At 62.2% G+C, this 54,988-nt stretch carries 59 protein-coding genes, 1 tRNA gene and 3 pseudogenes (2 of these 63 cut by a window edge); 41 read left to right on the top strand and 22 right to left on the bottom strand.

The window, feature by feature from the left end:
- Positions 1–323 carry the 5' portion of a response regulator transcription factor gene (locus ACFOWB_RS10370; protein WP_261405007.1) on the bottom strand. It extends 64 nt beyond the left edge of the window, so only the first 323 of its 387 coding nucleotides appear in the window; the start codon lies at positions 321–323; its stop codon lies off the left edge, out of view.
- Positions 324–540: 217 nt separating this feature from the next.
- Here ACFOWB_RS10370 and ACFOWB_RS10375 point away from each other — a divergent pair, with 217 nt between their 5' ends.
- From ACFOWB_RS10375 to tetH, 7 genes are all read left to right on the top strand, one after another.
- Positions 541–1,185: a response regulator transcription factor gene (locus tag ACFOWB_RS10375; protein ID WP_378147144.1), complete on the top strand. Its 645-nt coding sequence runs from the start codon at positions 541–543 to the stop codon at positions 1,183–1,185.
- A gap of 153 nt (positions 1,186–1,338) precedes the next feature.
- Entirely contained in the window at positions 1,339–2,166 is an 828-nt protein-coding gene (locus ACFOWB_RS10380) for an alpha/beta fold hydrolase (RefSeq protein WP_261405005.1), read from the top strand.
- A 162-nt stretch (positions 2,167–2,328) separates the two neighbouring features.
- Positions 2,329–4,356, top strand: coding sequence for a PAS domain-containing sensor histidine kinase (locus ACFOWB_RS10385; protein ID WP_378147146.1), 2,028 nt, complete (start codon positions 2,329–2,331; stop codon positions 4,354–4,356).
- Positions 4,357–4,671: 315 nt separating this feature from the next.
- Positions 4,672–5,154, top strand: a complete 483-nt coding sequence (locus ACFOWB_RS10390; RefSeq protein ID WP_378147148.1) for a DUF302 domain-containing protein — start codon at positions 4,672–4,674, stop codon at positions 5,152–5,154.
- A 43-nt stretch (positions 5,155–5,197) separates the two neighbouring features.
- Positions 5,198–6,469 (top strand): sulfite dehydrogenase, encoded by a 1,272-nt coding sequence (gene soxC, locus ACFOWB_RS10395; protein ID WP_378147150.1) that lies wholly within the window; start codon positions 5,198–5,200, stop codon positions 6,467–6,469.
- Positions 6,456–6,998, top strand: coding sequence for a c-type cytochrome (locus ACFOWB_RS10400; protein WP_261405001.1), 543 nt, complete (start codon positions 6,456–6,458; stop codon positions 6,996–6,998). Before soxC ends, ACFOWB_RS10400 begins: the two co-directional genes overlap by 14 nt.
- Complete coding sequence (gene tetH / locus ACFOWB_RS10405) at positions 6,995–7,792, top strand: thiosulfate dehydrogenase (protein WP_378147153.1); 798 nt, start codon at positions 6,995–6,997, stop codon at positions 7,790–7,792. The genes ACFOWB_RS10400 and tetH overlap by 4 nt, the downstream gene beginning before the upstream one ends.
- 40 nt (positions 7,793–7,832) lie before the next feature.
- Here tetH and ACFOWB_RS10410 read toward each other — a convergent pair whose 3' ends face one another.
- Positions 7,833–8,750, bottom strand: a complete 918-nt coding sequence (locus ACFOWB_RS10410; RefSeq protein WP_261405700.1) for a LysR substrate-binding domain-containing protein — start codon at positions 8,748–8,750, stop codon at positions 7,833–7,835.
- 110 nt (positions 8,751–8,860) lie between these two features.
- On the opposite strand from ACFOWB_RS10410, the gene ACFOWB_RS10415 reads away from it, so the two are divergent.
- The 9 genes from ACFOWB_RS10415 to ACFOWB_RS10455 all read left to right on the top strand — a co-directional run bounded on the left by ACFOWB_RS10415 (position 8,861) and on the right by ACFOWB_RS10455 (position 15,636).
- Positions 8,861–9,277 (top strand): cupin domain-containing protein, encoded by a 417-nt coding sequence (locus ACFOWB_RS10415; protein ID WP_261404999.1) that lies wholly within the window; start codon positions 8,861–8,863, stop codon positions 9,275–9,277.
- 213 nt (positions 9,278–9,490) lie between these two features.
- Complete coding sequence (locus ACFOWB_RS10420) at positions 9,491–9,799, top strand: hypothetical protein (RefSeq protein WP_261404998.1); 309 nt, start codon at positions 9,491–9,493, stop codon at positions 9,797–9,799.
- A gap of 168 nt (positions 9,800–9,967) precedes the next feature.
- Entirely contained in the window at positions 9,968–10,189 is a 222-nt protein-coding gene (locus ACFOWB_RS10425) for a DUF2188 domain-containing protein (protein ID WP_315855170.1), read from the top strand.
- Positions 10,190–10,243: 54 nt separating this feature from the next.
- Complete coding sequence (locus ACFOWB_RS10430; protein ID WP_261404997.1) at positions 10,244–10,642, top strand: response regulator transcription factor; 399 nt, start codon at positions 10,244–10,246, stop codon at positions 10,640–10,642.
- 167 nt (positions 10,643–10,809) lie between these two features.
- A complete protein-coding gene (locus ACFOWB_RS10435; protein ID WP_261404996.1) occupies positions 10,810–11,199 on the top strand; it encodes a hypothetical protein in 390 nt (129 codons plus the stop codon).
- 219 nt (positions 11,200–11,418) lie between these two features.
- Entirely contained in the window at positions 11,419–12,381 is a 963-nt protein-coding gene (locus ACFOWB_RS10440; protein ID WP_378147158.1) for a DMT family transporter, read from the top strand.
- Positions 12,378–13,391, top strand: coding sequence for a zinc-binding alcohol dehydrogenase family protein (locus tag ACFOWB_RS10445; RefSeq protein WP_261404994.1), 1,014 nt, complete (start codon positions 12,378–12,380; stop codon positions 13,389–13,391). Before ACFOWB_RS10440 ends, ACFOWB_RS10445 begins: the two co-directional genes overlap by 4 nt.
- A gap of 27 nt (positions 13,392–13,418) precedes the next feature.
- The gene (locus ACFOWB_RS10450) at positions 13,419–14,549 is read left to right on the top strand and encodes an L-dopachrome tautomerase-related protein (protein ID WP_378147161.1); all 1,131 of its coding nucleotides are present in this window, start codon (positions 13,419–13,421) and stop codon (positions 14,547–14,549) included.
- A gap of 682 nt (positions 14,550–15,231) precedes the next feature.
- Positions 15,232–15,636 (top strand): DUF983 domain-containing protein, encoded by a 405-nt coding sequence (locus ACFOWB_RS10455; protein ID WP_261404991.1) that lies wholly within the window; start codon positions 15,232–15,234, stop codon positions 15,634–15,636.
- A gap of 22 nt (positions 15,637–15,658) precedes the next feature.
- Here the strand turns inward: ACFOWB_RS10455 and ACFOWB_RS10460 are convergent, their stop codons facing one another.
- Positions 15,659–16,531, bottom strand: coding sequence for a helix-turn-helix transcriptional regulator (locus ACFOWB_RS10460; RefSeq protein WP_261404990.1), 873 nt, complete (start codon positions 16,529–16,531; stop codon positions 15,659–15,661).
- A gap of 143 nt (positions 16,532–16,674) precedes the next feature.
- On the opposite strand from ACFOWB_RS10460, the gene ACFOWB_RS10465 reads away from it, so the two are divergent.
- Positions 16,675–18,831, top strand: coding sequence for an ATP-binding protein (locus ACFOWB_RS10465; RefSeq protein WP_261404989.1), 2,157 nt, complete (start codon positions 16,675–16,677; stop codon positions 18,829–18,831).
- 371 nt (positions 18,832–19,202) lie between these two features.
- Here ACFOWB_RS10465 and ACFOWB_RS10470 read toward each other — a convergent pair whose 3' ends face one another.
- Complete coding sequence (locus tag ACFOWB_RS10470) at positions 19,203–21,581, bottom strand: PAS domain-containing protein (RefSeq protein ID WP_378147164.1); 2,379 nt, start codon at positions 21,579–21,581, stop codon at positions 19,203–19,205.
- Between the two features lie 285 nt (positions 21,582–21,866).
- Positions 21,867–22,205 (bottom strand): annotated as a pseudogene (locus ACFOWB_RS10475) (transposase); the annotation flags it as partial.
- A 189-nt stretch (positions 22,206–22,394) separates the two neighbouring features.
- On the opposite strand from ACFOWB_RS10475, the gene ACFOWB_RS10480 reads away from it, so the two are divergent.
- Complete coding sequence (locus ACFOWB_RS10480; protein WP_378147166.1) at positions 22,395–22,676, top strand: hypothetical protein; 282 nt, start codon at positions 22,395–22,397, stop codon at positions 22,674–22,676.
- A gap of 31 nt (positions 22,677–22,707) precedes the next feature.
- On the opposite strand, the gene ACFOWB_RS10485 is transcribed toward ACFOWB_RS10480, so the two are convergent.
- Positions 22,708–23,154, bottom strand: coding sequence for an NUDIX hydrolase (locus tag ACFOWB_RS10485; RefSeq protein ID WP_378147168.1), 447 nt, complete (start codon positions 23,152–23,154; stop codon positions 22,708–22,710).
- Between the two features lie 108 nt (positions 23,155–23,262).
- Here ACFOWB_RS10485 and ACFOWB_RS10490 point away from each other — a divergent pair, with 108 nt between their 5' ends.
- Positions 23,263–23,532, top strand: a complete 270-nt coding sequence (locus tag ACFOWB_RS10490; RefSeq protein WP_378147170.1) for a hypothetical protein — start codon at positions 23,263–23,265, stop codon at positions 23,530–23,532.
- A 3-nt stretch (positions 23,533–23,535) separates the two neighbouring features.
- Here ACFOWB_RS10490 and ACFOWB_RS10495 read toward each other — a convergent pair whose 3' ends face one another.
- A complete protein-coding gene (locus tag ACFOWB_RS10495) occupies positions 23,536–23,781 on the bottom strand; it encodes a hypothetical protein (RefSeq protein ID WP_378147172.1) in 246 nt (81 codons plus the stop codon).
- 301 nt (positions 23,782–24,082) lie between these two features.
- On the opposite strand from ACFOWB_RS10495, the gene ACFOWB_RS10500 reads away from it, so the two are divergent.
- Positions 24,083–24,280: a hypothetical protein gene (locus ACFOWB_RS10500; protein WP_378147174.1), complete on the top strand. Its 198-nt coding sequence runs from the start codon at positions 24,083–24,085 to the stop codon at positions 24,278–24,280.
- Positions 24,281–24,456: 176 nt separating this feature from the next.
- Here the strand turns inward: ACFOWB_RS10500 and ACFOWB_RS10505 are convergent, their stop codons facing one another.
- The 8 genes and pseudogenes from ACFOWB_RS10505 to ACFOWB_RS10540 form a co-directional block, all read right to left on the bottom strand.
- Positions 24,457–24,693 (bottom strand): hypothetical protein, encoded by a 237-nt coding sequence (locus ACFOWB_RS10505; RefSeq protein WP_261404983.1) that lies wholly within the window; start codon positions 24,691–24,693, stop codon positions 24,457–24,459.
- Complete coding sequence (locus tag ACFOWB_RS10510) at positions 24,683–24,895, bottom strand: hypothetical protein (protein WP_261404982.1); 213 nt, start codon at positions 24,893–24,895, stop codon at positions 24,683–24,685. Before ACFOWB_RS10510 ends, ACFOWB_RS10505 begins: the two co-directional genes overlap by 11 nt.
- 154 nt (positions 24,896–25,049) lie before the next feature.
- Positions 25,050–25,229 carry a hypothetical protein gene (locus ACFOWB_RS10515; RefSeq protein WP_378147177.1) on the bottom strand — a complete coding sequence of 60 codons (180 nt, stop codon included), beginning with the start codon at positions 25,227–25,229 and terminating at the stop codon, positions 25,050–25,052.
- A gap of 265 nt (positions 25,230–25,494) precedes the next feature.
- Complete coding sequence (locus ACFOWB_RS10520; protein WP_378147325.1) at positions 25,495–25,683, bottom strand: helix-turn-helix domain-containing protein; 189 nt, start codon at positions 25,681–25,683, stop codon at positions 25,495–25,497.
- A gap of 18 nt (positions 25,684–25,701) precedes the next feature.
- Positions 25,702–27,321 (bottom strand): trypsin-like peptidase domain-containing protein, encoded by a 1,620-nt coding sequence (locus tag ACFOWB_RS10525; protein WP_378147178.1) that lies wholly within the window; start codon positions 27,319–27,321, stop codon positions 25,702–25,704.
- A 241-nt stretch (positions 27,322–27,562) separates the two neighbouring features.
- Positions 27,563–28,752: pseudogene (locus ACFOWB_RS10530) on the bottom strand (IS3 family transposase).
- Between the two features lie 64 nt (positions 28,753–28,816).
- Positions 28,817–29,116 (bottom strand): annotated as a pseudogene (locus ACFOWB_RS10535) (SOS response-associated peptidase); the annotation flags it as partial.
- Between the two features lie 163 nt (positions 29,117–29,279).
- Positions 29,280–29,498 (bottom strand): hypothetical protein, encoded by a 219-nt coding sequence (locus ACFOWB_RS10540; protein ID WP_261404978.1) that lies wholly within the window; start codon positions 29,496–29,498, stop codon positions 29,280–29,282.
- A 537-nt stretch (positions 29,499–30,035) separates the two neighbouring features.
- On the opposite strand from ACFOWB_RS10540, the gene ACFOWB_RS10545 reads away from it, so the two are divergent.
- The 7 genes from ACFOWB_RS10545 (at position 30,036) to ACFOWB_RS10575 (ending at position 36,016) form a co-directional block, all read left to right on the top strand.
- On the top strand, positions 30,036–30,299 hold the full coding sequence (locus ACFOWB_RS10545) for a helix-turn-helix domain-containing protein (protein WP_378147181.1): 264 nt from the start codon (positions 30,036–30,038) through the stop codon (positions 30,297–30,299).
- A gap of 418 nt (positions 30,300–30,717) precedes the next feature.
- Entirely contained in the window at positions 30,718–31,254 is a 537-nt protein-coding gene (locus ACFOWB_RS10550; RefSeq protein WP_378147183.1) for a hypothetical protein, read from the top strand.
- Between the two features lie 41 nt (positions 31,255–31,295).
- Positions 31,296–31,682, top strand: coding sequence for a hypothetical protein (locus ACFOWB_RS10555; RefSeq protein WP_378147185.1), 387 nt, complete (start codon positions 31,296–31,298; stop codon positions 31,680–31,682).
- Positions 31,679–33,652, top strand: a complete 1,974-nt coding sequence (locus tag ACFOWB_RS10560) for an AAA family ATPase (protein ID WP_261404973.1) — start codon at positions 31,679–31,681, stop codon at positions 33,650–33,652. The genes ACFOWB_RS10555 and ACFOWB_RS10560 overlap by 4 nt, the downstream gene beginning before the upstream one ends.
- On the top strand, positions 33,652–33,933 hold the full coding sequence (locus ACFOWB_RS10565) for a DUF6634 family protein (RefSeq protein WP_261404972.1): 282 nt from the start codon (positions 33,652–33,654) through the stop codon (positions 33,931–33,933). Before ACFOWB_RS10560 ends, ACFOWB_RS10565 begins: the two co-directional genes overlap by 1 nt.
- Before the next feature lie 472 nt (positions 33,934–34,405).
- Positions 34,406–34,609, top strand: a complete 204-nt coding sequence (locus ACFOWB_RS10570) for a hypothetical protein (protein ID WP_261404971.1) — start codon at positions 34,406–34,408, stop codon at positions 34,607–34,609.
- 9 nt (positions 34,610–34,618) lie between these two features.
- Entirely contained in the window at positions 34,619–36,016 is a 1,398-nt protein-coding gene (locus ACFOWB_RS10575) for an AAA family ATPase (RefSeq protein ID WP_378147188.1), read from the top strand.
- Between the two features lie 146 nt (positions 36,017–36,162).
- On the opposite strand, the gene ACFOWB_RS10580 is transcribed toward ACFOWB_RS10575, so the two are convergent.
- Together ACFOWB_RS10580 and ACFOWB_RS10585 are read right to left on the bottom strand one after the other, a co-directional pair.
- A complete protein-coding gene (locus ACFOWB_RS10580; protein ID WP_261404969.1) occupies positions 36,163–36,888 on the bottom strand; it encodes a collagen-like protein in 726 nt (241 codons plus the stop codon).
- Positions 36,889–37,701: 813 nt separating this feature from the next.
- Complete coding sequence (locus ACFOWB_RS10585; protein ID WP_378147191.1) at positions 37,702–39,081, bottom strand: hypothetical protein; 1,380 nt, start codon at positions 39,079–39,081, stop codon at positions 37,702–37,704.
- A 602-nt stretch (positions 39,082–39,683) separates the two neighbouring features.
- Between ACFOWB_RS10585 and ACFOWB_RS10590 the strand changes: the two genes are divergently transcribed.
- The 10 genes from ACFOWB_RS10590 (at position 39,684) to ACFOWB_RS10635 (ending at position 47,647) form a co-directional block, all read left to right on the top strand.
- Positions 39,684–40,463: a hypothetical protein gene (locus ACFOWB_RS10590; RefSeq protein ID WP_261404967.1), complete on the top strand. Its 780-nt coding sequence runs from the start codon at positions 39,684–39,686 to the stop codon at positions 40,461–40,463.
- Between the two features lie 111 nt (positions 40,464–40,574).
- Positions 40,575–41,048, top strand: a complete 474-nt coding sequence (locus ACFOWB_RS10595) for a hypothetical protein (RefSeq protein WP_261404966.1) — start codon at positions 40,575–40,577, stop codon at positions 41,046–41,048.
- 9 nt (positions 41,049–41,057) lie between these two features.
- Positions 41,058–41,663 carry a hypothetical protein gene (locus ACFOWB_RS10600; protein ID WP_261404965.1) on the top strand — a complete coding sequence of 202 codons (606 nt, stop codon included), beginning with the start codon at positions 41,058–41,060 and terminating at the stop codon, positions 41,661–41,663.
- Positions 41,660–41,830 (top strand): hypothetical protein, encoded by a 171-nt coding sequence (locus ACFOWB_RS10605; RefSeq protein ID WP_261404964.1) that lies wholly within the window; start codon positions 41,660–41,662, stop codon positions 41,828–41,830. Before ACFOWB_RS10600 ends, ACFOWB_RS10605 begins: the two co-directional genes overlap by 4 nt.
- Positions 41,817–42,389 (top strand): HK97 family phage prohead protease, encoded by a 573-nt coding sequence (locus ACFOWB_RS10610; protein ID WP_261404963.1) that lies wholly within the window; start codon positions 41,817–41,819, stop codon positions 42,387–42,389. The genes ACFOWB_RS10605 and ACFOWB_RS10610 overlap by 14 nt, the downstream gene beginning before the upstream one ends.
- Before the next feature lie 391 nt (positions 42,390–42,780).
- Positions 42,781–43,413 (top strand): hypothetical protein, encoded by a 633-nt coding sequence (locus tag ACFOWB_RS10615; protein WP_261404962.1) that lies wholly within the window; start codon positions 42,781–42,783, stop codon positions 43,411–43,413.
- Between the two features lie 270 nt (positions 43,414–43,683).
- A complete protein-coding gene (locus ACFOWB_RS10620; protein ID WP_261404961.1) occupies positions 43,684–43,917 on the top strand; it encodes a hypothetical protein in 234 nt (77 codons plus the stop codon).
- On the top strand, positions 43,910–47,098 hold the full coding sequence (locus tag ACFOWB_RS10625; protein ID WP_378147197.1) for a tape measure protein: 3,189 nt from the start codon (positions 43,910–43,912) through the stop codon (positions 47,096–47,098). The genes ACFOWB_RS10620 and ACFOWB_RS10625 overlap by 8 nt, the downstream gene beginning before the upstream one ends.
- 124 nt (positions 47,099–47,222) lie before the next feature.
- A complete protein-coding gene (locus tag ACFOWB_RS10630) occupies positions 47,223–47,453 on the top strand; it encodes a hypothetical protein (RefSeq protein WP_261404959.1) in 231 nt (76 codons plus the stop codon).
- Positions 47,450–47,647 carry a hypothetical protein gene (locus ACFOWB_RS10635; RefSeq protein WP_261404958.1) on the top strand — a complete coding sequence of 66 codons (198 nt, stop codon included), beginning with the start codon at positions 47,450–47,452 and terminating at the stop codon, positions 47,645–47,647. The genes ACFOWB_RS10630 and ACFOWB_RS10635 overlap by 4 nt, the downstream gene beginning before the upstream one ends.
- 300 nt (positions 47,648–47,947) lie before the next feature.
- On the opposite strand, the gene ACFOWB_RS10640 is transcribed toward ACFOWB_RS10635, so the two are convergent.
- Both ACFOWB_RS10640 and ACFOWB_RS10645 read right to left on the bottom strand, forming a co-directional pair.
- Positions 47,948–48,319 carry a hypothetical protein gene (locus tag ACFOWB_RS10640; RefSeq protein ID WP_261404957.1) on the bottom strand — a complete coding sequence of 124 codons (372 nt, stop codon included), beginning with the start codon at positions 48,317–48,319 and terminating at the stop codon, positions 47,948–47,950.
- Positions 48,320–48,329: 10 nt separating this feature from the next.
- Positions 48,330–48,638, bottom strand: a complete 309-nt coding sequence (locus tag ACFOWB_RS10645; RefSeq protein WP_261404956.1) for a hypothetical protein — start codon at positions 48,636–48,638, stop codon at positions 48,330–48,332.
- A gap of 390 nt (positions 48,639–49,028) precedes the next feature.
- On the opposite strand from ACFOWB_RS10645, the gene ACFOWB_RS10650 reads away from it, so the two are divergent.
- Complete coding sequence (locus ACFOWB_RS10650) at positions 49,029–49,271, top strand: hypothetical protein (protein ID WP_261404955.1); 243 nt, start codon at positions 49,029–49,031, stop codon at positions 49,269–49,271.
- A gap of 1,072 nt (positions 49,272–50,343) precedes the next feature.
- Positions 50,344–51,939: a recombinase family protein gene (locus ACFOWB_RS10655; RefSeq protein WP_261405699.1), complete on the top strand. Its 1,596-nt coding sequence runs from the start codon at positions 50,344–50,346 to the stop codon at positions 51,937–51,939.
- On the opposite strand, the gene ACFOWB_RS10660 is transcribed toward ACFOWB_RS10655, so the two are convergent.
- Positions 51,896–51,972, bottom strand: a tRNA-Met gene (locus tag ACFOWB_RS10660). The genes ACFOWB_RS10655 and ACFOWB_RS10660 overlap by 44 nt on opposite strands.
- A gap of 107 nt (positions 51,973–52,079) precedes the next feature.
- Entirely contained in the window at positions 52,080–52,715 is a 636-nt protein-coding gene (locus tag ACFOWB_RS10665; protein ID WP_261404954.1) for a hypothetical protein, read from the bottom strand.
- A 179-nt stretch (positions 52,716–52,894) separates the two neighbouring features.
- On the opposite strand from ACFOWB_RS10665, the gene ispH reads away from it, so the two are divergent.
- Positions 52,895–53,854, top strand: a complete 960-nt coding sequence (ispH, locus tag ACFOWB_RS10670; RefSeq protein ID WP_261404953.1) for a 4-hydroxy-3-methylbut-2-enyl diphosphate reductase — start codon at positions 52,895–52,897, stop codon at positions 53,852–53,854.
- Between the two features lie 14 nt (positions 53,855–53,868).
- On the top strand, positions 53,869–54,207 hold the full coding sequence (locus ACFOWB_RS10675) for a hypothetical protein (protein ID WP_261404952.1): 339 nt from the start codon (positions 53,869–53,871) through the stop codon (positions 54,205–54,207).
- A gap of 55 nt (positions 54,208–54,262) precedes the next feature.
- Here the strand turns inward: ACFOWB_RS10675 and ACFOWB_RS10680 are convergent, their stop codons facing one another.
- Positions 54,263–54,988: the 3' portion of a L,D-transpeptidase family protein gene (locus tag ACFOWB_RS10680; RefSeq protein WP_261404951.1), read on the bottom strand. 87 nt of this gene lie beyond the right edge of the window; only the last 726 of its 813 coding nucleotides appear in the window; the start codon falls outside the window, past its right edge — the gene reads right to left on this strand; it ends in the stop codon at positions 54,263–54,265.

Raw genomic sequence — 54,988 nt, forward strand, 5'->3', positions numbered from 1 at the left:
AACGGCTTTTCCAAGACGCTATAGGCGCCGAAGCGGGAAGCTTGCAGCCTGACCGCTTCCGTCACGAACGCCGAAATCACGACAGTCGGGATCTCGACTCTTCGCTGACGCAGCTCTCCAAGGAGCTCGATGCCGCTCATTTCTGGCATCTGAACGTCGCTCACCAGGCAGGAGAACTGCTCAATATCTCCGCATGACAGAAGACTCAGGGCGTCGGCGAAGCAAACCACTTCCAGCCCACCGCTTCGAAACAAAGCGTCGAGAGAGTATCGGACGTCCTCGTCGTCGTCGACGACTGCAATGACAGGAGGCTTCCGCGGCATGGAGCACCCCCTTTGAAACGCTCACCAACTTGTGCAGTTGGACAGGGCTTATAACCCACGCAAGCCATACGACGGTATATGCCGTCAGCTTTGTGCTTCGCTCTCCATTTCGTTACGCTTGCCGCGCTGACGACCCGCTCCGATTTTCCTGAGAGACTCGATTTCGCAGGGCGGTGACAGTCATATCGGGCGTCTCGGCAGCCCGACGGAGGTGGGGATGCTCGTCGAGTGTGACTTGAATAGAGGGGCCCATCCAACGCCTCCCCAGGTCATCGTTGTGGACGACGATGACGGTGTGCGTGAGGCGCTCAACTTCCTGTTCCAATCCGTAGGCCTGCTCGTGACGTCATACGCCTCGACGCGGGCGTTCCTCGCTGCGGATCTGCCTGATTGTCCTTGCTGCCTGGTTCTCGACGTCAGGATGCCGGAGGAGAGCGGCCTCGAGCTCCAAGCCAAGCTCAACGTCCGTGGAGACAAGACGCCGATTATCTTCATCACCGGCCATGCCGATGTTCCGATGACGGTGAAGGCCATGAGGCTGGGCGCGGTCAACTTCCTTCCCAAGCCATTTCGCGATCAGGAGCTGCTCGACGCCGTCTGGGAAGCGATCCGGTCCGATTCTGAGCGCCGTCAAAGTGAAATGGGCTTGTCAGAACTTCGCAAGCTTGCGGAGCAGTTGACGCCTCGAGAGCTGGACGTCCTGAAGCTGGTCGATCGCGGCCTTCTCAACAAGCAGATCGCCTTCGAGCTCGGATTGGCGGAGGTCACCGTGAAGATGCACCGCAGCAATGCCTTTAAGAAGCTGCGAGCGACGACCGCGACGGATCTGATCCAGAAAATTCGGACTCTCGACATCCGCTGACCGAGGGCGCTAGCCGATCACCAATAAGCAATTCAGCCCTGCACCGAAGTAGAGCCGCGGCATACCGCCGTATGATTTCGGCGCCGGGAACCTCGAAGCATCATCTGTCCGCAGCGTTTCAAGGGGTGCGTCCCCAAGCTAAGGATCCAGACGATGCCTTTCGTTACGACGGCAGACGGTACGAACATCTTCTATAAGGATTGGGGTCCGAAGGACGCCCGCCCCATCGTGTTTTCTCACGGTTGGCCGCTCTGCTCGGACGCGTGGGACGGCCAGATGCTATTTCTGGTCCAGCAGGGCTTCCGCGTGGTGGCGCATGACCGGCGAGGGCATGGTCGCTCTGATCAGCCTTCTTCCGGTAACGACATGGACACCTACGCCGATGATCTCGCGGCGGTTCTGGACGCGCTCGACATCCGCAATGCCGTGATGGTCGGCCATTCTACGGGCGGTGGCGAGGTCGCCCATTATCTTGGTCGTCATGGTTCGAGCCGGGCCGCGAAGGCGGTCCTTATCGGCGCCGTCCCTCCGATCATGGTCTCGACTGCGCAGTGGCCAGACGGTCTCGACATCTCGGTGTTCGACGGGATTCGCAACGGCGTGTTCGACAACCGCTCGAATTTCTATCTCGAGCTCGCAATTCCATTCTACGGCATGAACCGCGGGGGGGTGGCGATCAATGACGGCCTTCGGCACACTTTCTGGAACCAGGGCATGATGGGTGGGATCATTGGCCAGTACGCATGCGTCCGCGAATTCTCGGAGGTCGACTACACCCCCGATCTCGAGAAAATCGATATCCCCGTTCTGGTGATTCACGGGGACGACGACCAGATCGTGCCGATCGCTCACGCCGGTGCCTTGACCGCTAAGATCGTCAAGGGAGCCGTCCTGAAGATCTATCAGGGCGCCCCGCATGGTCTCGCCTCGACACATCAGGACAAACTTAACGCTGACCTGCTCGCCTTCGCCAAGGACTGAGCGCTCAGCCCGGCGCGCCGACGGTTGTCGGCGCGCCATCGCCACGAAGGCGTCGACCGCAGACCCGCTGGGTGCAGCGCGCTCTGGGCCAACCTGCTTACCCTCAGCTTGCCGTTCCTCGCGCGATCGCGAATAAGCGATGGAGAGCAAGCGAGTGCGAGCATGGTTCTGGCCGAAGCCCTGGATCTCGTTGGCGACAGCGTCGTCACCGTGGACGTAGATGGGCGGATTAAGAGTTGGAACCTCGCTGCAGCCGCCCTTTATGGGGTGAAGCCGAATGACGCGCTGAACCAAGACATCGAACCGCTGCTTGGAACGTATCCCGAAGAGGCGAAGCTGCAGCTTCAAACGCGTGGCTCATGGACGGGGCGTCTTGAGAGGAAGCGAGCGGATGGCTCCACCATTCGAGTCCGCGCGCGGTTGGCGAGGTTCTCGACTGCGGCAAGTGACGACGATCGAACGATCGACGTTTCGACATTAATCGACGAAACTCATCCCGCTGAGAAGAAACTCCAAGATATCGAATACAGATACCGTAACCTGTTTGGCGCGGTCGCGGCGTCATTCTGGGAGCTGGACTTCGTGGCCGTCGGAGAAATGCTGAGAGATCTACGCCAGACAGGCGTTACTGATCTTCGCTCGTATTTCGCTCAAAACCCAAAATATGTTCGCGACATGATGCGCGCGACGCGCATCATCGACATGAATGACAGATCGATGCAGCTATTCGAGGGTAGCAAGCGCGATCTGCTCAATTCGAGCATCGATCAGTTTTGGCCTTACGAAAGCACCAAGGACTTCGCGAGTTCGGTTTTAGCCGCAATCGGCGGCGATCCGCATTTCATCGTCGAGACTCGAATGCAGACACTGCTCGGCCGTGTCTTCGACGTCCTGTTCACCGTGACATTTCTACCGGGCACTGTCGGCACCGGAACGCTGCTGATAGGCATCACCGATATTTCTGATCGCGTGAAGGCAAGCAAGGATCTCCAAGAGGCCAACCTTCGCCACAGGATGTTTCTGGAGGTTTCCTCCGTTGCTCTGTCAGAGATGATCTCACCGGAACTGGCGCACTGTTTCGAAGATTTACGCGCAACGTCCGTGATTGACCTAAGCGCCTATATCGACGAGCATCCAGAGTTTATCGACTTTGCGCTCGCCAATGTAAGGTTCGGCGAAGCCAATGAAGCTGCGGTCAAATTATTCGGCGCAATCTCACGCGAAGACCTGATCGGTCGGACGCTTATAGACGTATTTGTCCCAGGGCGTGACGTCTTCCGATCCGCTCTGGAGAACGTCTACAAATCCAACTCCGCATTCCAAGCGGAAATGAGAGTGCGAAGTCTCGATGGGCGGCAGGTGGACACGATATTCTGCATGGTGTCGCCGCCAGAGCTTCGCAAGAAGGGCATCGTTCTCGCAGCCCATCTTGATGTCACCGAGCAGGTCAATGTTCGACGTGATCTCGAACGTTTGCGCAAGGGGGTCGCGCATTCCGCTCGAGTGGCGATGCTAGGAGAACTGTCTGCATCGATCGCGCACGAAATCAGTCAACCGATCACGGCGATCACGACGAACGCATCGACTCTCGAACGTGTCCTTCAGCAAAAAAACCTGAACCTCGAATTCGCCAACGGCGTGTCTCAGAGGCTGCAACGGGACGCAATGCGGGTCCGTGACATCATCCAAAGAATTCGAACGCTCGCCGCCAATCAGGAAGTCCAATTCGAACCGGTCAATCTCGATACAGTCGTCAGCGACACGATCACGCTTCTAGCGCACGAACTGCAGGAGCACGAAGTCGCCCTGACCAAGAGCAACAGGGTTTCCGCCCCAATCGTTATCGGCGATCGCGTTCAGCTTCAGCAGGTCATGGTGAACCTCATCATGAACGCGATCCAGGCGATGCATGCCTGCCCGCCGCGCAACAGAAGGGTGCAGATCGAGCTCGTCGAAGCAGACCATCGATTGATGATATGCGTCACGGACTCCGGCGTTGGCTTTCCAGACGGCGCTGCCAGCGAGATGTTCGAAAGCTTCCGCTCGACAAAACAGGGCGGGCTTGGATTGGGGCTGGCGATCTGCCGTTCCATCGTTGAGGCGCATGGCGGCTCGCTTACAGCAGGCAATCGCTTGGACGAACCAGGGGCGGTGCTTCGAGTGAGCCTGCCCGCAGCCCCAAGCGAGTAGCCTTCGTCCGATCGGGTGCGAGTTCCTTAGCGACGCCCCCGTGCCGACGCGGAGTATCCTGTTCGTCGTCGCGCTGGGCGGGACCGGCTTCCAAAGTCTCGATAGTGGCGTCAGCGGCGACCGAAAGCCCATCGCCCCAAGACCCCTTCAATCCGCCCGGTTTCTTTCGCGTGCCGTTACGCGACAGGCCTGACAGGCCACCTATACGAAGGTGTGTTCATTCAGGGTCTCGCGAATAGGTTTTGAACGCTTCTGTCCAAGTAGTCGTGGCGTAAAAACGTGAGAAAATGCCTCCATCAAATTCAGGAGGCGGCAGTGTACATTCGCGAATTGCTCGTAGGGGCTATGGCGGTTTGTTTCTGCACAGTTATGGCGGCTGGAAACGTGACCAAGGCGGGTGAAAATCATGATGGCGAGCTCATCAAGCTGAGCAGCGGATACCCCTTTGCGCTGACCGTTCAGAAATTGGACGCGGCGCTCGTCGGTAAAGGCTTCACAGTCTTTGCGACAATTGATCAGAAAAAGGCGGCAAACTCTGCTGGATTGGATATGCCGCCGACGACGCTGCTCGTTTACGGCAATCCCAAAGGCGGGACCCCGCTCATGGTAGCGGCGCCGGACTTCGCACTGGATCTTCCGTTGAAGGTCCTCGTACGCGAGGAGGGCGACGGACAGGTGACCGTGGTCTATCAGCCTGCAGCCTCACTCGACGGTAGGCATGGTCTGCCGGCCGGCCTGGCCGCAAAGCTCGGGGCAGGCGAGGCTGTCATCGCAGCTGCGATCAAGGCCCCGAACTGACGTCTGCGGGCGCGGTGGCGCCGACAATTTCAGGAATTGGAAGATGAGCTTGGAAGCTGAAACGGGTGGCGAGCCCGCGATGACGCACGTCCTCTCGCGCAGAAACATCCTATCGGCTGCGATGGGTGTTGCTGGCGCAGCGGTGGTCGAAAGAGCTTCAGCGGACAGCCTGGCCGATGTGCCTGAGCGGGGTCCAGGTAATCCGCTCACAGCCACTAGCGAGCGGTCTGAGTTCGTGCATATCGCGCGTCTGCCGGAGTCGACGCCCGGGATCCGCCATGTGGACCCCAGTCGGGCGATCAACTCCAAGGCCCCGCTCGACAAGCTGGTCGGGACGATCACGCCCGCCGACTTGCACTATGAAAGAAGCCATGCCGGCGTTCCCGAAATCGATCCGGCGAAACACCGCCTCCTCGTCCACGGGATGGTGCAGAAAAATCTCGTCCTCACGATGGACGACATTCTGGCGATGCCGTCGATCTCCCGGATCGCCTTCCTCGAGTGCACCGGGAATGGCTGGGAGAATTGGAAGTCGGCGCCGTCCGACGTAACGGTTCAGAACACGCATGGGCTAATCAGCACGAACGAGTGGACGGGGGTGCCTCTCTCGTTCCTCGTCGACCTCGTAGGCGTCGATCCAGCGTCGACGTGGATGCTTGCTGAGGGCGGCGACGGCTCTGCCGTGGCGAGAAGCATTCCGCTGACAGACGAGATCCTGTCCGAGGGCATCCTGGCTCATGGGCAGAACGGAGAGCCTCTGCGGCCAGCGCACGGCTTTCCACTCCGCCTCTTCCTTCCGGGATTTGAAGGCAACCTGAACATCAAATGGCTGCGCAGGCTGAAGTTCGGCACTCGGCCGTTCATGACCCGCTGGGAAACAGCCCGCTACACGCAACTTCAGGCTGACGGCTCCGCGCGACAGTTCCAGCTCCATCAGGATGTCAATTCCGTCATTACCTCGCCGTCCGGGATGATGGAGATCCGCCTAGGATACACCCGCATCACTGGTCTCGCATGGAGCGGCCATGGCCGCATCGTCAGGGTCGAGATCAGCACTGACGGGGCGAAGACATGGCGCGATGCGGTCATTAGCGCGCCCGCCCTTCCGAAGGCTCAGACGAGATTCCAGGCCGATTGGGTATGGGACGGCGCGCCGACGAAAATTGTCAGCCGGTCCACCGATGAAAAGGGCAACGTGCAGCCTGATCGCGCGAGCTTCATCGCCGCGACGGGCACGAACGCCCTCTTCCACTACAACGCTCAACAAACGTGGGCCATCGATGCGGCCGGAAAGGTTCGCAATGTCCTGGCCTAAAGCACTGTCGCTCGGCGCGTTGGCTCTCGTCTTCGCGACAGGCGCCTCCGCTTACGATTTCGGCCGTCCTGCGACGCAGGCTGAAATCAAGTTGTGGGACATCGATGTCAGTCCCGACGGAACTGGCCTTCCTGAAGGTCGCGGGGACGTCGCCCGCGGTCGCGACGTCTACAATGACAACTGCGCCGCCTGTCACGGGGACAAGGGTCAGGGCGGCTTCGCCGACAGACTTCAAGGTGGCCAAGGTTCGCTGGCGTCCGATCACCCGGTAAAGACTGTCGGAAGCTTCTGGCCCTACGCGACGACGCTGTTCGATTACGTCCGGCGAGCGATGCCATATCCCGAGCCGCAGTCGCTGAGTGACGACGACACTTATGCGGTCGTCGCTTACATCCTGAACATGAACGGGATCATTCCCGCCAACGCGACCATCGATCGGTCGACCTTGCCCTCCGTCAAAATGCCGAACCGCGACGGCTTCGTGCCGGACGAAGAGTTTCGGGTGATCCACAACTCGAGACAGAAGTGAGCGGTCGCATCATGCCAGAGTTTCACGTCACCACGAGTCGGCGAGCGGCGCTCGGGTTCCTCGGGGCCTCGGCCGTCATCGCAGGTGCATCGCCGGCTCGAGCGGGCGATACGATCCGAAGCGGTTCATCGTCTGGTGAAGCGCTGCGAGCCCTGAAGGCCAGCCTGGCGGCAGCTCCGCGTCGAAGGTCGTTCAAAACCGTCCCATTCATGGTCACGAGGCCTGACGAGTGGGATCACGAAGCCGCGCAACTGGTCCTGTCGTACGGCCCTCGCACGATTCAAATGTGGGAGAGCACCGACCTGGGCGCTCCCTGGCTCAACCTGATGAGAGAGGCGCTGAACGGTCAGGTCTTTGCTCACAAGAACCCCGACTTCCTCCCGGTGGCTGCGGTTCACGGTTCCGCCCATCTGACGCTCTTCGACCAGGCGGCATGGGACATGTACGCCTTGTCGTCGCTGTCGGGAGGCAAGGCCACGGCGAACAAGTTCGTATCCGCCAAACCCGGAACCACCCCATCGGACGACCTGCAGGATCTGGGGGGCTATTACGGCCCTCAGAACAACAACATCCAGACCCTTCAAGAGCGTGGCGCGGCGTTCATCGCGTGTCACGACTCGATCCATGCGATCGCCCGCACGCTGCAGACGAAGAGGCCGACTGGCCCGTCCGCAGACATGATCGCCGCGGATCTCACCAATCATCTGGTGGAAGGCTCCATCCTCGTCCCGAGCGTGGTCGCGTTTCTTGCCGAGCTTCAGCGCGCGGGCTTCACCTACGCCAAAGCCGACTGAGGGCGGGCGGACGTGAAGCCATTGGCCCGGCCCCGTCTGACTAGTTGAGCGCGGCTCGGCCGACGTCTCCCCCATCATTGCCAAGCAGTGACAGAGCGTGAGATCCCGCGAGCATTTCAGCCAGAAAAGTGACAAGTGGGCGAGCGAGATCGCCCGCTTGTCCTTCTTCGCCGAGAACGATGATTTCGGCCATCGGCAAGGCCGGCCAGTGCTCCGGCGCCTTCAGGATCTGAAGTCCCTCCTGCACGAAGGACCTGCCGAGCACCGTCACGCCAAGTCCGCCCGCGACAGCTGCTTGCGCGCCCATCAGGCTCGATGCCGTACAAGCTGGAATCCACTCCCTGCGGACAGCGTCGAGCGAAGAAATCATCAGGTCTCGATAGCTGCAGGGCTGCGGCAACATCACCAGTCGAGCGGGCTGAGTGAAATCTGGTTCGTAGTCGCTCGAGGCGAGCCAGACCAACGGCTCGCGCCAGATCAGGCGGCCACGCTGCGCCTTGCCTTCCTGCTTTGCGATCACCGCATCGATCTGGCCGGCGTCATAGGCGGCGAACAGGTCGGAGCTGAGGCCCGTGAGAAGGTCGAGGCTGACCCCAGGATAGATCCGACCGAACTTCGACAACATCTTGGGAAGTTGGCCCGGCAGGAAATCCTCGGAAACGCCGAGCCGCAAATGGCCGACAGCAGTCGGTTCACGGAACTCACGCATCACCTTGTCATTGAACTCAAGCATTTGCCGGGCCGCCACGAGCAACCGCTCTCCTTCCGCGGTCAGCTTGAGCGAGCGGCTGCTGCGCTCGAACACACGGTGTTCGAGGATCTCCTCGAGTCGCAGAACCTTCTGGCTGACCGCGGATTGGGACCGGTTCACGACGTCGGCTGCAGCCGTGAAGCTCCCGGTTTCTGCGACGGCAACGAACGCGCGCAGCAGGTCGATTTCGAGATCAGGGTATCGGATCACGGAATTCGCTCGACGTTTCAATCGCGGCGTTGCGATCGGAAAAACTTATAGACGTGGTTGAGTTTCATCAATGGCCTCAACGGGGCGAGAGCTCATGGAGATGCGAAATGACGGATGTAGCCAAAGCGAGTCAGCGCTTCGATGTGATGGCGATCGCCGCATCGTTTCCCGACACTGCTCAAACGCTGCTGCTCGACCGATACCTCACAAGCGAGGAGGCGGCGAGCGCCCGCGTTTTTCGGGTCTATCGAGAGACGCCGCCCCACTTTCATGCGACCTGCGACGAGTATCTCTTCGTGCTCACAGGGCGAGGCACGTTCTGGATGGAGGATCCTGCATCGGAGGCGGAGTTCGGGCCCGGCCAACTTCTTTTCTTCAAGAAGGGCGTGGTGCACGCCTTGCCGAAAATTCTCGAGGGCCCGCTGACCTTCCTCTCCGTTGACACACCGCGGCGGGATCCCAAGGACATCGTCTTCGTCAACCCGGCCGACGGCACGCCCGAGGGGTTTGTCCAGCAGTATTAAGCGAGGCCTCGGGCGCACATCGCTCTGGATGACGCGAGATAGCCAAGGTTCACAAGCGTAGCAGCCGCGCTTGTGAACCTTGATTTTCTCCACCCCTGAACGACCGGTCAGGTGACCGAACGCCTGCAGGTTCGAGTTCAGTCAGATCAGCGGCTTATTATAGCATACCACTGTATTACAATTGGATACTTGCGAAGAAATGAAACCCGGAAATTGAAGAACTATTCTCTCTTCATCGGCCGCTGGGGTCGTGGACACAAACAGAAGAGAGAAATTGCCATGAACAAGATCTTTGTTGCGATCGCTTCCGTGATCATCACCGCCTCGGTCGCTCAGGCGGCCCCGGCTGCTCGCCACTCGGCGGGCGTCAGCACTGTTGAGGCGAGCCAGGCTGACCAGCGCTCGGGCGCTGAGATCCTTGGTGGCTTCGGCGCGGGCGACCGCTCGAATTCGGTCTCCGAAGGCGCTGGCATCATCGGCGGGTTCGGCCCGGCCAAGTCTGGCAGCCACTTCTCGAAGTAAATTCGAGCCTTGACTGCGTCCACTGGGCTCTCAGGCTGTATCTGAGAGGACGCCTGAGAGCCCTGAATTCGAAAATCCAATTTATGGCGGACAAAGCAAACACCTTGGCGGCGCGCTCGCGAACCCGCCGAGGTGTTTTCTCGCGTTATCGAACATGAGGCGAATCCAATGTCACACGAAGTCTACAGCGTCATCGAGCACGATGGTGGATGGGCCTACCGTGCGGAAGGAACGATATCCGAGACTTACCTCACGAAGGCAGAGGCGCATCGCGCGGCGGAGCGAGCTGCCCGGAACCAGCGCTCGCCAGGCGAAGATCGCGAAATTGAGTTTGAGAGGTCGACGGGCGCTGGAGGTCCGAGCACGCCGACGGCGGAGATCGCCCGCTGACGGAAGTCAGAGACGCCTAACGGCCCCCACAAACACAAGTCACGGAGTTGCCCCATGGGCGATCCTCCAACGATTGCGGTCGTCGATGACGACGAGGGCGTCCGACTGGCGACCCTAAGCTTGCTGCGATCTTACGGCTTCGACGCCCTGGTTTTTGGATCCGGGGCAGAGTTCCTTGCCGAGACGACGAGCCAATCGCCAGATTGCATGATCTGCGACATCCAAATGCCGGACATGACCGGGCCGGAGTTGGTTCTCCGGCTCACGCAGGAGGGACGACGATACCCTGTCATCTTCGTGACAGCGTTCGCTACTCAGGAACTCCGACGGCTCGCCATCGCCTCTGGTGGCGTTCGGGTTTTGGAGAAACCGAGCTCGGCCGACGACCTCATCGCTGAAGTCGAGAAGGCGATCGCCGACTCATCGAATCCGAGCACTTGGGCCGCCGCTTAAAGTAAGGACGCATGCCTCGGTGCACAGAGTTCGCCCGGATGAATATATCGATCAAACCTACGTATTAATTTGAAGAACAAGCGTAGTATACAGAAAGTCATCAAGGTCATCCAAATTAATCCTCAGAAGACGCCGCTGGTGGCGCCTCTGGAAAAAGGATGACTGTCATGAAGACCCTGATGTTTGCTTCTTTCGCCGCTGCCCTCGTTGCAACCGCCGCGGTCGCCGAGCCTTCAGCCGAAGACTGGATGCGTCGCGACTCCATCATGAACCACGCGCCGCTCGAGCATTCGAAGAGCGAGACCGGAACCCGCGGCGCGGTGCACGGCGCCAAGACCGTCGGCGCGCTCCAGACCGAGACCCGTGGTCTGGCCATCAGCAGCGAAGACGTTCGTCGTCAGGGCGGACTGGTGACCGCCGGCGCCGTGCGCTGGATGTCCGGACCGGAATACGTCGCACTTAACGGTTCGATGAAGAAGCAGCCCAAGGCCACTGATGGCCGGATGCACCAGGACAACGACCAGGGCGAGTGGACCTCGGACCGCAGCAACGGTTGAGGACCGCTGCCGGACCCGTCGCCTCTGCGACGGGTCCGGCCCTCCTGCCATCCAGACCTGACGACTCCCACGGATCTCGCCGGCGGACACCGCAGCCGCCATCAGTCGAGAAACGACTAGATGCAAGAAGAACTATGCGTTTCTTTTATCTTCCTGTCTTGACCATCTTTGGTTTCGCCTCCGCCCAGGTGGCGGCGGAGGCCGGTAAGGAATCTGGAGATGACAACGGTCATGGCAGGTAAATCGCCCCGACCTTCGCGATTTGCGAACTCGAAGACCGGTCTTGGCGTACTGAGCTCTCTTGGGCTTGCCTGCGCCATTCTCCTATGGGGTGCGAACTGGCCGGTGATGAAGGTCGGTTTGAGCCACGTTTCGCCGCTGTGGTTCTCGGCGCTGCGATTTGCGACGGGAGCAGCTTGCCTGTTCGGTTGGCAAGCGCTGCGAGGTGATCTGCAAGCGCCCAAGCGCGAAGATTTGCCCTTCATTGCGTCGATCGGCCTGCTTCAGATGACGCTGTTCACGGCGTTCGGCGCATGGGCAATGACCGAGCTTCCCGCAGGCCGTTCAGCGATCCTGAGCTACACGACGTCGATTTGGGTCGTGCCTGCCGTGTACTTGCTCGGCGAACGAATTCAGCCGCGTCGCCTCGTTGGAGTTGCGTTTGCAGTCGCTGGGGTGGCGATCCTGCTGAACCCGCATGCTGTGAACTGGAGCGACCGCCGTCTTCTCGAGGCGAACGGATTATTGCTGGCGGCATCCGCATGCTGGGCAATCTGCATTCTCCATCTCCGCTACGGACGCCCAGCCTCCTCGGCGATTGCTCTAGCGCCCTGGCAGATGGCCTTGGCGACAGTTGTCCTAATGCCGACGGCGCTGGTTTTCGAAGGCTTGCCAACGGGCGACGGCACGGCGGCGTTTTGGCTATCCCTCCTCTTTGTTGGGCCCGTCGCCACCTCTTTCTGCTTCTGCGTGGTCAACGCGGCGAGCAGCCGGCTGCCCGCGAGCGTGATGTCAACGCTGATGCTTGCCGTTCCCGTGACCGGCCTCGCCATCTCGATGGCCACTCTACACGAGCCTCCATCCGTCGACCTGCTGCTCGGCGCGCTCGTGATCGTCATTGGCATCGCTGTGAACGCGATGCCCTCCCGTCCCAACACCATCAGTCTGGAAGCGAAGTCATGAAAGCCGTTGGTTTCTACAAGTCATTGCCTGCAGGTGATCCGAACTCGCTTGTCGACGTCGAAATCGCGAAGCCTGAGCCAAAGCCCCGAGATCTGATCGTCAAGGTCCAGGCAATCTCGGTGAACCCTGTCGACGTCAAGATGCGTGGTCGCCTCGCCCCCGCAATCGACGTTCCGCATGTGCTTGGCTACGACGCCGTCGGCATCGTCGAGTCGACAGGCTCCGATGCGAAGCTCTTCAAGCCGGGCGACGCTGTATTCTACGCGGGCGCGATCGATCGTCCTGGAGCCAACTCTGAGTTCCATGCGGTCGATGAGCGGATCGTCGGACCGGCCCCCAAGTCCCTCACGCCCGAACAGGCGGCCGCTCTGCCGCTGACGTCGCTGACCGCCTGGGAGCTGCTCTTCGACAGGCTTCGCGTTCCCTATGGTCGGATGGCGACGGGCGACGCGATCCTGATCGTCAACGGAGCCGGCGGCGTCGGCTCGATCCTGACCCAGATCGCCCGTCGCCTGACCGGCCTGACCGTGATTGCGACCGCGTCGCGGCCCGAAACTGAGCGCTGGTGCTTCTACATGGGAGCGCATCACGTCATCGATCATCGCAAGCCGCTTGATCAGGGGCTGCGTGAGATCGGCATTCCGGAAGTGCGCTACGTCGCGGGATTGACCGCGAGCGACCTCCATCGCGATGCCATTGTGGCGGCCCTCGCCCCTCAGGGCGCGCTCGCCATGATCGACGACCCGGAGAGCTTCGACGTCACTCCGTTCAAACGGAAGAGCCTGTCCGTCCACTGGGAGCTAATGTTCACCCGAAGCCTCTTCGGGACCGCGGACATCGAGGAGCAGCACAAGATCCTGAGCGAGGTTTCATCGCTCGTAGACGCGGGCGTCCTGAGAACCACGCTCCGCGAGGAGATGGGGCGGATCAACGCTGCCAATCTCCGTCGCGCGCATGTCGCTCAGGAGAGCGCTCGCTCGATCGGGAAGACGATCCTGTCGGGCTTTTGAGGCGGCTTCTGGAGAAGGAACACGGATATGAAAGCGATCATCTCCTTTCTCGCAGCCGCGAGCATGTTTGCCGTCGCGCCGCCGTTGGCTGCGCAGACGATAGGGGTGCTTGAGGACGTGGCACGGTTCGACGGTCCCATGCCGACCGGTGTCACCGTAGCTTCCAGCGGGCGCGTGTTCGTGAACTATCCGCGCTGGGGCGACGACGTTCCGTTCACGGTCGCCGAGATCAAGGATGGAAAGGCGACCGCATATCCCAATGAGGACCTAAACCGCGGAGATCCTAGCCGCCCCGCGGACACCTTGCTCAGCGTTCAGAGCGTCGTCGCGGACGGAAAGAACCGGCTGTGGATCCTCGACACGGCCGCCCCGGGGTTCCAAACTCGTGTCTCGGGAGGCGCAAAGCTGGTCGCTGTGGACCTGGCGACAGACCGTATCGTGCGGACGATCGTCATTCCCGACGACGTCGCCCTCGCGACCACCTATGTGAATGACGTCCGATTTGATCTCAGGAACGGGGATGGCGTCGCCTACATCACCGACTCTTCGGTGAGCGGGCCCGGCGGGATCATCGTGGTCGATCTCGGCACCGGCCGCGCCGTCCGTCGGCTCACCGGACACCCTTCGACGTCGCCCGACCCGTTGTTCAAACCGGTCGTCGACGGCCGCGAGATGCTGGTGCGACCCAAATCCGGGCCGACCAAGCCGTTCCGCGTCGCCAGCGATGGAATCGCGATCTCTCCGGACGGCGAGACGCTCTACTACTGCCCGCTATCGAGCCGTCGCCTGTACGCGGTTCCGACCTCGGCGTTGCGGGATCCGTCCCTGTCTGACGCAGATCTCGCCGCGAAAGTAACAGAGCTCGGCGAGAAAGGTGCCTCTGACGGCCTCGAGACCGATGACAAGGGTCGCGTTTATGCCGGCGACTACGAGAACAACGCCGTTCGACGTCTGGAAAACGGCGCCTGGACGACGATCCTCCAGGACGACAGGGTGTCATGGCCGGACACGTTCTCGATCTCGGGTGACGGCTTCCTCTATTTCACGGCGAACCAGCTCCATCGTCAGGCCGGATTTAACGAGGGCGTGGATCTTCGGCGCAGGCCCTATCACCTCTACCGGGTGAAGATTGGAGCTGGACCTGTCGTTCTGAAATAGAACTATCTTCGGAAGCGAGAGAGACGGCGGACGATCATTCGTTCGCTGCCTTTTTATTGAACCAATAGAGCTACCAAACCTGAGCATTATCTTCTCAAACTGCAGAACGATTTCGGACCTCTGCCGAGTTTCGCACATTGCTCCCGACCGGCGCCGTCTGATGGCGTCCTGAACGGGATGTCAGAAATGAGATGTTTGATCGCTTTTAGCGCGCTCGCGCTCACGGTCACTGCCGCGATCTCGGGGTCGCAAATGGGCTTCAGCCTTCACATTGCCCTGCCGGCGACCAGTGTCGCCTCAGAACTCATGCCTCTCGCTGGACCCTTCTATTTGCCGACCGGCGTGCCGCTCCCAGGGCGGATCGACCGAGCCGAACTGGCCGGGTCGATTGGCGAGGATCGGCGGGGGCTAGCTGTACCCGTAGATGCTGTCCGCTGGCGCCATCAGCTCTTTCCTCCAAGCTGGAACAGCTTGGAGACTACGGACGTCAGACGTGCCGACGTCGTCGGCGAGCCGAGCGAAGAAGACCTAGACACGCGCCGCGGCCGACGGCTGCGAAAGGACCGAGACACCGTACGTGGCGAAGATGAGGCCTAGGCGGAATGGCGTCTCGCGATCGCCTCAGCGATGAGCCCCGGACCCGTACTCCCTAAAACACTGAACACAGGCGAAGGACGCCGATATGAACGATCGCGTTTACCCAAAGCTCAAACCCTACATCGTAGGCCCATTGGGTCGCTGCCCGCGGTGCGGAGAAGGAAGACTGTTCTGCGGTTTCCTGACGCTTCGGCCATCTTGCGAAGTATGCGGTCTCGACTTTTCATACGCTGACCCGGCCGACGGCCCTGCCTTCTTTGCCTCGATGTTCTTCTGCCTGCCGTCAATTTCGTTCGCGGTCTGGCTCGAGCTCGCGTTTCAGCCGCCATACTGGGTGCACGCGATCACGACCTTGCCGCTGATGTTGGCGACAGTGATCCCGCCGTTGAGGCCCTTAAAGGGCTGGCTGGTCGCCAGCCAATTCTATCACAAGGCGGCCGAGGGACGGTTGGTCCGTGAAGGTGAGGTCGCCGATCCACGGACCTGGTGACGCCTTCGCCAAGCGAGAGGGATCACCTCACAAACTGAGCGCGGAATTGCGTCGGCGTCATGCCCATCAATCGACGGAAGCTGTTCGAAAGGTGCTGAGGGTGGCTGAAGCCACAGAGAGCAGCAATGTGGCTCAATGGGTAGCTCGTCTCTCTCAGAAGACGCTGCGCTCGTTCCAGTCGGCACTGAAATACAAACCGCGCAGGGGTCTCGCCTCGCGTCTGCTTGAAGCTGCGAGAGAAGTGCCGAACGCTCATCCCGGCGATGTCGGCGAGATCGACGAGCTCAATGGGTTCATGCAACGTCGATCGAACATACTCGTCGATCAATTGGAGTACCGAAGCGGACAACGGTGTGGCTCCGGTTCTGGAGCTGTCGCCGGTTTGAAGCTTCTGCAGTCGTGCGATGGTTTGAAGCGTCCAGCCATCCGCCATGAGGGGAAAAGTGGCGTCGTCCCGCCACGTCATGAGTTCGCGAAGTCCGCCTTGGATCGCTTGGTCGCTGAACCCGGTAAGCGGCTGCTCGAGCAATGCGGCGGCGCCTTCTCCGAATAGGGACGGGTCGATCGAGACGACGTCGTAACTGCAAATCCTGTCGGTCGACATCAGCCCTTCCGAGATCATCCCCGGAGGGACAGACGCAAGGCAATCCGTCTGGCGGCCATCAATGACCGCGCTCCGACCACCGACCTCGACTTCAAGCGGTCGGATGCCGCTTCTCAACCAGAACAGAGTGAAGTTGGGCTGCCGAAAGCGCCAGTATCCCGTTTTGACGATCTCGCGGGTAACCGTTTCGATCCGAACGCTCGAGGTCGATCGTGAGCCAGAACTTATGATCGTTCCGTTTGCATGCCGGTAATACGCGCCGGGGTCGGCTTGAACGTCCTCGTCCTTCATGAGGCAAGCTCAAATGGACGGACCGCGTCTGCGCCATCATACGGGTGTATGACTGGCAGAAATGAAAAAATGGACGATGAATGGCCCGCAGATGCAAGTATGGCCGTCCAATGCACATAGCATGAAGGCGGCAGACTTCGGCGGTGCTGTGGAGGAGCTTCCGTGACGTCATTGAATGGCTTGACTGGATCAGTCGGCGTTTGGATCGCGCCAGGGTTGCGTCGGTCACCCTCACTCATGAGCGCTCCGTCACTCTCTCGCGCGACGCTGTGGGGTCGACGTTCTTGAAATCCGGCAACGTCTTCACGGCGCTCGCGCTCGCAATCGCTAGCGCCGTGTTCGCTGCGGACACCCTTTATGCGACGGACGTCAGTATCTCGGTTCTCTACGTGCTGGCGCTCGGAGTAGCCTCGTTCGACGCGCATGAGGGGCGTCTGTCTTGGTTCACGCTTGGCTGTCTGGGGCTCGCAGCCCTTGCATGGGCGATCTCTCATGGAGCCTCGCCGACCTGGAGTAGCCTTCTGAAGCTTACTGCGTCCGCCATCGCGATTGCGATGACGGGGGCCCTGCTAGAGAACTTCAGAAAACTTCAGTCCGTGCGTAAAGCGTTGGAGGAGAGCAAATTCGAACTTGAGAACCTGACTGACTCTGTTCCCCATATTATATGGCGGGCCACCAAAGAAGCTTACGTCGACTTTTACAATAAGAGATACACCGAGATCATCGGAAGAGATTTTCGGGAGACGATTGAGCGCCAGGACTGGATCGAAGATTTTCATCCTGACGATCGCGGTTGGTATCTGGAACGAGTTCGGACGGCCTTTGCTGCAGGCGATGAGCTTCGAGCCATCTATCGCCTGCGCCACGCCGACGGCAACTACCGTTGGGTTTCACTCGTGGGACGTGCAGTTCGCTCTCCAGAGACCGGTGAGATCATCCGCTACTATGGCGGCACGACAGACGTCCACGAGGAGGTCTTGGCACAGATCAAGATCAAGGAGCTCAATGAAACGTTGGAGCAGCGGGTCGCTGAACGATCCGCTGAACTCACCCGGACCGAAGCGCGTTTCGACAGCATCTTCGACCTCAGTTCTGTCAGCTTTGCTGAATTGGATTTGGGGGATGCCCAGATCGTCCTTCAGGATCTTCGGAACGCCGGCGTCGTCGAATTTCGTACATATATCGAAAAACATCCGGTGCTGTTGGCGCGGTGCATCGCGGCGACAAGAACCGTCCGCGTCAATGAGGCCTTTGCTCGCCTGCTCGGCTTTAATAGCTGCAAGGAATTGGCCTCTCGCAAACACGAAGAAACATCGGAGGAATACCGTCGGATTGTCACGCACCAACTGGAGATGGCTTACCACGGGCTCAGCCATATCGAGGGGCGAGCAGTCCTGACGGGGAAGGACAGTCGCAAGGTGCCCGTTCACTACACGGTCAGCCGCCTTGAGACTGGGCGGCAACTCGCGACCTATGTCGACTTCACCAATCAAGCGCAGATCGAGGAGATGCGCTTGGCGGTTCAAGAGGAACTTGCCCGCGCCAATCGGATCGCGACCGTCGGCGCCTTTTCGGCGTCGATAGCGCATGAACTGATTCAGCCAATATCGTCGATGACGATGGACGTGCAGACCGGGATGCGACTGCTAAAACGAGCCTCCCCGGACGTGAACGGGGCTATCGAGACGTTCGAACGGCTCATACGGTCAACGCAGCGGATCTCGGGGATCGTCGAGCGCACGAAGAATGCGGTGAAGGGAGGGCAGCGGAAGCGGACCTTAATCGATCTCCATGCCCTTACGCAGGAGGTTCAATCATTGCTCGAGCGCGAAATGCGGAACAGCAAGAGCAAGATAATTATAAGATCCGACGACTCGTCGCCACGAGTTGTCGCGGACGCGATAGAGCTGCAGCAGGTCGTCATAAATTTGGTCAAGAACGCGATCGATGCGATGCAGAACGTTCAGCCTTCCGATCGTGTCGTGGAGATCGACATTGGGTCATCGGGGGCGTTGGCCCGGGTGTCAGTATTGGATCGGGGGGCTGGCATCTCTGATCATGTGCTTGAGAACATGTTTAGACCGTTTTTCACAACGAAATCTAACGGTGTTGGAATGGGCCTCCAGATCTGCCGCTCAACAATTGAAGCATTTGGAGGAGACCTAAGCGCGCGAAACCGCGAACGCGGTGGAGCCGTTTTCGAATTTACTCTGCCGGTGGATCGTACAGACACGGTTCCAGCAAGAATCCACGACTTGAAACGGACAAAGAGCTTTGGTTCAGGCCAGATGCCTACTTAAGGCTGAAGCTTCCGCATTTACCGCGCCGCTGGCGCCACCGCGTGCAGTCGCCGAAGCGCAAGACGCTTCAGCGATTGGCGCAAGCAGGCAAGGCCACAATAAAATCAAATACCCATACGACGGTATGAGGTGTTTATATTTTTCGACAATATGCTCAAGCGCCTTCGATCAATAGCTTAATCGTCGTCGACGAGATGACTTCTGGTGGTCTCCTGGACATTCCTCCCTGAACTTGTGGGTGGCGAGACATCGTCACCCACGTCTTTTTCGCGCCAGCGCCGTCAAGGTGGCAACGAGTGTCCCGGCGCATCGGTGGCTGCAGTTTCCGGAAACGCCGTCCGTCCGACGATGGCTACTCATTCCGGCGCCCTTTATCGGCGCGCGTGTCCCTCTTCGACAAACGCAACCGGAAGATCGAAGGCGAAGCTTGCGCCACCCTCGGGTAGGTTGGCGACCACAAGTTGCCCGCCCATGCCCTCGATGGCCGTTCGGCAAATTTGCAGACCCATGCCAATGCCGGTCGGCTTGGTGGTGAAGAAAGGCTCGAAAAGTCGTTCTACGTGCTCTTCGGGAATTCCCGGCCCCGTGTCTGAGACGCTTACACGTACCGCTTCGTCCCGGCAGCCGATGGCAATGCTGATATGTCGAGGCCCAGGTTGGTCACGCATTGCGTCAGCCGCATTGCTCACCAGGTTCACAAACACCTGCTGCAACTCAACAGGATCGCCATCAACCATCAGCGACGAGTCCTGCGGGCATCTGATGGAAAGGCCGACGCCCGACCGTTTCAGGTCGTGCTCCAAGAGATCGTGCGTCTCCTCCGCTAGGCGGCATATATCGATCGCCTTCACAGCGCGCCGGCCAGCAACAATGTTCGCCCTTGTCCGCTGGACGATGCCAGCGGCTCGCTGTGCAGTCTTGTCGATGCGCTGAAGAAGACGACCGAGCACATCGAGGTCCGGATCGCCGCGACCAATGTACCGAAGGCCAGCCTGCGCTTCCACCAGCAGAGCCGTAATGGGTTGATTGAGCTCGTGGGCGATCGATGCGGAGAGCGCCCCTACAGTCGCTACGCGATTGGCGCGAGCCAATTCCGCCTGTGTAGCGCGCCGCAACCCTTCGATGCGCTCCTGCTCGGAAAGATCCACGAAGCTTGAGAGATAGACGCCTTCCGCGAGTCGAGACACGTTGAAGTAGACGGGAATACGCTGACCACTCTTCCCAAGCAGCGCCGTCCGGCCGTCCATGTGGTCTGTTTTATAGTAATACATCTCGAGCTGGCGGAGCAGCATCTCTTCGCCATCCTCGGTGTTCCGAGTAGGCCAATGCGCAATAAGCTCAGTTGCGCTTGCGTAACCCATCAACCTCGCTAGCGCTTCATTGACCCGTGTCGTGTGGACTAGGCTGAGGGTGCGTTCACGCTCTTTGGGATGGCTCGCCAAAAACTCGCGAAGATCGACGACCCCGTTCGATTTGAGTTCGTCCAGGAATTCGTAAGCCGCGCTGAAGTCCGTCTCGGCGAACGTCATGTTGCTCACGTGGAACAGGCCAGCGTAGCGGGTCTCGGTCCGCATGAGCTCAGCGGTCCGTTCCGTGACGCGGCGCTCGAGCGTCTCGTTCAGCTCGCGCACCTTCTGGTGCGCTGTCACTTGTTCATGGATGTCGGTGACGCCGCCGTAATAGCGGATGTCGTCAGAGCCTTCGGCGATTGGAACTGGCCGCCCGAGGAGAGACATCCATCGGTAGCTTCCGTCTGCATGCCGAAGCCGGAAGGTTGCGTTCAGCTCCTCTCCGGCCGCGAAGCTCCTTTCAAGGTTGGCCATATAGTCCGGCCGATCATCCGGATGAAAATCCTCGATCCAGTCCTGCTTCGCCATTACAGCATGCAGATCTCGGCCGGTGACTTCAGTGAAGCGTTGGTTATAGAAATCGACTTGAGCTTTCCGGTTGGCCCTAAAGAGAATTTGCGGCACTGAATTTGTAAAGTTGATCAACTCGCGCCGACTGTCTTCAAGCTCTGCGCGCACCCTAATGAGTTCTTCTTGCGCAATGACCTCGTTGTGGACGTCAGAAAGTCCGCCGAAGCGTTCAACAAGACCGGTGAGTGGCGAAAACGCGGGATTGTCGTAGATCTGCATCCAACGGTAGGAGCCGTCCGCTTGACGAACCCGGACCTTCAGGTCCGTCACCGTCCGACTGGCGACAGCTGCGGAGACGGTCTCATTGAGTGCCGGAATGTCGTCGGGATGCACGACGTCATTGTAGCGCTGCCCTTCCAGGACTGACCATCGATCGAGCCCTGTCACGGTGGTCCAGCTCTCGTTGAGATACTCGATTTCGCCTTGCGGATTGGACCGCCACAAGACGAACGGCACCGAGTTTGCGAAGAGTTCGACCTCTGATCTGCTGCGCTCCAGATCTCGCTTCGTTGCCTCGAACTGCTTCCGGCTGACCAGCAGAGCAGCAGTGACGCCGATCGCTACGCAAACGAACAGACACTGCAAAGCACTCATGAAGGTTGGGCTCGGGTAATGAACGATCACCCAAGCGCTGATCACAAGCGCGCCGCATGACAGCGCGGCCCACTTCACGGCTGTCTTGCCGCCGCCTGCGGAGACGATAACGAGCACCGCCAGATACAAGATGGAGATCGCGAAATCGTATCTCGCGAGGCTTGCTGTCGCGAACACCGATCCGGCGAGCAAGACCGCGGCCCCCAAAAGGAGTGACCTCTTCAGTCGTTCGTTCATTCCGGGCCGGCTCTTCGTACGGGCGGGTCTTCATGTAACGATACTCGCTTGTCGCGTCTGATCCATCCGGTCCCCGACGCAGTGCCGTCCTTCCTCGCAATTGAAATCGGTGCCATAGTCGTCGAGCTGTGGCGTGCCGTGGCGCACCGAGTAGGCGCTCCAAGTCTCAGATGATTTCCGCATTCGGCCGGGGAGTGACCACTTCTGGCGGATTGCGTTGAAAAAGTCGGTTGCTTGGCGGGTCATCTGAGCTGACGGCCGGAAGACGAGCGGCCTTTCCGCTTTTCAGATCCGGACCGTAGTCGGCGCCGGGACCAGCTTGGCGAGCTTCCTGAGGTTTTGGGCGGTGGCGGCGAGCAGGAACTCGTCGCGGGCTCCGCATGGCCCTCGAAGGCGTAACCGATCGAGCCGCAAGATGCGCTTGAGGTGCGCGAACAGCATCTCGACCTTCTTCCGCTCTCGCCGGGAGGCGGCGTAGGCGTCGGTCTTCGCGATTTCCCTGGCCATGTCGCGAGCGCCCTCGTGGATCGATCTAGGGATCTTCCGGGCCGGCGTGTTTGGGCAGCACTGCGGTTTCAAGGAGCAGCCGTCGCAGTCGAGCTTGCTGGCGCGGTAGCGGATCATGCCGTCGTCGTCGACGAGCGGAGCCGAGCTCCGGTAGACCCTCTGGCGGGGTCTCAGAAGCGGCGCGGCTCGGCGTTGAGCCCGGGACCTATCGCCAGATCTGATCCGCGGTCGACCAGGCGGAACCCCAATTCGCAATGGGTCAACCTCAGCCATTGAACACGGCGTCGGCGTGGATAAGCTCATGCCATGACGACGATCCCCGAATGCCTTGCGGCCTTCTCAGTCGCGGCCATGATGAACACGCCCGACGCCGCCGCACGTGGCAGCGCCGCGATCGATGCGTACCTAACCTGCGTCGAGGACGTTCCCAGACGGCGCTTGGCGGCCCTGCACGAGCTTCACGCGGCCTATCTTGAGCTATCCCTCGACAGCGCCGCAGCAGTCGCCATCAGAGCCGACATTGAGAACCGCATCGCGGCGATCGCGGGAGCCGGACAGGCGCCGAAAGCCGCGGATCGACACGCCTGAAGAAGCAACTGCGCCTGACCGCTCCCGGCGCTCAGGCGCCGTGGCCGAGGCTTCCCGGCAACCGCATCAGGATCGCTCGCAGCCGCTCCTCCTGGACCGCGTCGGAGGCCTCCTCAGGCACGAACCACCGCCGCTCGCGCTCGGCCTTTTCAGGCCAGTCCTCGAGTTCCTCGCGGACGAGCAGCGGGAACACTTCGACCTCGCAGATCTGGTTCGGACCCTTGCGCATGATCTTGAGGTAGTTGAACGAGCCGAGGGCGGGCCCGCCGTCGCCGCGAACGCCGGCCTCCTCGTAGGCCTCGCGCATCGCCGTCCCTAGCGCGCCGAGCTCCTTGATCGGCCAGCCCTTGGGCACCATCCACCGATGCGTCTCGCGGGTGGTCACGAGCAGGACCTGCAAGCCGCCATTGGGACCGATCCGGTAGGGCGCTGCGCCGTACTGGTCGCGCACGCGCGCCTTGGGAGATCTCTTGCTCATCGCTTGCGATAACGCCCTGTGGCGATGACGGTTTCGCGACGGCGGACAGGCCCCGTCCAACTCTCGCGGAGTGTTTTTCAAGCGCCGCGAGTCGGTTAGAGCGAACGCATGGTCGACATCGTCCTTCTCGACAACGGATGCGAACCGCCGCCCGATGAGCGCTACCTGATAATCGAGTGGAGGCGGACAGGGTCCGGCTGCGCCGTGCGCCACGAGGCCATGGGGATCCGCTATGTGGTCGGGCCGGACAGGCACGCCTTCTGGACCGTTGAGGCCCGCCACCTAGCGAGGCGCCTGAAGTTCGACCGCATCTACTTCAAGTGCTACCCGAACGCGCAGACTGAACCCAACCGACAGACGGCTGCCGCCCGAAGCTGACGCTCAGCCCGGCATCCCGATGTCGCCGACAAAGGCGACCTCGCCCGGCCCTGGTCCAAAGGACTCGATAGAGCTGGTCCGGTTCGGTCCCGAGAGGACGGGCGTGTCGGCGTCGAGGCCCGCGGCGGCGGCGGCTGCGATCACGGCGGCTGTCTCGTCCACGACGTGCACAGCCCAGAACAGCGGGTTGCCCGTCGGCGCCGTCTCGAAAGCGATCAGCCATCCTTCCATGACGGCGGCGGGTAACATTGGCGATGCGCCTACGGAAAGCTGTGCGTTCGTCGGGTTCCCGGGTCGAGGGACCGAGCCGCCTCGCGACGGCCGGCCCCTCTGGCCGCCCCTCGGGGTTGGAGACACCAGAGGCGGTTGGCTCACATTAGGCGTTTCGACGCCTTTGAGCCTGAGGCGGGACGTCGCTTGGGCCGCGAGCGTCAACGGGGACGGCAGCCCGTCGCTCGGTCGCATCGCATCTGCTTTCAGTTCGAATGGCCGATCTCGCCAGAGCAGCGCGAGCCTCTATCTTCTACCCTTGAAAAAAATGGAGAGCGGTATGCAGGACGAGACCGACGCGCAGCAGCCCGAACTCGTCGGCGCGGCCAAGTGGACCGCGAAGCACGACGCGACGACGCGCGCCGCGACTGAGATCATCGAAAGGGAGCGTGTCGAGCGAGAAGCGAAGACGGCCCGTTTGAGAGCTGCTCGCCTCGCCCGCGAGACAAGCGACGCCCGATCTGCCGTGGCGGGCTGACGAGCTATTACACCCTAGGCGTTTCAGACCGACGCGCGGCCTTCAGGCCGTCCCGCACACGTCGCGAAGCGCCTTCACGATCTCAGCCTTTACGAACAGCTTGCTGCTGAAGCCGATCGGGCTCCACAGGTTTGCCCTGGCGCGGACCAGAGGTGGGAAGAATCAGCGGCGAGCCGTCATTCGTTGGTGTGGTTTTCTTGGCGGCTGAGCACCGAAGACCTGTACCAGCGCCAGGTTTTGATCTCGCGCTCGAGCCGCGCATAGCGCTCTTGGAAGTGGATGACGAGCGGCTCGTCGGTGCCGCGCTCGAGCGAGCGTTTCAGCTCCATCGCCAACTTCTGGCAGGCGAGCAGCCGCTCCTCTGCGTAGGCGAGCTCGTCGCCCGCGCTCCGGACGTCGCCGTCATCCGCCATGGCGAAGGCGGCTGCGAGCGGCCCTCTCGCGAGACTTCTCCAACTCGGCGATCGACACGCAGCGTCCCGTCTCGGTGAAGACGGTGACGGCTTCCCCCGGACGTTCCCGGGCAGCTTTGGCGATGGACAGGACGTCGATCTCCGACGCCGCCACGACTGCGGTCTGGTGGCCGCGGTCGGTCGTGATGACCGTGTAGGACATGCGCGCTCCCCCGAATGCGATTCGGAGGATGTAGGCGCCCGTCTCGAGATTCCAGATCCGGATCGATCAAGCCTGATAAGCGCACCGGATCAAGCCGAGACTTTCAGAGGTCTCCGGCGGACAATTTTTTGCCGTGGCGCTCGAAGGTCCGTCGTCAGGGCTTGGCTAGCGCTTCGAGCTCTTCGACAGTCAGGATCCAGCCCGTATCGCTGGCGATGGTGACCTGATCTCCGTCCTTCTCCAGGTCGTGGACGAGCCTGAGGGCGTCCAGGACCGAGGCTGCGACGGTGGCTACCGGACCGCTCTCGGCGGCCGCGATGACCGTGTACGACATGCTGGCGTGGCCTCCGCTTCGGCCCCTTGGCGGGGCGCTATTGGGTTTTGCGGACGATCAACTTTCGAACCAGCGCCCCGGTTCCGGCGAATGGCTTTCACGAACGCCAGAGCCGTGCGCGAGCAGGAACAGAGCGAGACGATCCGGATTCGTTCTGCAGGGTCGGACCGGGAACGGTTTCGCCCGACCAAACCCTTCGCGATCGTAAACGCCGCGCTTCGCCCCATCGCGGCGGGAAGCGGACCTCCCGAACGTCAGCAACAGGTCACCCGGGACGGGACCTGCCGGCTGAGACGCGCCATGTTCGGACACTGAGATTCATGCGAATAGCGGAGCTTCGATCTGACTCGAGGACTTGTATATGGCCGCTCAAAGCCAGCTGAGCGACCGCGAGGGGCTCGGCCGCGCGCGTGAAGTTGCGCTCCTCGACTACGGCCACGAAATTCGCAAGCAGTTGAGTTCCAGTGCGATCCTACCCCCTGGCCTTAGCCGGAGGCCCGGCGGCGTCCGGGGCCGCTTGAGCTGCTGCGGTAGCGAGCCAGTCGCTCAGCATGTCGACGTGGATCGCGAAGTCGCGGCCTTCTTCGGGACCGCCCTTGTGGATGACGCCAATCACTGCGCCGCCTGCGTCGAGAAGAGGGCCGCCAGACATGCCCTGGCTCAGCTTCTGGGTCACCTCGACCAGCCGGACGGCGCGCTTTACCGTGACCGTGCTGACGACGCCTGGCCTGACGTTAAGAGGATCGCCTGGAGCCCATGCGGGGTATCCAACTGCGGTCGTCGGATCGCCGACGCCGAGCGAAGACCCTGATCGATCCAGCTCGTAATACTCATTCGCCGGGATGTCATGGCTGAGCACCGCGAGATCGAGGTGTTCGTCTCGTATCTCTACCGTCGCCATAAAGGTGTTGGAATTCTTCGATGGGTGGAAGACCTCGACTTCCTTTTTTCCCGTCACGCAGTGCGCCGCAGTGACGAGACCGACGCCGTTCAGGAAAAAGGCGGTACCCTGACTGTCCTCGTGCTCGACGAGCCATACTGCCCGGTCGCGACGCTCGGCCGGCATCGGCGTCACTTCGATCCTGCGATCTGGGAAACTCGCGTTGAAGCGTAGCGCGATGCTGCGAACGACTGGATCCGACGAGCCTTTGACGTGGCTGATCCAGGCGATCTTGCCGAGCAGATGCTCGACCAGGGCCCCGGTCCCGCCGGACGCGGCGTACTTCGCCTGCGCGCCCGCAAGGCCGAGCGACTCGACCGAATGCAACTTCGCTCGAACGTTCCGGATGTGCCGACGATCGACGTTGATCAGCTCGTTGATTTTTAGGCCAGTTACCATCCGCCGGGAGTGCCGATCGGCGTAGTGCGACTTGCCTGGATTGATCGTGAACCCATTGCCGGCGATGAGGGCGTTTAGCGCCGTGTTCAAAAGTTCGGGCGCGAAGCGGCCGGCTGGCGGCAGCGGTCCTTCGAACAGCGAGGTCATCGGCTGGTGATTGGAGAACGTGATGTCGTCCGCGTAGCGCGTGTAGATGCAACGCGTCGTCTTGGCGAAGGTGAGCAGCTCCCGGTCCAGCCGAAAGCAGATCATGTTGGACAGCACCGGGCTGGTCGGCGCGCCTTGAGGAAGATGGCCGTCGACGCAGCACATATGACCGATTGCGGCTGCTACTGCGTGGTCGATCCCGAGAGCCCCGAGCATGCCGACGACACGGTTCTCCGATATGGAAGGGAAAAAGTCCTTGAGATCGAGATTGAGGACGAAGCGTCGGCGTAGATGAGAGAGGGCGTTGGTCTTGATCGACCGATCCGCGACGAAGCCATGTACCGGATTGCGAACCGGATAGATTAAATTGAGAAGTGGCAGAAGCTGCCGCTGCAGATACTTGAGTCTGCGATCGGGCGCGCGGATCAGCCTACTCTTGCTATTGCTCTTGGAGATCTCGAACGTCCGATACATTCGCGCGCGACGCCAACGGATCGTCTTCATCTCTCGAGCGGTGACGCCCAGATACGCGAGAAGCGCATCCTCACTCGTCAATTCGGCAGGTAGCGCAACTCGGATCGGTGGTCCGAACGGGTTGCGAGGCACGAGGTCTCCCTTCCACTCACGCCGCGGTCACCCAGAGTTCACGGCGCGCGCACGACTTCTCAGAACATTAGCTCTTACGCCGCAGTTGCACAGCGCGTATGCGATGGGAGACCTCGTGCGGTATACGTAACAGGTGCTGCAAGAGGCCGCTACATCAAGAGCTTGAAAGAGGCTTGGACAGCACGAAGCCGAGGCGCTCGGCGCTGCTGGCCGGCCCCCATCGAGTGGTCCGGTTGCAATGCTAGTTCATGATCGGCGCTGACGCGACGGTTGGTGTGGCCGGCGGAGCTGGTCGGGGTTGCGCAGCCGGCCATAGCGCGACCTCGGGCGCGGGCGGTCTGTAGCCGAGCGCCGAGTGCGGTCTGACGACGTTGTAGTGCCGTCGCCAGCTTTCGATCACGGCTTTGGCTTCGGCGAGCGTGTAGAAGATCTCGCCGTTGAGAAGCTCGTCCCGCAGCCGCGCGTTGAAGCTCTCGCAGAAGCCATTCTCCCAAGGGCTGCCCGGTTCGATGAAGGCGGTCCGTGAGCCCACGGCGACGATCCACTCACGCACCGCCTTGGCTGCGAACTCGGGGCCGTTGTCGGACCTGACGTGGCCCGGCGCGCCGCGGAGGATGAACAGGTCCGACAGCACGTCGATGACGTCGGTCGACCGCAGCCTTCGCCCGATCCGGATCGCCAGGCATTCGCGCGTGAACTCGTCGATCACGTTGAGCATCCTGAACCTGCGGCCGTCATGCGTGCGGTCCTCGACAAAGTCGTATGACCAGACGTGGTTCGGCCGCTCCGGCCGCAGCCGCACGCATGAGCCGTCGTTGAACCAGAGCCGCCCGCGCCTGGGTTGCTTCGTCGGAACCTTCAGCCCCTCACGTCGCCAGATCCGCTCGACCCGCTTGAGGTTCACGGCCCAGCAGGCGAAGCGCAGCAGAGCCGCGATCCGCCTGTAGCCGTAACGGCCATACTGGACAGCCAGCGCCACGATATCGGCGGTCAGGGCCGCCTCGTCGTCGGGCCGTCTTGGGACCTTCCGCTGTGTCGATCGGTGCTGGCCGAGCACAAGGCAGGCACGGCGCTCCGTCACGCCGAGCTTGCTCACCACACGGTCCACGCAGTCGCGGCGACGGGCGGGGCTGATCAGTTTTGCTGACGCTGCCCTTCGGGTCCCCGAGCTGCCTCCGCCAGGATCATCTTGTCCAGCGTCAGGTCCGACACCGCTCGCCGAAGCCGGGCGTTCTCGGCCTCAAGCTCCTTCGAGCGCTTCACCTGATCGCCTTTCAGGCCGCCATACTCGGTGCGCCAGCGATAGAACGTAACTTCGGTCACGCCGATCGAACGGATCGCTTCCGCCACCGGTCGACCTTGCGCGGTCAGAACCTCGACCTGCCGCAGCTTCGCGACGATCTCTTCAGGTGCGTGCCTCTTCCTCGGCATCGTTCAGTCCTCCAAATGGCCAAAAGCCATACCTCAGGGAGGACCACTTCTCAGGGGGCAGACCATTGGTCGTGCCCGAATCCGGCTCCATGCGGAGCAACTCCGGGAAGTCGACGGACAGGCCCTTTTTCTCGAGCGACGCGGCGCGCTTCTTCGTGGCGTCCAGCAGGGCCTTCTGTGACGACGGCATGCCCCAGCGCGCGAGCGTCAACTCGCGACCTTCAGCCGAGTTCCGGACGACCGGCGCAGGGTAGTTCGGAAAGATCCCGGGCATGGGCGGAAGATTGCCGGTGCGGTCGATCAGCGCTTTCGACAGCTCCCGGATCGCCGCCTGACCCTTCGTGAGACTGTACAAATTGCACATGTTGGCCTCCAGACCGTGGGATGGCGCGGCGACCATAATCGCGAGCTAATGCTCAAGGAAGAACAGCGAGCGGCGTTCGCGACTTTACCCCTGCGTGCGCGGCTCCTGATCCGTTTGGAACAGGCGAGCTACGTCGTGCTCGCGCTCGCTGCCGCCGGAGGACTCATTTGGTGGAAGTGGTCCTGACGCGGCCGCGTGCGTAGCCGGTCGATACTCGCGAGGTGAGCCGGGCGACTTCTTCTTCCAGGGCGGCGTTCGCGACCAGAAGCGCTCGAACAGCCGCCCAGGCGTCGCCATCGCAGGCCTCAACGGCCTGATCGGTCGCGCGTTCCAGTGCAAGCGCCGCCTCGTCTGGGCCCATTGTTTTCGCAGCCTCGGCCATCGTGATCTCCCGTCCGTGAACAGCAGGGAGAGTGCCCGACTCGGCTTGACCGATCCAGCAAATGTTCTTTCTATGTTCTGCTCATGAAGACTCCTTCAGCTAACGCGCGCCCGAGCCTCGCCGCCATCGCGAGGCGACTTGAGGTCGCCTTCAGGGCGGACCGCACGGTGACGCTGAAGCCGCAAACCGCTCTGGTGGTCGCCGTCGCGGTCCGGGCCTTTGCGGTCCAGCCCACGCGCGACGAGGTAGTGAGGCTGATCTGCAACCAGAAAGCGCCATGCGAGGGATTCTGCTATCCATGCATCGCCTTGGCGAACCGGATTTCTCAGCTTTATGCCGGTGAGCGTGACGGACGATGACCGAGGCCGCCCGGGAGCACCCTGTCCTGTGGAGCAGTCGCCGGCCTGAGGCAATGCCGGCGCATGGAATGCGCGCCGTCGCGAGGTGCGGACTACGTCGTGCGAGCGGCCAAAAAATACCGGTCGATGTAATCAACATGTAGTCGAAAGACGCCGATGACGATCGTCCATTGGCGTCGTGAAGCAGCTCCCGGCCGGCGCCCTGCGCGCGACCTTCGTCAGCAATGTCCGCCGGGTCCGTACAAGAATGGGCTGGAGCCAGGAGAGGCTTGCTTTGGCCGCGGGCTTTCACCGGGTCTATGTCAGTCGGCTGGAGTCCGGCAAGTGGAACGTGTCCCTCGACAACGTCGAGCGGATCGCTTCGGCGTTGGGCGTCGATCCGATCGAGCTGCTGCTTCACCCGCGGAGTTCGTCCCCGAAGGCTGACGACGCCACATCCTGATCGCGTTTCATCCAGTCCCTGCTGGGTGATGACAATGCCCATACTCAAATCCTCATTTGATGTATTCAATCCCTCAATCGTCGATGCGGTCGCATTTTCCCTTACCCAAGATAGTGGATTGAGGTTGGTCTGTCGTAGAGCGGCCGGATGACGTCTTGGGTACTGGTTCTGCGGCGGGCGAGTGTCGTGGTCTTGTCTGCGCGCGCTCTCGCGCGTTACATGCGCGAGACCCCCTAAATCATGACCGCTCAAGATTCTGCTTGAGCGGGGGCGAAATGTAATTTATATTTGAGCTCAGTCGCGAGCCTCACAAGAGCGACAGACAGGTGCGTCGGACAGGCGATCTCTCGCTTCCGGCAGCTGGTGCCCCGGGCGTTCCCAAGCGGACGTCGTCGAAACATCGACCTTGGGTGTGCCAATGAGCATCGTGATTCCCGGCTCTCAACACGAGGGCCGTCTTAAGCGGGAAAGCCGCGTTCAGGCGCGTCGTCTCAAGCGCGTCGTGCGTCATTACGGGGGATGGGTCGGAAAGCCCGATCTGTCGCTCGAGAAAATCAACTTCAATCTCGGTCTGGACATCGTCGGGCTGGTGGCCCTGCCGATCCGCATCGGCAAAATCGAGGCGATCGCCTTGACCGCGCCGGGCGTCTACTTCGGATCGGACTGGGGGCGTGCGCGGCTTTCGTGGCTCGTCGAAGCCTTGCAGAAGGCTGGCTGCCGCGCCTTGCTGGTGACCAAGCATTCCCTCAACCGCCGCGCCCGCCGCCTCGAACTGCAAGACGGGCCGCCGCCGATCGCTCGGCGCGACGGCGAACGCATGACGCGGAGCCTGCTGGTTTCGACCGGAAGACGTCCGCGTCCAGATCAAGGCGACAAGCTTCACGCCACCTCTTCCGAAGATCCGTCGTCCGAACGCGCGGACCAGAACCCGAAGACCGGAACCGACGGTTCGTGAAGCCGGCGTCACGGCGCCTGAACCGGCGTCGGCGGGCGCGGATGGCCAAGCAAGGCGAGAGGGCGGCGACCGATGCGGTCGTGCGCGGTCGCTTCCGGCGACGCAAGCGGCGGCGGAGCGATCCGCGCGCCTTCAACGACTGGCGTTCGGCGGTGACGCCGCCGGACGCCCTGAAACGCAATGCCGTCCTCCACGACCTCTCTTCGGTCGTCCTGTTCGCCGATCGCCGCTGGCGACCCGCCGTGGACGGCGATCCGAGCGCAGCCGTTGGATTGGCGCTCGAGCATGTGTGGACCAGGAGGATCGCGGACATCCGCCGTGACCTCATCCTGACGGCCCTTTGGGCCTGCGCATCGGCCGGAGACCCGGCGTCGAAACTCTTGCTCGCCGTGCTGCGCGAGCGTGTCGACGAGGCCAGAAGCGCATGAGAGAGAAATCGCAGGCAGAGCGGGACGAAGAGGCCGTCGAGCTTCTCGGCGACGCCGCTGCTCTATTCGACCCGGCAGGCGCTCTCGCGGCTGAAATTCTTCACGAGGCGCTGCCGAAATCCGTCTGGTCGGCGGTCAAGCATAACGAGCCGAAAATCTTTCTCATCGAGGTCGCCGGATCCAGCTGGTGGAAGCCGATGGCCTCAGGGCTGAGGCGGCTGTTCACCGAGGTGGCGGTCTACATGCCGACCGATCTGACGAGCTCGATGCGAGATGCGCGCGGGGCTTCCGTAATCATAGCTCCGACGTTCGTGATCGTTGGCGATCCGGCGCGCCTGCCGAGCGAATTGATCGCCGGCGCTGACGTCAGAATTCCCGTGCGTGCGACTCCACGAGCCTTGCGTCGAACGCTCCAGCGTCTTTACGGCAAGCGCGCCGTTGTCCGTCAAAGCGACTTCTCCGGACTTGATTGGCCCGAACTGCTGGTCGCCCTGAGGCCGGATTCGACCCCACGCGCATGCGTGGCGCGCTGGCGCAAGACCGCTGCGTCCTTGAGCGCCCCTATCGCTTCCGACAAGACGCCGACCTTGGACCAGCTCGCCGGTTTCGGCGATGCGATGCCGCGGCTCTTGTCTCTGGCAAGTGACATCGAGCGCGTGCGCGATGGACGTCTGAAGAAAGACGAGCTGCCTTCGCTCCTGCTGCACGGCGCACCCGGCACCGGAAAAACCCTTGTTGCTCGATCGCTCGCCAAGACGGTCGGTTTGCCCTTCATCGAAACCAGCATTGGCGATTGGTTTGCCGGAGAGCGCGCGCATCTTGGAACGGTGATCGGCGAAATGCGCCGCTTCTTCGCACGTGCGACTTCGTCCGCGCCGTGCATCGCTTTTATCGATGAACTCGACGGGCTTCCCGATCGCGCAAAGCTTGATGAGCGAGAGCGGGAGTGGTGGACGCCAGTCGTCACCACGGCGCTCGTCATGATCGATCGGGCGCGCGCCGCAGGAAGCGGCGTCGTGCTCGTCGGTGCGACCAATCACTACCAGTTCCTCGACCCTGCTCTCGTGAGGCCGGGCAGATTCGACATTCACCTGGAGATCGTAGGCCCGACGACGGACGCCGATTTTTGCGCAATCCTGCGGCACCATCTTGGCCCCGATCTCACGGGCGCGGACCTTTCCGTGATCGCCAGGACAGCCTTGGCGCGCAAAGCGACGGGGGCGGTCGTCGAAGCATGGGTGAAGGCCGCGCGCGAACGGGCGCGTTCCAAAGATCAGTCCCTCGAATTCGCTGACCTTGTCCATGTCGCGATCCCGGCGCCGACGCGATCTGCAGCGAAGGAGATGCGCATCGCGATCCACGAGGCGGGGCATGCGGTGGTCGGAAGGGTTCTGGGCGGTCAGGTCAAGACGATCACCTTGATCAGAACCGCTGGCGTCGAAGGCATGGTGAGCTTCGCCGACGACGATGAGCCCGCCACTTTGGACATTCTGGAATCGAACATCGTCAGCGGCCTTGCCGGTCGCGCCGCCGACGAGCTCTTGAATGGCGCGGCTGAAGCCGGCGCGGTCGCCGACCTTCATCGTTCGACCGGGCTTCTGGCTGCGATCCACAGCGCCTTCGGACTGCGAGGCCGTCTGACTTCGCACGGGTCGGTGGACGAGGCTATCGCGGCGATGAGGTTCGACCCGAAGCTTGAGCGCAAGGTCGAGGCCGACCTGCAGCGCCTGATGCGAAGGGCTCGTCAACTGGTCGCGCTGCATCACCGCGCGGTCAAGAGCCTCGCAAGGACGCTGGTGGCGAACCGCGTCGCCACGCAGGAAGACGTCGACGCCGCGATCCTGGCCGATCCGGCCGGTCGCGCGGCAAGGACCTGGGATCTGATCGTCGAGCGCGTCACCCAGGACGAGGAGGAAGGCGACGCGAGCGCGGCTGGCGCGCCGACGCCGCGCCAGCCGGAGGCCGACTGATGATCGCGGCCGACGAGTTCGACGAGATGAAGCGTCGTCTGCGAGAGGCGTCCCATGAGGCGCTGGCCGCAGCGCCCCTCCTGGAGCGCTGGTTCGTGGATCGCTCGCTTGGGAAGCCCTGCCTGGTCGGCTTCGTCTCGGGTCACCCCGAGATCGTCGATGGACGCTGCGTGCGCACGAGCCTGCTGCTGCGGATCGCGCCCGAGGCTGGCTGGGCGAGGACCCGAAACAGGTTCTATCGCCTCGGAAGGAGCCTAGACGAGTGGCGGGTGCTCCAGTGAGATCGACGAACCGCCATTGCCTCAAACGGTTAAGGGAATGGGGGGTCGGCGGTGGCCCGCCCGAAGCCCGAGAGGCGCTCGCATCGACCGCTTCGGGCGGTCGGCCGAACAGGGATTGGGGGGTCGCTCAGATGAGGGATTGGCCCAAATCGCTTGGAAGCGCCTCGAAAACTGCCCCGAAACTGCCCCAGCATGTCGGGAGGGCCTCGATGCGATTTCGATATGTCCAAGAAGATCTTGGTAGCGGAGGACCGCTACCGGCCGCTTAGCCGATCGCAACCCATTGAAATCGTTAGCCTTGGAATCTGGCGCGAGAGCGACTTCCCGCGCCGCTGATTTCGCACGCCCGGCCGCGCCCTTCGCGCGCCGGCTCCTCACCCTATGGCCATCCGGCCCCCGAAAGGATCTCCCGATGCGCATCTCGCGTATTTCCCCAATGACGCCCCGGAAGCTTGATAACGGCGTCACTCTCTTGGCCTCATTCGACTACGAGCCGATCGACGGCATCCTCTGCCGGCTTACCCTCGTCCGCTCCGATCGGGGAACCGACATGATCTGGTCGCGCGCCGCGGTCGGCGGCCCATCGGTTCGCATCGCCCCCGAGCTTCAGCGCGATCTCGCCCTCGCTGTCCGCGCAGAGCTCGCCTCGCTCGCCGCCGGCGCCTTGGCTGCGTGACGCCCATCCATGGCCAGCCTTCCAAACGCCGCGGACGCGGCGAACGATCTTTCATGCCTTGGTGAGCCATACGCTGACGGGCCGCCGGACTTCGCAGCCATAGCCGATGCGCTCGGTGGCGAGGCCTATGCAGACGGCGTCTGGGCGCCCGCGCCTGGCGAGCCGGCAGAGGACCGTGGCCTCCGCGTCACTCCGCACCGTGGCTCGCTATGGGGCGTCCGCGTCGCGAACTCACATGCGCCGGTCGAAGACGACTCTCTCTCCTATGTCGTCGACAAGTGCGGGCTCCGGCCGCAGCGGCCGCCATCGCTCGAGCCGCCCGCGGCGGCGAACGACAATCAGCCGGTCGCGCTTTCTTTCGTCGATCCCTCGCGTTGGGCAGGCAAACCCGTGCCGAACCGCGAGTGGTTCATTGAGGGCGTCGTGCCCGCCGGGACGGTGACACTGCTCTCCGGCGACGGCGGTGTGGGCAAATCGCTCCTCGCTCTCCAGCTTGCCGCCGCGACGGCCCTAGGAGCTTCGACGGCGGGCTTTGAGCCTCGAGCCGGTCGAGCGATGGTCATCGCCGCCGAAGACGAAGAAGGCGAGCTCCATCGTCGCCTAGCCGACATCGTCACGCATCACGGTCGGTCCCTGGCCGACCTTGGCGACCTTCGCCTCTACCCGATGGCTGACAGAGACGCTCTGCTCGCCTCTCCCGATCGGGCCGGCCACATGGAGGCGACGCCACTCTGGAAGTTCTTCGCGGTCGATGCGAAGGCCTTCAAACCGTCCCTCATTGTGCTCGACACCAGCGCCGACCTATTCGGCGGCGACGAGATCCGCAGATCCCAGGTCCGGCAGTTCGTCGCCATGCTGCGCGCGCTGGCCATCGAGACCGGCGCCGCGGTCATTCTGCTCAGCCATCCGAGTGTTGCCGGCATGACCGCCGGCACGGGCACGTCAGGCTCGACCGCCTGGAATAACTCGGTGCGTTCGCGCCTCTATATGGATCGGGAGCCCGACCGCGATCCAGCCGCTCGGCGTCTTCGGGTGATGAAGGCCAATTACGGCTCGCCAGGCGCGGAATTCCGATTGCGTTGGGAGGACGGCGCCTTTGTCGCCGGGCCAGAAGCAAACTGCCCGCTCGTCGCCAAGGCGGAGGCCGAGCACGTCGACCGCATCTTCGTCGATCTGCTCCGCAAGCTCACCCGGCAAGGTCAACAGGTAGGTTCCGCCCTGGCTCGAAATTACGCGCCGGTTGTCATGGCCGCGCACCCGGACTCAGCGGGCGTCAACAAGATCCAGTTCGAAGCGGCGATGCATCGGCTTCTCGATTCCGCCGTCGTGCATGTCTCGGAGGAAGGACCGCCCTCAAGGCGGCGTCGCCGGCTTCTAGTTTCAGCCGACGTCTATAGCCCCCGATAGCTTCCAACGGTCGTTCCAACGCCCTACCAACGGGTACCAACGGGGTGTGTGTTCCAACCCCCTATACCCCCTTGGGCGTTGGAACACGCCCCCAACGGGTTGGAACCCGTTGGTAGCGGTTCAACGCATCTCGAAAAATGACAGTGTTACCGCTTGTCTTGCAGCCTTAGAGTCACTGTGATCGGGTCAGCGTCGCCGTTGACTTTCTCAATATAAAATTGCCGCTCCCCGGACCATTTAAACGAACACTTTTCCCTACCATCACACTGAAAATTTCTCTCTCCCGGAATTTTAAAAATAATCTCGCCCGACGAATTGTCGACAATATTATGAACAGTGGCAATAACCGCCCCATCTTTATCGCACAGTTCGGACCCTCTGCGCAATATTACAGCCTTCGACTTGAGGAATGACTCTGCAGCAAGGCAACCTTTTGGCGGCTCAGCGGTAAAAACGGGAACTGTGGCGGCGGCGGTTGCCCCACCTGCCGCAGAGCGAAACTCGGGGCTGCGTAGCAACTCCCTCAGCGCGACCTTCAGCGCGTCGTTCGAGGCCGCAGCCGCCTCACCCGCGGGCCCTTGCGGGCCTGGCTCGCCACGAAGCCCTTGAGGTCCGCGCGGACCGACCGGCCCTTCAGGGCCGATATCGCCCTTGGCACCACGTCCTGTCCCAAGCGACTCCGCTACAACCCTTTTTCTCAGTTCCTCCAACTGCGCCTCAAGCTGGATCACTCTCGCCTTTGAAGCCTCAAATTCATTCTGAAGGTTGGTTGCATACGACCCGGCCGCCCACACGGAGCCTATAAGGGCAAACAGAATGCCCGCACCGCCGGCCATCTGGAAAAAATGCGTTGCTGACTTGGTTTCGCTCACTTCCGTCATCCCCCGACAGTCGTACCTTTTTCATGGCAACTGCAGGGTGCACTCCGCAAGCGGAAATGCGTCACGCCCCGGCGGTTCCTGATTGCTCCACCTTCATAAGGCGGGGTGGAGCAAGGTGAGGCGGTGGGGTGGGTGGAGCAGCGCTAAGCCCGCCCTCGGCCTTCGTGGCGCCCCAAAGCGTACCCAGATTTAATTCGAGAGCCACCTCGCCCCCGATCGGGCGCGGCGCGATTACGCCCCTAGTCGCTCCGCCGGTCTCGACAGCGCGATCGTAGGGGGAAGGCGATCGCGTCACCTCAAAAGCCTGCGTATCGGCCCGGTTGCGAGACGCCAATGCGCAGGTGTTTCCTTTGGGCCCGCACGTGGCCCAGCGATCCGCATAGAACCGGCGACCATCACGTGCCGGACTGCCATCTTGCGAGCTCGGGAGACCTCGTTCGGGTCTTCCAAGTTGTCGGCGGGTCCCAAGCCGGGCTTTGGTACTGGGTGAGTTGTCGGGCTGCGTCTGGCGGCGCAGACGCAATGCAGCGCGCCGACGGCTTTTGCGCGACACGCGAACAAGCGCAGACGGCCGCCGAGCACGCGTATCTATGGGAACGAGGTTGAGGCGATCTGAGTGCCTCACTCACCCGCAAGGAACAATCGATGCTTTCAAGCCTTCCCTTTAGGCTCGCCGGTCTTCTGCCCCTCAGTGGCTGGCGAGTAGTCGGCCGGGCGGCGGTGGACATCTCGTCGCTCGGCCGAACCAGCGGGCGGGTTGATCTTCACGCACCACTACTGCCGCAACGCAAGAGCCCTAACCGCTTAAAAGGCAAGTTTATAATCGATTACAAAGCGATTTGAACGAATCCGACTTAAACCCTCATCGGATATGGGCAATTCTTTAGCCATCATCAGAAATGACACGGCTTCAATTGCCCTTACAGATCTTGAATAGGACTTGAAATCATCATCCGAAAATTCATCAACAGCCCCATGAGCAACCAGATTTCTCTGGCGAAAACCATTGATAATGTCTTCGACTACGCCCTCTCTTAATATGCCAACACCAAATCGTTTTAAGACCTCTTGGACAATGCGAGCATAGAAGTCTCGTGATGTTTCAGTACGTATTTCCTTGATCTTCCCCTTAATTCGTTGAATCACATCTGACGAGTATCCTAGTTGGCGAGCAATTTCTCCACCGGCTTGAGCAACAAGCTCGATATGATCTAGCTTAATTGCTTTTTGTATGCGAGCATTTGGCAAGTTGGAGAACCAATTGCAGGCATTGATCATGCGAGGCCCTGACATCTCACCGCGTAGCGCTAGCGACTCAGACATCAGCGCATACGCCGTATTCCACTCACTTTCTCTTGCGATCCAAGCTAATAGCCCATCGCGCATAGCTGAAAGATCGCTATCATCCCAGACAGCAAACGGTGATCCGGCCGCAGCCGCTCCGTAAGAATGATCAAGCTCTCTCTTGGGCCATATGTAATGAACTTTATGCTCCCCATGGTACTGCCCATTCCTTAACTTTCGAAGCATTTGCCGCTCGGATATTTTGCTAATTCTTATATTTCCAGGATTCACCTCTTCCCCTAAGCAAAAAGAGATAAATCTAGAGATACACATTAAATCGCTAAAGTATTGCTTGAGAAATGAAGATGCTTTGTACTCAATAGAAAATATCGGCCAAGCCTTTGTTTTACCTCTAATATTATAATTATAAGATGCAGCGTATGATACTTTATATGTCTTACCGGCAGCATCAATCTTCAAAATTTCTCTATTGCTACGACTTCCAAATCTCGATTTTAGAAATTTTCCGAACAGAGTTTGATTTTTTAAAATATTCATTGAACCTTCTAGCGTAAAATAAGCTACCTTTACCGTATCTAAGGCATTCCAAGCATCTGGACCAATAACAGTAGTATTTGCTATTACTTTATGTGTTTGACAGACATGCCCTGTTGATCTTGACAAGGATCGTGGACCCATCAGAACGATGTTGTGCAACGATGCAATATCAAGCTCCTCAGTCTTTAGGCAGACTACATCATCTGATGTAATACTAAATCCATCACCATAGCTATATAATTTTGCAGACATTTCATCTGGCCCAACATTCAAAATACCAGATAGATTCCGGCCTGTGTTTAACTCAACACAATGCAACGGCCCACGCTGCTCACTGCTCATTACGACCTCAATATTGCAGACCAAAATTTCATCATTGATCGCAGCGCTACAGGTTCAGATCTCAACTCCAAGTTCGCCGCTTGACGGCTTGAATCTATTCTAAGCTCCTCCCCTCCGTACTTAAAATCGAATGGCCAGCCGAGGCTGCCCACGGCCGGCTTGAGTTGTCGACAGCACTCACTTCTCGCGCGTCGTCGTTCCGGGGTGCTGCTTCCCGTACTTTTCGGTCACGAACCGACCAGTGCTCGAGCTTCGATAGGCTCCGCCCGTGCTGCCGCTCTTCCCCGGCGCCTCGCGCACCGTGCCGGACGGGTTAGACTTGCCCTGCCCCGGCGGAACGTATCGCCCGGTGCTTGAGCTCCGGGTGGGCCCGCCGCTTTTTCCAGCCATACTCTTATCCTCACTTTTCGGCCGCGGGCACAACATCTAGTGGCTTCAGCCGGTTCCGATACACCACAGGATGAGGCATGGCGCTTGGTTGTCAAGCCGTCGGGCTGCAACGCGCTGTTGACAATCGTTCTCTATTCGTTCTTATATAGTCTTCCGCTCGCCTGCCGGCTTAAGCGCGCGCCCGTGACGAGCGGGCAACCCCGGGGACATCGATGACGACCATAGACCGCCCGCCTCCCCTCGACCGCGCGGATGCGCCGGTCTTCGACCACGCCCAGCGACCTCCGCAAGACTTTTGGGACCAGCCGGTCGCTGACAATGACAACGAGCCGCGACGCTCCGGCCGGTCGATTGGAGAGCGGCTGACTGCGGAAGAGGAGTTCGTGCTCGCGACCAAGATCCGGATCGCAGATGCCGCGACTCAGAGTGACCGCCCCACGACGCTGTCCTGGCCCGTCGAGAGAATGCTGCGGCTCGGTGGCTATGAGCGGGCGTTGCGCGTGGCGCAGGCCTACAAGCGAACGTGGGACGTGGTCGCGGCCAACTTCCAGCTTTTCGGCAGCGCGCTCGATGACGCCGACATGTACTCCATCGCCCAGCGGACGTGGCGCGACCCGGCGAGCGGCGAGGTCCGATACAAGGGCGTTCAGCAACCCAAGAGCGCTGATCGAGGCGATGGCTGCTATCAGGTCATCGGCGGGCGCTCCAAGCCGACGCCCAAGGCTTGGCGAGGAGATGAGCCCCTCCATAGACGGATGGACGCACAGCGGCTTCTCTGTGCGGCCCAGGCCCTTGCCGGCCCGCTTTGTCAGCCGCTCGAGTTCGCCGTGTGTTTCGGCGCAACGCTAGGCGCCGTCGGTGAGCGCGAAGGTTTCTCGGGCAAGGCCGCCGAGGCGGTCGGAAAGGCATTCGTTCTGCGCGGCCTTGCGGCCGTCGCTCCACTCTTTCCCTGCGCCGACAATGACAACGGTGAACTCTACGCCGCTGCTTGAGCGGTATAGTTAGAGAGCACCTCTCATTGAGCCCCGCCGCACCCGCGCGCGGGGCTTTTTCTTTTCGCCCGCCATGCCGTGGGCGTCACAAGCCACATAGGAGATCAGAGAATGACCACCGTCGCCGGCCTCGCGGAGGCCGTCGCGTCAGCAACGCACGTGCCCAAAGCGGAAGTCTGCCAGCGAATTCGAGCGCTACGCGAGACCGGGCTGCTTCCGACCGCCCTGAGCCGGCACAGCCTGCCGCACGTCACGTCCCGCCAGGCGATCCTGCTGCTCCTCGCGGTTCTCCGCGGCGGTCCGATCAAGGACACTGTCGAACACGCATCTTCCTACGCCGCGCTCCGGGAAGACGAGAACCTCGACTGGTCCCTCGCTTGGCTGCTTGAGTTCGAGCTCGACGAGATCCGTGCCGGCCGGAGCTTGTTCGAGGAGCTTCTCCTGATCGAAGAACCGCTCGCCGCGTCGGTCCGCTACTCCGACGGCTGGGTGAAGATGAACGACGGCGAGCCCGTTCGTTACGCCACCCGCCTCATCAGCTTTCCTCGCGCTGGGCTCGAGAAGCTCGCCCACGCCCTCGATTGAAAGATTCTCATGTTCCGAAAATCAAAGACGGCCGCACCGGCCGAACTCTTCGTTGTTCCTCGACTCGTCGATGTTGACGCCGACTACGCCAGGCTTGCCGAACTTCGCTCGAAACTTCTGGACGAACAGGCCGCAAAGAAGGCCGAGAAGGGCTCGGTCGAGGACGAGATCGTCGCCGCCCCCGCCCCGGTTCGCCGCGTGAGCGCTGCCGTCGCTGCAGTGCTAGGCGACGACGTCGACGATGGTCCGGTAGTGCTGCGCAATCGCCTCGCTGAAATCAACGCCCGCTTGCGCGTCATCGAGGACGCTCTCGCCGAGCTCGATAAACGCATTACGGACGCCAAAGGCCGAGCGAGCCGCGCTGTTTGCGCCCAAGTGAGGGACGAATACGCCCGCCGCGTCGCCGAGATCTGTGCCGCCCTCGTCGAGGCCGAGAAGGCCAACGACGCCTATATGGACCTCATCGACGAACTCGAGGCCGAGGACGTTTCGTGGACGTCCCTGACCCCCATGCAGCCCAGCATGCTCGGCAGCCGCCGCTACGGCGAGACGCGCGTACCTGCGTACCTGCGTGAGGCCGCGGCGGCCGGATACTGGAATGAGGCCGTTCGATGAGCGCACGTCTTGAACGGGCCGATCAGCGCCTGCCCGCGGAAGATCGCAAGGTGCTGGTGCGCGGAAAGCCGTACGCGCGCCCGGGCGACGATGCGAAGACGATCGCTCGTCATCTGCGGCGCGATGCCCGCCTGAAGGCTGCGGAGAGAACCGTTGCCCGAAAGTGAAGCGCGATTCTTAAGCTCGCCGCTACCGGCCTCCGAACATCGGCTGGCCGGCTACGCGGCTCGGTTCAACGAACGAGCCAATATCGACGGTGAGTACATCGAGGTCATAGCGCCTGGCGCCTTTGCGCAGTCGCTCAAGGCCAACGATCAGCTTGCCCTTCTCCACCACTTCAACGTCGCGATCATTGGCCGGAAGTCGTCGGGCACACTTCGCTTGCGCGAAGACGCCGTCGGCCTTGCCGTCGAGATCGACCTCGATCCGAGTACGCCCGACGGCGCCACGGCGCTCGGGCTCGTTCGTCGAGGAGACCTCCGCGGCATGTCGTTCGGGTTCTGGGTTCGCTCTGAGTCGTGGGAAGAACCGAAATGGCCCGCACTGCCGGTGCGCACGCTTCATGAGGTGCGCCTGACAGAAGTGTCGATCGTGGCCTATCCAGCCTACGGAGGCACCTCGATCGGCCTTGCCTCCCAGACCACTGGGGCAGCCTCGCCCGGCTACCGTGCCAGGCTAGCCCGGCTCGAAGCCGCAGAGAAGGCGATCGGGCGACCCAGTCGGTAGGGGTTCCTCCGACACGGTCGCCGCCTCTCTTAAGGACCGGCGCGGTCCCACAACGTCAGCGCTAACACAGTTTTTGCCTCAGGCGCGCAAACGCGCGCTCGCACGTACGCGCCCACGCGCAAGCGCGCGCGAGGCCGGAGGGGGAGGGTCGAGGACGTCGGCCGTCGGCCCCAGGGACCGGCGTGGGCACAACGCACACATTCCCACAATTCAAATGTTGAGGCGGCTCCAACGCCGCCTCAACGCAACCCTATCAAACTTGAGGAGATTTCCCTATGCCCGCAGCACTTGGTGGTGCACTTTTCTCGGTGTTTGGCGCAGCCGGTATCGGAGGCGTGACCTTAATCTCCGGCACGACGCCGGCGACCGTCGTCGGCGCGGCGGTGCTCCGATGACCGGCCTCGTCGGGGCGGCCGCGAACGGCCGCATCCTCATGGTCGCTGACGCGGCCTGCTATCGCCATGACACCGGTGAGGCGATCGGCTTCGCCCGAAAAATCCTGCCGCTTCCCGGCACGCTCGCGGTCTTCTGTTGCCGCGGTCCGGCGAACGCTTGGCCGGCTTTCGACGAGGCGTGCCGTAAAGCCAAGCTTCGCAGCATCGACGACTTTATCGCACGCGCGGATGCGATCTTCGCGGACACGATCAGCCGCCTCGGAGAGGAAGCGTCGCACGCGGTCGACGTCGTAGTTGCGGGCTGGTCCGCGAGCCGCCGCCAGGCGCTGCTCCTGCTGCAGTCGAACCATGACGCCCATGGCGTGCCGGCCGGCGCGCTGGCGACCGTCCGGGCCTTTTGCTCGGTCGCCGAACAGACGATCGACCCAGCGCAGTTCACCGTCGAGCGAGGGGTCGAGTTGCTCGAACTCCAGCGGTTGACACCCGCATCTGAAATCAGCGGCGGGCCGGAGCTCACAACCGTCGGCGGTTGGGTCGACGCCGTCGAGATCCGCGCTGGCGCGCGGCCCGTCGTTCGTCGAGTGCACGAGTGGCCGGAGGACGTAGTCGGCGCTGCATTAGCCGCCTGACACTGACGAGTCGGCGAGCTTGCGCGGCTCCGCGAAATAAAGGTGCTCGAACTGCTCGCCTGAGAAGTCGGCGCGCCTTGGCTGGCGCCGTCTGAGCAGGATGGTTGCGATGGCGGTCACCGCCACGCCAGCGGCGAACGCTAGCGCGAGCGCAGCGCCATTTCGATCAAACATCGTCGTCCCTTTCCCGTGTCCGAGGTCAAAGCCTCGGGGCCGACAACGTTCCCTCGCCCGGCCATCGCGCCGGGCTTTCCTTTTCCGAGATCCCAAATGACCGAAACGCCGAACTTCCCAGCCGACGAACCGGTTCGTCTGGCCGACGAGCTCGCCATCGCGACGATGAGCGAAGCCTTGGCGCGCTCGCCGGTTCCGATCGAAACGTGCGCGCATTTCATTGGCGCGGCCGCCGGCCTGTTGCGGGCGACCACCGGAAACGCCTTCGCGGCCGACCTCCTCCGCCATCTTGCGGCGGAAGCCGACGCCGGAGAGATTATCGTTGGCTGAAGATCTCGAACGGCTCGTCGTCCAACTCGAAGCTTCTCTGACGAAGTACGAGAAGGAAATGCGTCGCGCTAACGGCATCGCCGAGCGCGAATTCAAGAAGGTCGAGCGCAGCGCGACCTCGATGAGCAAGAAGCTCGACGGTCTGACGTCGGGGTTCGGCCGTAGCCTGATCCCCAGTTTGGGCGCGATCGGCGCGGCGCTGTCGATCAAGGAAGTCGGCGCTTACGCCGACGCGTGGACGAAGGCGAAGAACAGCCTCGCGGTCGCGGGCGTCGTCGGGCAGCAGCAGGCGGCAGTTCTCGATGCGCTGTTCGCTTCGGCCCAGAAGAACGCGGCCCCGATCGGCGCGCTGGCCGACGTCTACGGCAAGGCTGCGCAGGCGCAGAAGGAACTCGGGGCCTCGTCGGCGGAGCTCTCGCAGTTCGCCGACGGCGTCGCCGTCTCGCTGCGCGTCGCGGGCAAGTCTTCGACGGAAGCCGCCGGCGCGCTGACGCAGTTGGGCCAGTTGCTCGGCTCGTCGCGCGTCATGGCGGAAGAGTTCAACAGCGTCAACGAGGGCGCGCGCCCGATCCTGATGGCGGTGGCGGCCGGCCTCGACCAGGCCGGCGGCTCGGTCTCCAAGCTCAAGCAGCTTGTGAACGAGGGCGCGGTCTCCAACCGAGCGTTCTTCCAGGCCTTCCTCAAGGGGATGCCGACCGTTCAGGCGATGGCGGCGAACGCCACGCAGACGCTCGAGCAGGGATGGACCAAGGTTGAAAATTCGCTGATCCGCTACATCGGCAAGCAGGATCAATCGCTCGGCGCGACGGTCATTCTGTCGAACGCGCTCAACGCGCTCGCGGACGACTTCGACAACACCGCCGACACCGCCCTCAAGGTCGCAGGCGTCATCGCTGCGGCGCTCGTCGGGCGGGCGATCGGCGGCATGATTGCGAGCTTGGGCGTGGCCAGCACTGCGGTGCTGCGGTTCCTGGCGATCCTCCGGACGGCGCAGGGCGTCGGACTTGGCGGACTAGCCGCTTCCATGGGCACCCTCGGCTCTGCCGCGGGCCCGCTGGGCGCGATCATCGCTGTCGCCGCGACTGTCGGCCTTTATTTCGCCAGCAGCGCCACAGCGGCCGACGAGGCCGCGTCGCGGGCGTCGGACTCGATCCGCTCGCTCGGGCTGTCAGGCGGCTCGACCGCCGGCCAGATCCGCAAGGCCGCTGACGCGCTTCGCGACCTCACGGAGGTCCAGCGCAAGGCGCGGATGGCCGACAACGAGGCGCTCATCGCCGAGAAGGCGAAAGAGCTCGGGCAAGTCTCGCTCAAGGACGTCGGCGTCAACGGCCGCTCCTATGCGAACGCCGGCGCGCTGCAACTTGCCAACCAGCTTCGCGACCTGAACAAGCGCGCCCGCGAGGGCCGCATCAGCCAGGAGTCGTACAACAAGGCGCTCGACGATCTCGTCGAGAAGAACCCGAAGCTCCTCAAGACTGCGGAGGCGTATCAGCGCATCGCGGCCGAGATCTTCGCCGCGCTTAAGAACCAAGAGGCTCTCACCAAGGCGGCCGAGGCCGGCGCGCGCGTCGCGGCGCCGAACCGCCGGGCCGTCGAGGACGCCTCGATGGCGACGCTCGAGCGTGAGCGTAAGGACGCCCAGCAGTTCCTCGACCGCCGCAAGCTCGAAAACTCCGACGAGCGCGAACAGAAGATCGAGGAGCGAGCCGAGAAGATCGCCGCCGCGCTGGAGAAGGCCGGCAAGATCATCGACCGGGTCCAGATCCGGGTCCAGGCGACGAAGGAGATCGACGCCGAGTTCTCGGCGAAGCAGTCGCAGTCTTTTAATGGCGACGCGATCAAGGACTACGTCGACCGGGTCATCAAGGTCGAGAGCGGCGGGCGGACCAACGCCAAGAACCCGGACTCCACGGCGACCGGCCTCGGCCAGTTCATCGAGTCGACCTGGCTCCGCCTGTTCAAGAAGCTCTACCCCGAGCAGTTCTCGACCATGTCGCGCGGAGCGATCCTCGAGCTTCGCAAGAATGGCGAAATCTCGAAGAAGATGATCGAGGAGTACGCGAAGGAGAACGCGTCGGCGCTGCAGGCGTCCGGCAACGCGGTCACTGAGGCGAACCTTCACCTTGCGCACTTCCTCGGATCGGGCGGCGCCAACGCGATCCTCAAGGCGCCACGCAACGGCCTGGCGGCCGACTACCTCGACCGCGACGCGGTCGCGGCGAACCCGACGATTCTTGGGCGCGGCAAGACGGTTCAGGACGTCCTCAACTACGCCGATCGGCGCGCTAACTCGACGCGCATCGCGGCCGGAGATCTGACGCCCGAGGAGAAGTCCGCGAAGGACTTCACCGACATGCTTCGCGATAGCGACGCCCGCACGGCGGCGCTCGCCCGCGAGACCGAGGCGCTCAACCAACTCACCTATGCGCGGGAATACGCGGCCGAGAAGGCGCGGCTTCTAGAGGAGGTCGAGAAGGACGGCCAGAAGGCCACGCCCGAGATGATCAAGTCCATCGAGGACAAGGCGGCTGCCTACGCGAAGGCGCAGGCGACGCTCGAGACCTCGAAGACCTCGATTCAAGGGATGCGGGAGGCGGAGCAGTTCTTCGCCGAGGGCGCCACCGGCGCCTTCACCGACATCATCACTGGCGCGGCGACGGCGAGCGAAGCCGTCCGCAAGCTGGCTGCCTCCTTCGCGGAGGCCGGCATCAAGGCGCTCCTGATGGGTCAGGGCCCGCTTGCCGGGCTCTTCGGCACGTCGGGCAAGGACGGCGGACTGGGCGGTCTCTTCGGCGCGCTGTTCGGCGGCTTCAAGTTCGCCGAGGGCGGCGTGATGACGCCGTCCGGCCCGCGGCACCTGGCGCGATACGCGTCGGGCGGCGTGTCGGACAAGGCGGCGATCTTCGGCGAGGCCGGCCCCGAGGCGGCGGTGCCGCTGCCGGACGGCCGGCGCATCCCGGTCAATCTCCGGATGCCGGCGATCGGCAAGAACAAGCCGATCCCGCGGTCGAGCTCGACGCTCAACTTCCGGACGACGATCGATCTCACCGGCGCCAATGGCGACGAGACGATCAAGCGTATCGCGAAAGAGCAGGCCGAAGCCGGCGTGGCTCAAGGCCTCCAGGCCTATGACCGGAATTTCCGGAATCGCGTCGAGTACATGAACACCCACGAAGTGTGAGGTGGAACAATCGCTGGGGTTAAGCGTCTAGCAATTGATGGCGCGTCCCAACGTCATCACCGCTTGAGAAGCCCGGCGCGGTCCCCCGTCGCGTCGGGCTTTTTCGCCCCAGAGAGGCGCGCCCGTGCCAGACGCGATTGTACGTTGGCTGCCTGAAGGCACTGTTCCGACCGAAGGCGATTTCCGAGATACCGTCATCACGCCAGGCAGAGCCCCTGTGCAGCTTGAGCGATGCGCCAACGGTCGAATGGCCTTGGCTCGCGCCCGCTTCGACCCGGTCAGGGACGGCATGCGAGCCTGGGTGAAAGACGGCGACCGGATCTATGCGCCGGACGAGATCGAGCCGAAGTCATGAGCGACGAGGCTGCAGACAAACCTCCGAAGCAGCTTTACGGGGCTGATAAGACAGAGGCCCGCCTGAACGCGACCACGGTGGCCGCGAGAGAGATCATCGAACGCCAGCGGGCCGCGCAAGACGCCAAGACGGAACGACTGAAGGCGGCTCGGCTGGCGCGCGACGCGGCGGAGAAGGACGAGCCGGAGGGCTGAACGGCACGTCATGCGGCGCTCGACCAAAGACCGATTGGGCGCGATCAATTCCCCGGCTAGGCGGAACTTAACTCCACGAACCGCCTTTCGATGCCATGACAAGAACCGAACTTACCCAGCCCGAGCACCTGATGCTTCGCCTCCTAGCCGAGATGCCCCAGGCGGTGCCGTTGGATGGAGATGCAGTGGCTCACCTCGACTCGACGGGGCTGATCGAGCGCGTCGACGAAGGGTTTCAAATAACCGCCTCCGGGCGCGTCCGTGCAAGCGAGCCGCGGCGTGCAAATGATCCCGGAGCGATCACTCGGACTGATGATCTACCGTCATCCCCTTCCGAATAAACAGAAGGGTCTTGTACTCCTTCCATTGCCGCAGTTCCAAATTCAAATCTCGAAGACGATCCTCGGCTCCAGATAGGTCAATGCCCTTCGTCTTTAGTCTGAATACTAAATGGATTTGATTGCTCACAGCGTCAGCAGCCTGCTCGACCTTACGCTCCGCGAATGCAATTTCCTCGTCAATGTGGTGTGTCATAAGACACCCTATGTTTTGCGTGGCTCTATTTGAAGTTGCGCGGCGGGTGCTGATGTCAAACGCGTCTGCGACTAATAGCTTAGCGATATGAATGATTTCTCGCGAATGTGAATTAAAGTGCGCGGCGGCGCTGAACATTCGGCCTTATTCATCCGCCGCGCGCAGCCTTTCGCTCCGCCTTGCGCCGCTCGACGAGCTTGCGCGCTTCCGCGAACGCATCCTCCTCACCGCGGCTCGCGCTTACCGGACGGCCCAGCGGCGTCCGCTGCCGGACCTGGCGGGCCTGCAGGATCGCGGCGAGGTCCGCCTCGGTGAACCGCCAGTCCCGGCCGAACTTCGAGCCGCGGCCGGCGTCACCAGCCGCTCGAGCCATGGCGTTGGGAGTAAGCTTCAGACGAGCCGCTGCCTCATGAAGCGTGAGGATCTCGCCGAGTGGTTCGTCGGGATTGGTCTGCATCGGCGCCTCCGGTTCGGAGGTCGATCATGACGTGGGAACGGATAGGGAACAAGGTCGCGTACGTAGTCGCACTTACTCGATCGCGCTTGTGGCGCGTCGCGGAATCGGGAAGCGTGTCCGTGGGTGTCGAAACCCGGACCGAGATAGACCGCAACAAGCCCATTGGCGTGGGCTGCTCCTTTGGCGAGGAGCGGCGGCGACGTTGCCTTTGAAGGCAACAACGGGCGTGCTTTGGCGAGCGCGCGCCGACCGGCTCATCGTGGCCGGGGGCGGGCGTTATGTCCAGAGCGAAAGCTTAAAGCCGTCCGACCAGTCTCTCGGCTGGTTTCGACCCCCCGGCTCCGGCGCCGATTGCCGGGCAGGCTGTCGAAAGCCTTTCCGAGAACCGCCATGCACAAGCAGACCCTCGCTCACATCATCGACGCCGACACTGAACTGAACAATGCGCAGTTCATATACGGCGGGCTCGACTACATGATCGCTCGCTTAACTGATGGCCAGGAGAGCGATCTGGTCGACGCAATTCAGCACGCTCTCATTGATCTCTCGACGTCTTTGTTCAGGATCAATGCTGCCACAACCGCGGCTTATGAGGCCGAGAAAGCGAGAGCGGGGTTGCGCGCCGTGGCCTAACGCTCGGCTTCGGCCGGGCGGGTTTTTTTGCGTTTCAGCCTCGCTCGGCCGCCCGAAGGCTGAAAGCCTAGCTCGTCAACGAACGACGAGAACAAAATACGAAAACGAAATCCGACGATGTGAGATTCGCGTGTTACACTCGCGTCGTCGGCACAGCCTAGCGGCCTAGCCGCCCTCTATAGATCAAATGTATCAACCGACGCGAAGAGCATCGCGCCGATCGAGGAGACGTGTGTGATGAGCATCAGACAAAACTCGGTTCCGCCTCGATTAACTACGGCTTCGCTATCTCTCGATGGATTGCAGCGGCTCGATGAAGCGTCTTCGAATGTATTCTATATTTTGGAGGACGTCGGTAGCGTTGTTTGTGAAATACATCACCATTACGAAGTTACGCCTGTGAATGAAGCCGGTCACGCGGTCGCGTATTCTCTCGCAGGAAGGGCTGTGCAAGCTATCAAGATCAGCATCTTCCGAAATGTAAGACGAGGGCTTGGCGGCGAATGCCGTCTATATGGACCAATGGGGGAGAGAAGCTTAGATTCTGCTATCGCTATCTATGGATTAGATGCGGTCTTCCGAGACATTGTTGGGACGTACGCAGGCGGAGTTGCTGAGCTTCGTTATGACGCTCGCCGAGCTCATTCAGGTAGGAAAACCGACGCTCAGATCGCCGAGCAAATATGTAAAGCTCTAGACTATGCTGGGCATACCGAACGCTTTGAATGCCAGCGGTGGGCATGGCGCGAGACTTGCCGAATGTTTTCTGATCCAGCGGTTTGGGCGGCAACCGTCGAGATCGCTGATCGGCTAAAGTCCTCGCGGGCTCTAACAGTCGCGTCCGTCACCGGTGGCGTCGTGCGAAAAATTATCGCCCGACACCTTCCCGACGGTTGGGAATGGTCCGAACCACCCCTCGGGCAAACACTCGAGGCCGCATGACCCCCGCTAACGACAACATCAGCGCGGACGCTTCGAAAGAAGCGCTCCGCGCCTTCATCCGAGCGCTGGCACGACATCAAGCGCGTATCGACGCCGCAGCCGCAAACGACAATGAGCCTGGAGTGCCCGCATGCGTGCAGCCGTCTACGCCCGCTTCTCGACGGACCTCCAAAATGACCGCTCTGTCGACGACCAGATCGACCTCTGCCGCGACTACGCGCGCCGCCATGGCTGGACCGTCGTAGCGGCATTCCGAGATCGGGCTCGATCTGGCGCCTCGATGTTTGGTCGCGACGGTCTCGCTGCCCTCATCGAGGGGGCGACGGCGCGTGAGTTCGACATCGTCGTCGCTGAAGCGGCCGATCGCATTTCGCGCGACATGGCCGACCTCGCCGGCCTCCACAAGCAGTTTGCGTTCCGCGGAATTGAGATCGACTGCGTCAACGGCGGTCGGCTCGACACGCTGCAGATCGGGGTCCACGGCCTCGTCGGCCAGATGCAGAGGGAGGAGGGGGCTAAAAAGGTCCGTCGCGGCATGTCTGGCGTCGTCCGTGATGGGCGGAACGCGGGCGGTCGCGCCTATGGCTACCGGCCGATACTAGGCCAGCCCGGCAAGCTTGAGATCGTGCCCGAGCAAGCGGACGTCATCCGTCGCATCTTCGCGTCTTACGCAGATGGAACCGCGCCACGGGCGATAGCAGCCGCCCTAAACGCTGACGGAGTTCCGGCGCCGCGAGGCGAGCGCTGGAACGCATCGACCATCAACGGGAGCGGGACGCGCGGCCACGGCATTCTTCGTAATCCGCTCTACGATGGGCGCATCGTCTGGAACCGGGTCCGGATGGTGAAAGACCCATCGAACGGCAAGCGCGTCTCCCGACCGAACGATGCGGGCCAGCATCAGGAGGCCTTGGCCGAAGAGCTTCGCATCATCGAGCATGATCTCTTCGAGGCCGTGCAGGCCCGTAAGGCGGCCACCGGCGGCGAAGCGGCACGGCGGGCACCAAAGACGCCTCGTGTGCTCTCTGGCCTCCTGCGCTGCTCCTGCTGTGGCGGGGGCATGACGCTCGTTGGGACCGACCGGAGTGGGCCGCGGGTTATGTGCAGCACTCGTCGTGAGTCCAGTAGCTGCGAGAACGGAGCACGCTATTACGTGGAGAGGCTCGAGCATCTCGTGGTAAGCGCGATCGGTACGCAACTGGCCGATCCGGATCTGCTGAACGACTACATCGGCGAGTATGTCTCAGAGCGACGGGAGACTGAGAGCGGAGCGCGCGCGGCGAAGGCCGCAACTGAGCGGGCGCTTGACGTCACAAAGGAGAAGATGACGCGCGTCACCGACCTATTGGTCGATGGGCTGCTTGAGAAGGCGGATGCAACGGCGCGCCTCGCCTCCCTGCGAGCCGAGGAGGCGCGTCTCAAGCGCGAACTCGCCCTGGCTGGCCGAGTCGCATCGATCATCGATCTCCAGCCTATCGCCATGACACGCTACCGCGACAACGTCGACGCGCTGTCTAGAACGATGGCGGACGCGTCTAGGATAGACCCCGCACTCACCCGGTCGTTCCGCGATCTGGTGGCGGGCGTAATCGTGCTTCCCCGCGAACGGAGAGGAGAATACGCGGTCAAAATCGAAGGAAAACTGTCGGGCCTCGTCGGCCCGGACCTGTCGGCTATACCGTTGGTAGCGGAGGAGGGACTCGAACCCCCGACACGCGGATTATGATTCCGCTGCTCTAACCAGCTGAGCTACTCCGCCCCGGTCGAAGGCCGCCCGCATCGGGCTGCGCCGAAGCGCTCAAGGCGCGCGGATATAAGGAAGCGGCCGAAGCGGTGTCAAGCGACGCGGACGCGGGGCCGCCCGTCTCAGCGCCTGCGCGTCGTCTTCGCCGCGACCGGCGCCTGCGCGTCGTAGCCGACGACGATCCGCCAGCCGGCGAAGCGGTTGGCGGGGATCGGGATCGAAATCGCGTCGTCGATCTTGGTGAAGTCCGCCATGGTGGCGCCCGCCGGCACGGTGACGTCGACAAGATGGAGCTGCGAATAGACCGGCCGCGACCCTTCGTCGACGACGGCGATCCTGAGCGGCACGCGATAGGTTCCCGGCGCGCCCTTGGGGCCGAGCACCACGCGGCCCTGGACGCCGATGCGGATCGCGGCCTCGACGCCGAGCGTCGAGCACTCGCGCGCCGTCTCGGCGATCGATGCCTGGTAGCGCACGTCGAAGGCGTCGGTGGAGCCCGCAGGCTCGATCACGCGATGGGCCGAGGCGCCTTCGAGGATCTCGATCGGCGGGCAGGAGCGCTTGATGTCGTCGGCCGACGTCTGCAGCGGCGTCGGATTGGAGGTGCCGAGCAAAAACTTCGTGCCGGCGTCCGGGTTCGCGGCGGCGCGGTTGGGATCGTCCGGGCTCACGGTGCCGCAGGCGGCGAGCGCAAGGCAGGCGAGGGGAACGAGCGCCGCCCGGCGCAGGCGGGCGAGGATCGGAGTGACGCGACGCATGGACCTGTTCCCGAACTTCCGCCGCGCCGGCCCGCGGCGGCGAGCCTTATAGCAAGCCCCCGGACGGCTTGGAAAGGCGCGGCCGCCGCAGGGCTGCGACGGGATGGGCGCGCTTGACACTCCCGGCGCGCCCGCCCCATCTCGAGGCCGACGCAATGTGAAGGTGCGATCGCCGCCCGATGTCCGCCAAGCCGCCGCTCAAGGTCCTGCTCTGCGCGCCGCGCGGCTTCTGCGCCGGCGTGGTGCGGGCGATCGACGTGGTGGAGGCGGCGCTCAAGCGCTTCGGGCCGCCGGTCTATGTCCGGCACGAAATCGTGCACAACCGCTATGTGGTGGACGCGCTCAAAGCCAAGGGCGCGGTCTTCGTCGAAGAGCTCGACGAGGCGCCGGACGGCGACGCGCCGGTGATCTTCTCGGCGCACGGCGTCGCGAAGTCGGTGCCGGAGGCGGCGCGGGCCCGGAACCTCTTCGCCATCGACGCCACGTGCCCGCTCGTCACCAAGGTGCATCGCGAGGCGGAGGCGCATCACAAGCGCGGCCGCCTCGTGCTGCTGATCGGCCATGCGGGCCATCCGGAGGTGGTCGGCACCATGGGGCAGCTGCCGCAAGGCGCCGTGATGCTGGTCGAGACGGAGGGCGACGTCGCGACGCTTGAGGTTCCGGACGGGCGCGATCTCGCTTACGTGACCCAGACCACGCTCTCGGTCGACGACACCGCGGGCGTGGTGGCGGCGCTCAAAGCGAAGTTCCCCGCGATCCACGGACCGCACAAGGAAGACATCTGCTACGCCACCACCAACCGCCAAGAGGCGGTCAAGCGCGTCGCGCCGGACTGCGACGGGCTGATCGTGGTGGGGGCGCAGAACTCGTCGAACTCGCAGCGGCTGCGAGAAGTCGCCGAGCGCGCCGGCTGCCCGACGGCGCGGCTCGTGGCGCGCGCCTCAGACATCGACTGGTCGGAGTTTGCGGCGATTTCGACGCTCGGCATCACGGCCGGGGCGTCGGCTCCCGAGGTGCTGGTCGAGGAGATCATCGACGCGTTCGCCGAACGCTACGAGGTGACGGTCGAGACCGTGTCGACCGCTGACGAGAGCGTGTTCTTCCCGCTGCCGAGGGAACTTCGTCCGGCGGCGGAGTGAGAGCGTGAAATTAAATGAAAAACATTCAGATCATCGACGGCGCCAACAACTGCACCTTTTCAATTTTTCAAGCGACCGACGAAGAATTTTTCTTGATATTTCCTGATCCGGGGCAAGACATCGAGTTCGCCGAGGATCTCTTCACTCGTTTAGGCGAGGAGTCGCGGGCGCTTGATGAGCTTTGGGAGCGACCTATCCCGAAGCCCGACGCCAATGGGATACACAGCACGTTGTTTTATCAGTTTGAAAGCAAGAGATACTGTTTTCCCGCAACGAAACGCGAGCGGGATTGGCATCCCGCTTCGATCAATTCCGCGCAGAGGCGGATGTACCAGAGTATCAAAGGTTCTTAGCAGTTCTTCGCAGTTCACCGATCTGCACCACTATCGTGCGACGTGTCGGCTCTGATCAGTACGCCTGTCCCAGCTGAACCTGCGCCTGCGCCATCGCGGGCTCAGGCGAACCGCACACCTCGGCGTCGCTCGCCGCGTTCCAGCTCGGATCGAGCTTGAAGCGGTAGCGGCCGTCGCAGGCGGCGACGCGCGGCGGACGGGCCGTGCGGTCGAAGGCGTCGTGGCCGACCTTCAGCATCTCCCAGAAGGGCATGTTGGGATCGTCGGCGTGGCGCGCCATGTTCGCCTCCGTCATGCGGAACGGGAAGGCGTGGAACGGCACCGACTCCTGGCCCGACAGCAGAGCCTCGCGCACCAGCGCGTAGATCTCCTCCACGTTTTTGTGGGTCATCGCGTAGCAGCCGACCGACTTGCAGCCGCCATGCACCATGATGTGGTCGCCGGTGCGGCCGAGCGAGCGGTCGAAAGCGTTCGGGAAGCCGATGTTGAACGCGAGATGGTTGCGCGACCACGGGTTCAGGTTCTTGCGCTCGATCTCGTAGAAGCCTTCGGGCGCCTGTTTGTCGCCCTGACGGATCTTTGGCCCGAGTCTCCCCGAGAACCTGCAGATCTCGTAGGAGCGCAGCAGCGCGTACTGGCCGTTGCGCTCCTGCTTCCAAACCTCGAGCTGCGCTTCTTCCTTGAAGACGCGGATGAAGATCGGGGCGGTGCGCGGCATGTCGAGCCGCTTCATGAGGCTCACCGTCGCGATCGAGACCGAGCCGGTCTTGACCTTGGCCTG

The organism is Chenggangzhangella methanolivorans, from assembly GCF_042648545.1.
In the GTDB taxonomy this organism is placed as follows: Bacteria; Pseudomonadota; Alphaproteobacteria; order Rhizobiales; family Methylopilaceae; genus Methylopila; species Methylopila methanolivorans.

What these genes read in the sequence shown, in the direction of transcription:
- ACFOWB_RS10510 (WP_261404982.1), bottom strand. Translation starts at nt 24,895, where the DNA reads ATGTCCTACACGGTCATCACGACCGACCGCGGCCACCAGACCGCAGTC.
- ACFOWB_RS10605 (WP_261404964.1), top strand. Translation starts at nt 41,660, where the DNA reads ATGAGCGCACGTCTTGAACGGGCCGATCAGCGCCTGCCCGCGGAAGAT.
- ACFOWB_RS10455 (WP_261404991.1), top strand. Translation starts at nt 15,232, where the DNA reads ATGAACGATCGCGTTTACCCAAAGCTCAAACCCTACATCGTAGGCCCA.
- ACFOWB_RS10485 (WP_378147168.1), bottom strand. Translation starts at nt 23,154, where the DNA reads ATGAGCAAGAGATCTCCCAAGGCGCGCGTGCGCGACCAGTACGGCGCA.
- ACFOWB_RS10415 (WP_261404999.1), top strand. Translation starts at nt 8,861, where the DNA reads ATGACGGATGTAGCCAAAGCGAGTCAGCGCTTCGATGTGATGGCGATC.
- ACFOWB_RS10640 (WP_261404957.1), bottom strand. Translation starts at nt 48,319, where the DNA reads ATGTTCAGCGCCGCCGCGCACTTTAATTCACATTCGCGAGAAATCATT.
- ACFOWB_RS10565 (WP_261404972.1), top strand. Translation starts at nt 33,652, where the DNA reads ATGATCGCGGCCGACGAGTTCGACGAGATGAAGCGTCGTCTGCGAGAG.
- ACFOWB_RS10645 (WP_261404956.1), bottom strand. Translation starts at nt 48,638, where the DNA reads ATGCAGACCAATCCCGACGAACCACTCGGCGAGATCCTCACGCTTCAT.
- ACFOWB_RS10470 (WP_378147164.1), bottom strand. Translation starts at nt 21,581, where the DNA reads ATGAACGAACGACTGAAGAGGTCACTCCTTTTGGGGGCCGCGGTCTTG.
- ACFOWB_RS10500 (WP_378147174.1), top strand. Translation starts at nt 24,083, where the DNA reads ATGCAGGACGAGACCGACGCGCAGCAGCCCGAACTCGTCGGCGCGGCC.
- ACFOWB_RS10560 (WP_261404973.1), top strand. Translation starts at nt 31,679, where the DNA reads ATGAGAGAGAAATCGCAGGCAGAGCGGGACGAAGAGGCCGTCGAGCTT.
- ACFOWB_RS10445 (WP_261404994.1), top strand. Translation starts at nt 12,378, where the DNA reads ATGAAAGCCGTTGGTTTCTACAAGTCATTGCCTGCAGGTGATCCGAAC.
- ispH (WP_261404953.1), top strand. Translation starts at nt 52,895, where the DNA reads ATGTCCGCCAAGCCGCCGCTCAAGGTCCTGCTCTGCGCGCCGCGCGGC.
- ACFOWB_RS10620 (WP_261404961.1), top strand. Translation starts at nt 43,684, where the DNA reads ATGACCGAAACGCCGAACTTCCCAGCCGACGAACCGGTTCGTCTGGCC.
- ACFOWB_RS10400 (WP_261405001.1), top strand. Translation starts at nt 6,456, where the DNA reads ATGTCCTGGCCTAAAGCACTGTCGCTCGGCGCGTTGGCTCTCGTCTTC.
- ACFOWB_RS10590 (WP_261404967.1), top strand. Translation starts at nt 39,684, where the DNA reads ATGACGACCATAGACCGCCCGCCTCCCCTCGACCGCGCGGATGCGCCG.
- ACFOWB_RS10450 (WP_378147161.1), top strand. Translation starts at nt 13,419, where the DNA reads ATGAAAGCGATCATCTCCTTTCTCGCAGCCGCGAGCATGTTTGCCGTC.
- ACFOWB_RS10385 (WP_378147146.1), top strand. Translation starts at nt 2,329, where the DNA reads ATGGTTCTGGCCGAAGCCCTGGATCTCGTTGGCGACAGCGTCGTCACC.
- ACFOWB_RS10380 (WP_261405005.1), top strand. Translation starts at nt 1,339, where the DNA reads ATGCCTTTCGTTACGACGGCAGACGGTACGAACATCTTCTATAAGGAT.
- soxC (WP_378147150.1), top strand. Translation starts at nt 5,198, where the DNA reads ATGAGCTTGGAAGCTGAAACGGGTGGCGAGCCCGCGATGACGCACGTC.
- ACFOWB_RS10650 (WP_261404955.1), top strand. Translation starts at nt 49,029, where the DNA reads ATGCACAAGCAGACCCTCGCTCACATCATCGACGCCGACACTGAACTG.
- ACFOWB_RS10460 (WP_261404990.1), bottom strand. Translation starts at nt 16,531, where the DNA reads ATGAAGGACGAGGACGTTCAAGCCGACCCCGGCGCGTATTACCGGCAT.
- ACFOWB_RS10675 (WP_261404952.1), top strand. Translation starts at nt 53,869, where the DNA reads ATGAAAAACATTCAGATCATCGACGGCGCCAACAACTGCACCTTTTCA.
- ACFOWB_RS10555 (WP_378147185.1), top strand. Translation starts at nt 31,296, where the DNA reads ATGGCCAAGCAAGGCGAGAGGGCGGCGACCGATGCGGTCGTGCGCGGT.
- ACFOWB_RS10635 (WP_261404958.1), top strand. Translation starts at nt 47,450, where the DNA reads ATGAGCGACGAGGCTGCAGACAAACCTCCGAAGCAGCTTTACGGGGCT.
- ACFOWB_RS10435 (WP_261404996.1), top strand. Translation starts at nt 10,810, where the DNA reads ATGAAGACCCTGATGTTTGCTTCTTTCGCCGCTGCCCTCGTTGCAACC.
- ACFOWB_RS10600 (WP_261404965.1), top strand. Translation starts at nt 41,058, where the DNA reads ATGTTCCGAAAATCAAAGACGGCCGCACCGGCCGAACTCTTCGTTGTT.
- ACFOWB_RS10480 (WP_378147166.1), top strand. Translation starts at nt 22,395, where the DNA reads ATGACGACGATCCCCGAATGCCTTGCGGCCTTCTCAGTCGCGGCCATG.
- ACFOWB_RS10425 (WP_315855170.1), top strand. Translation starts at nt 9,968, where the DNA reads ATGTCACACGAAGTCTACAGCGTCATCGAGCACGATGGTGGATGGGCC.
- ACFOWB_RS10375 (WP_378147144.1), top strand. Translation starts at nt 541, where the DNA reads ATGCTCGTCGAGTGTGACTTGAATAGAGGGGCCCATCCAACGCCTCCC.
- ACFOWB_RS10575 (WP_378147188.1), top strand. Translation starts at nt 34,619, where the DNA reads ATGGCCAGCCTTCCAAACGCCGCGGACGCGGCGAACGATCTTTCATGC.
- ACFOWB_RS10655 (WP_261405699.1), top strand. Translation starts at nt 50,344, where the DNA reads ATGCGTGCAGCCGTCTACGCCCGCTTCTCGACGGACCTCCAAAATGAC.
- ACFOWB_RS10665 (WP_261404954.1), bottom strand. Translation starts at nt 52,715, where the DNA reads ATGCGTCGCGTCACTCCGATCCTCGCCCGCCTGCGCCGGGCGGCGCTC.
- ACFOWB_RS10585 (WP_378147191.1), bottom strand. Translation starts at nt 39,081, where the DNA reads ATGAGCAGTGAGCAGCGTGGGCCGTTGCATTGTGTTGAGTTAAACACA.
- ACFOWB_RS10595 (WP_261404966.1), top strand. Translation starts at nt 40,575, where the DNA reads ATGACCACCGTCGCCGGCCTCGCGGAGGCCGTCGCGTCAGCAACGCAC.
- ACFOWB_RS10540 (WP_261404978.1), bottom strand. Translation starts at nt 29,498, where the DNA reads ATGGCCGAGGCTGCGAAAACAATGGGCCCAGACGAGGCGGCGCTTGCA.
- ACFOWB_RS10430 (WP_261404997.1), top strand. Translation starts at nt 10,244, where the DNA reads ATGGGCGATCCTCCAACGATTGCGGTCGTCGATGACGACGAGGGCGTC.
- ACFOWB_RS10550 (WP_378147183.1), top strand. Translation starts at nt 30,718, where the DNA reads ATGAGCATCGTGATTCCCGGCTCTCAACACGAGGGCCGTCTTAAGCGG.
- ACFOWB_RS10440 (WP_378147158.1), top strand. Translation starts at nt 11,419, where the DNA reads ATGACAACGGTCATGGCAGGTAAATCGCCCCGACCTTCGCGATTTGCG.
- ACFOWB_RS10490 (WP_378147170.1), top strand. Translation starts at nt 23,263, where the DNA reads ATGGTCGACATCGTCCTTCTCGACAACGGATGCGAACCGCCGCCCGAT.
- ACFOWB_RS10505 (WP_261404983.1), bottom strand. Translation starts at nt 24,693, where the DNA reads ATGGCGGATGACGGCGACGTCCGGAGCGCGGGCGACGAGCTCGCCTAC.
- ACFOWB_RS10515 (WP_378147177.1), bottom strand. Translation starts at nt 25,229, where the DNA reads ATGTCGTACACGGTCATCGCGGCCGCCGAGAGCGGTCCGGTAGCCACC.
- ACFOWB_RS10615 (WP_261404962.1), top strand. Translation starts at nt 42,781, where the DNA reads ATGACCGGCCTCGTCGGGGCGGCCGCGAACGGCCGCATCCTCATGGTC.
- ACFOWB_RS10495 (WP_378147172.1), bottom strand. Translation starts at nt 23,781, where the DNA reads ATGTTACCCGCCGCCGTCATGGAAGGATGGCTGATCGCTTTCGAGACG.